The organism is Streptomyces sp. NPDC051104 (assembly GCF_040682835.1).
Classification (GTDB): domain Bacteria; phylum Actinomycetota; class Actinomycetes; order Streptomycetales; family Streptomycetaceae; genus Streptomyces; species Streptomyces cynarae.
In genome coordinates, this window is the sequence record NZ_JBFBBS010000003.1 from 176,282 (window position 1) to 230,646 (window position 54,365).

Genomic DNA, 54,365 nt, shown 5'->3' on the forward strand with positions numbered 1-54,365 from the left:
CACCGAACACCCGGGCTCACCCCTCCACCGGCCCGAAGCCGGGATCACCCCTCCGCCCGCCCGGACACACCCGGGCTCACCCCTCCGCCCGCCCGAAGACCCGGGTCACCCGTCCGCCCCACCGAACACCCGGGCTCACCCCTCCACCGGCCCGAAGCCGGGATCACCCCTCCGCCCGCCCGGACACACCCGGGCTCACCCCTCCGCCCGCCCGAACAACGGCGCGAGCAGCAACTGGGCCGCGCCCTCCGCCACGCCGCGCGCCCCTCCGGGAGCGATGGTCACCGGTACGCCCGCGGTCGTGCCCTCGCGCAGGGCGCGTGCGTCGAGGACGGCACCCACCCCCCGGAGGAAGGGCTCCGGGTGCGCGGCCACGGTACGGCCGCCGAGCAGGACCAGGTCGATGTCGAGCAGTCCGGCCAGGTTCGCGGCGCCCACACCGAGGACGCGTGCCGCCTCGGGCACGTCGCCGCGCGCGACGGCGGCGAGGCAGAGCGCCTCCAGGCAGCCCCGGTTCCCGCACCCGCACGACGGCCCGTCGAGCTGGATGACCTGGTGCCCGAACTCCCCCGCCCCGGTCCGCGCACCCCGGTGCACGGCGCCGCCGATCACCAACCCGGCGCCGAGTCCGGTCCCGAGGTGCAGATAGGCGAACGACGCGTCCGTCGTCTCGGCCGCCCCGCCGAGGGCGAGCCCGAGCGCGGCGGCGTTGGTGTCCTTGTCGACGACCACGGGCATCGCCAGCCGCCGGGCCAGTGCCTCCCGCAACGGGAACCCGTCCCACTCGGGGAACCCGGTGACCCGGTGCAGCACGCCGTGCCGGTGGTCGAGCGGGCCGGGGAGAGCGACCCCGAGGCCGAGCACGGCCACGTCACCCACCAGTCCCTGCACCTCGCGGGCCGCCTCCTCGACCACGGCCTCCGCCCCCGCGCCCAGGTCCAGCGGTACCTGCCGCTCCGCGACCACCGCCCCGGTGAGGTCGCACAGCACCGCCCGCAGCTCGTCCCGGTCCAGGTGCAGCCCCACGGCGTGCCCGGCGCCCGGCACCAGCCGCAGCACCGTACGAGGCTTGCCGCCCGTCGAGGCACGGCGGCCCGCCTCCGCCACGAGCCCGTCCGACCGCAGCCGGGCGATGATCTTGCTGACGGCCTGCGGGGTCAGCCCGGTCCGCTCCGCGAGCTCGAGCCGGCTGATCCCGGGCTCCCCGGCCGCCCGCAGCAGATCCAGCACCAAGGCCGTGTTGTGGCTGCGCAGGGCGAACAGGTTCACCCCGCTCGCCGCGGTCCCTCCGCCGTGCCTGCCGTCTCCGCCCGGTCCCGCGTACGTCCTGTTCACGCCCCCATTTTCCCCGGCGCTTGCACTTTGGCAACAGTGTTGCGAAAGTGGGGCGCATGACTGGCACAGCCCCTGGTACTGACACCCCCCTCCGCGTGGGCCTGGTCGGCTACGGCCTCGCGGGCTCCGTCTTCCACTCCCCGCTGATCGCCGCCACCGAGGGCCTGGTCCTCGACACGGTCGTCACCTCGAACCCGGAGCGGCAGCAGCAGGCCCGCGCCGAGTTCCCGGACGTGCGCGTCGCCGCCACCACCGACGAGTTGTGGCCGCGCGCCGGCGAACTGGACCTGATCGTCGTCGCCTCGCCGAACAAGACACACGTCCCGATCGCCACCGCCGCCCTCGAGGCGGGCCTGCCGGTCGTGGTCGACAAGCCGGTCGCGGGCACGGCGGCCGAGGCGCGCGGGCTGGCGGAGCTGGCCGAGGAGCGGGGCCTGCCGCTCTCGGTCTTCCAGAACCGCCGCTGGGACAACGACTTCCTGACCTTGCGCAAGCTGCTGGCCGAGGGCGAGCTGGGCGACGTCTGGCGCTTCGAGTCCCGTTTCGAGCGCTGGCGCCCGAAGCCCAAGGGCGGATGGCGGGAGTCCGGCGACCCCGCAGAGATCGGAGGTCTGCTGTACGACCTGGGCAGCCATGTCGTCGACCAGGCGCTGGTCCTCTTCGGCCCCGCCGCCGCGGTGTACGCCGAGTCGGACGTCCGCCGCCCGGGCGCGGAGGCGGACGACGACACGTTCATCGCGCTCACGCACACCAGCGGCGTCCGCTCCCACCTGTACGTCTCCGCGACGGCGTCCCAACTCGGCCCCCGCTTCCGGGTACTGGGCTCGCGGGCGGGATACGTCAAGTACGGCCTGGACCCGCAGGAGGCCGCCCTGCGCGAGGGCCTGCGCCCCGGCCCGGAGTGGGGACAGGAGCCCGAGTCCCTGTGGGGCCGCGTGGGCTCCGGCGAGTCCCCGCTGACCGGCGGCGGCCGCCTCGAGCCGACCCTGCCCGGCGACTACCCGGCGTACTACGCGGCGGTCGCGAAGGCCCTGCGCGAGGGCGGCCCGAACCCGGTGACGGCCCTGGAGGCGGCCGAGGCCCTGGACGTCCTGGAAGCCGCGCGACGCTCGGCCCACGAGGGCGTGGAGGTGAAGCTGTGACCGCCGTGATGCCCGAGATCCCGGAACTCGAAGAGCAGGAGCGCCACCTGACGCTCTCTCAGTTCACGTACGACGACGCCTGGCGGCTGGGTACGCTGCTGGTGGAGCTGGCGCGGGCCCGCCAGGCCCCGGTGGCCATCGACATCCGCCGCGGCGGCCAGCAGCTCTTCCACGCGGCACTGCCCGGCTCGGCCCCGGACAACGACGCCTGGATCGACCGCAAGCGCCGTGTGGTCGAACGCTACGGCTCCTCGTCGCTGCTGGTCGGCTCACGCTTCCGCGCCAAGGGCACGACGTTCGAGGACTCCTCCCGCCTGGACCCCGACGCGTACGCGGCCCATGGCGGCTCCTTCCCGATCCGGGTCGAGGGAGCCGGGGTGATCGGCACGGTGACGGTGTCGGGCTTGCCGCAGGTGGAGGACCACCGGTTGGTGGTCGAAGCGTTGGAGAGGTTCAAGAACTAGGGGTTGTGGGGTGCCCCTGAAGGGGCGCGGGGAACTGCGCGAGCAACCACATACGGCCTGCAAGCCGCCACACTCGCGCCGTTCCCCACCCATCAGGCGCCCATCAGGCGTCCTTCAGCTCCTGCCGCTGCCGCCCGAGCCCCTCGATCTCCAGCTCGACCACGTCCCCGGCCCGAAGGAACGGCTTCGGCTCGGGCCGCCCCAACGCCACCCCCGCCGGCGTACCGGTGTTGATGACATCACCGGGATACAGCGTCATGAACTGGCTGACGTACCGCACGACTTCGGCGACCGGGAAGATCTGCTCGGCCGTGGTCCCGTCCTGCTTCAGCTCCCCGTTGACCCAGAGCTTCAGGGAAAGGGTCTGCGGGTCCGGCACCTCGTCCGCCGTCACGAGCCAGGGCCCGAGCGGATTGAACGTCTCGCAGTTCTTCCCCTTGTCCCACGTCCCCCCGCGCTCGATCTGGAACTCGCGCTCGGAGACGTCGTGCGCGACGGCGTACCCGGCGACATGCGCCAGTGCCTCCTCATGGGACTCCACATAGCGGGCCGTGCGCCCGATGACGACCGCCAGCTCGACCTCCCAGTCGGTCTTGGTCGACCCGCGCGGCACGAGCACCGTGTCGTTGGGCCCTACCACCGTGTCCGCCGCCTTGAAGAAGATCACCGGCTCGGCGGGCGGCTCGGCACCGGTCTCGCGGGCGTGGTCGTGGTAGTTCAGTCCGATGCACACGATCTTGCCGATCCGGGCGAGCGGCGGCCCGATGCGCAGCCCGGTGGGGTCCAGCGCGGGCAGCTCACCGCTCCCGGCCGCGGCGCGGATCCGGCCGAGCGCCGCGTCGTCGGCGAGCAGCGGCCCGTCGATGTCCGGGACGAGACCGGACAGGTCCCGCAGGGTTCCCTCGGCGTCGAGCAGCGCGGGCCGCTCCGCCCCCGCCGTACCGACTCGCAGCAGCTTCATGGTCACAGTCTCCCTAGATCGCGAGCAGCCGCCGAAGGGTGCGGCCAGGTGCGGCCGGGGCACAGCCATCGGAGGACTGGTCGATCCTCCAAGGTCGGCGGTCAGTCCGCAATACCCTGTTCACGGACTGGACCGCACCCGGTCCCGTATCGCCGTACGCACCCGGGTCGGCGGCACGGCGGGCACGCTGCGGGCGGCGATCAGCGCGCAGACGGCGAGGGCGGAACCGGCGGCGGCGGTCGCGGCGAAGGCGACGGCCGCATAGAGGCTGCCCGTGTCGAGGAGCGCGACCTCGAGCAGCAGGAGCAGCAGCACGGCGGCGGGGCGCAGCTGCGCCCTGGTCCGGATCATCCGCTCCCCTCCCCCAACTCGCCCGCCCCTCACTGCTTTTATACAGGCTCGCTGCCTTTATACAGGCTCGGTCTCGAGCGGCTGCAGCATCCTCTTCGGCTTCAGCAGCGCCCGGCTGACCGGATCGGCCGGGTCGGGATCGAGCCCCGGCCCCGGCAGCATCTCAACGTCCTCGGCGGGCACGATGGTTCCGCAGGCGGGGCATTCACCGTACGACCCGAGTTCCTTGTCCGTGCCGCAGGTCGCGTGCCGGAAGATGCGCAGTTGCGTTTCGGAGCAGTGGTCGCGCCCCCACCGGCCGAGCGCGCGCAGGGTGGGCCACAGGGCGATGCCGCGGTCGGTGGGGACGTACTCGTCGCGCGGCGGGGAGTCCTGGTAGCGGCGCTTCTCGAGGATGCCCTCGGCGGTCAGGGTCTGGAGGCGGGCCGCGAGGACGGCGCGCGGGATGCCGAGGTGGACGAGGAAGTCGTTGTAGCGCCGTACGCCGTAGAGCGCGTCGCGCACGACGAGCAGCGTCCAGCGCTCGCCGACGATCTCCAGCGCGCGGGCGACGGAGCACTCCTGCGTCGCGTAGTCCTTGCCGAGAGCCATGAGCTCACTGTAGCGAGTTTTCGACGCATAAGTTCAATCACCGAACCGACTTTTCCAAAACTTGGTTCAATGACCGAACCGATCCTGCTAGCGTCGCCTTCCTACCCAAGGTTCAATGATCGAACCTTACGATCCGACCCCGCCCCGGAAGGGCAGGCCATGCCACAGCTGCAACGCACCGAACCGACCACGGCACCCCGCACCTCCCCCGCCGCCCCCGAGCCCCCGCGAGCGACCGCCACCCTCGCCCTGACCAGCGCGGCCACGGCCGTGGCGCTGATGACGTACACCGCGCCCGCGGTCACGCTCCCCGCCACCGTCGCCGCCCTGCACACCCCGCTGTCCGCGCAGGCCTGGCTGCTCAACGGCACCCCGCTCGGCCTCGCCGCGCTGCTCCTGGTGGCCGGCAGCCTCGCCGACGACTACGGCCGCCGGCGGATCTTCCTGGCCGGCACGGTCGCCCTCGGCATCACCACCGTGCTCGGCGCCTTCGCCACCTCGACGTGGCTGTTCACGCTGGCCCGGATCGCGCAGGGAGCGGCGAGCGCCGCGCTCCTCGCCAGCAGCCTCGGCCTGATCGTGCACGCCTTCCCGACCCCGCGCGGCCGGCTGCACGCGACCGGCGTGTGGGGCGCCTTCGTCAGCGGCGGCATCGCGGTGGGACCGCTGATCGCGGGGGCGCTGCCCGGCTGGCGGCTCGCGTACGGGGTGCTGGGCGCCGCGGCACTGATCGTCGCGGCCCTGTCCGCCCGGGCACTGACGGAGTCCCGCGCGCCCCGGGGCGGCCGACCGGATCTGGCGGGCGCCCTGGTCTTCAGCCTGGCCCTCGTCTCCCTGGTGGCGGCGCTGACACTGGGCCGGGACGGCTGGCTGCGCACACCGGTGGCGCTGCTGCTGGCGGCGGCCGTGGTCCTGATCGCGGCCTTCGCCCTGATAGAACACCGCACCCGCACCCCGATGATCGACTTGTCCCTGCTGCGCCACCCGCGCTTCCTCGGTTCCGCGGCGGGCGGTCTGTTCACGGGCCTTGCGGTGATCGGCCTGTTCACCTTCCTGCCGACGCTGCTCCAGCGGACGCTGGGCCTGAGCCCGATCGCCACGGCGTGGCTGTTCCTGCTGTGGTCCGGGCTGTCCTTCGTGGTCGCGCTCCAGGTGAAGCGGCTGCCGGGCCACTTCGCGCCCCGCCACCAGCTGGCCCTCGGTTTCGCGCTGCACGCCGTCGCCGTCCTGACGCTGCTCGGCGCGGTGGGCTCCGGCTCCTGGACCCGCGTGCTGCCGGGCCTGGTGATCGGAGGCGTGGGCAGCGGCCTGCTGAACGCCGCGCTCCCCCTGGTCGCCGTGCAGTCGGTCCCCGCCGAACGCGCGGCGATGGGCTCGGGCGCCCAGCAGACGTTCCGCTACATCGGCTCCTGCGCCGGCGTGGCCCTCACCATCGCCCTGGCCACATCGGGCGGCCCCGGCTCACTGGCGCACGGGGCGAACGTCGCCGCGGTCGTCTCGGCGGGCCTGGCGCTCGTGGGCACGGTCGCCGTCCTGGTGCTGCGGGAGCGGGCGTGAGGACTCCCCGTCACCAGAGCAGCAATAGGGCGGCAGCGAGTGCGACGGTCAGTACGGCGCCTGCGGCCAGTGGTCCTCCGGTTCGGCCGGCGGCGCGAAGTCGTTCGTACCTGATATCGGCTGCGGCGTTCCGGTAGCGCATTGCGGAGTAAGCCAGCCCAGTTGCTCCGACAGCCATCAACAGAGCACCCGCGGCCAGTGAACGGGTACGGCTGCCTTCGACGAACTTGGCCGCGGCCAGCCCCAGCGCCATCACGTTCGCGGATGTGCGCAACCATGCGAGGTAGGTGCGCTCGTTCGCCAGATGATCTCGGGTGTGGGATGGGTCTGTGTCATCCCCGGGTCGTTCCTTGCCCATGACTCGCTCTCCTACTGCAGGCCGCAGCGATGCCCGTTCTGTCGCTGTCGCTGTCGCCGAAACCGGGCGGGATCGAAAGTGCCGCTCGGGAGGACTTCGAGCATAGTGGCGGTATGGGCATATGGGATAAAAGAGACGATATGATCGTGCACCGGACCGAGCCCTACAACGCCGAACCACCTCCTGGCGCGCTCGTGGACCCGGTCACCCCTCTGGACACCTTCTATGGCCGCAACCATGCCCCGATTCCCCGCCTGGACGGGGCGAGCTGGCGGCTGCGGGTGGACGGCATGGTCGACCGTCCCCTGGAATTGTCGCTGGACGAACTGCGGTACCGCTTCCCCGAACGGAAGGTGCTCGCCACTTTGCAGTGCGCGGGCAACCGCCGCGCCGACCTCATGGAGTTCCGCGACATACCCGGCCAGGTCCCCTGGGGCCCCGGAGCCATCTCCACGGCATGGTGGACCGGGGCGAGCCTGGCGGATGTGCTGGCCGAGGCAGGGCTGCAGGCCGAAGCGGCCCACATCGCCTTCACCGGCGCCGACGTGTCACAGGATGCCGACCCGCCACAGCCCTTCGGCGCCTCCATACCCGCGGCGAAGGCCACCTCCAGCGAGGTGCTCCTGGCCTGGGCGATGAACGATCAGGCTCTTCCCGTCGCGCACGGCGCCCCGCTGCGCGTCGTCGTCCCGGGCTACATCGGCGCCCGCAGCGTCAAATGGCTCCAGCGCATCACCGCGCAGACCGAACCGTCCGACAACTACTTCCAGTGGGAATACAGCCTCCTGCCTCCCGAGGCCGACCCCCACAAGGCAGGACCAGGCGACGGCATCACTCTCGGGCCGGTCGTCATTCACAGTGCCATCGTGCGGCCCGGCAAAGGCGCCCAGCTACCGTCCGGGCCTACCGAGGTCACCGGCTTCGCCTTCGCCGGCGACGATCGAACGGTGACGCGCGTGGACGTGTCCGCCGACGGTGGCACCACGTGGGTTCACGCCGATCTGGACGCACCGGACAACCTATGGACGTGGCAGCACTGGCGCGCCACGCTCACCCTCCCCGCGGGCGAGACGGAAGTCCTCGCGCGCGCCTGGGACTCCGCCGCAGGCGTGCAGCCCGAATCGCCGGCCACAGTCTGGAACCCCAAGGGCTACGCCAACAACGCCTGGGCCCGCCTCCACGTCACCTGCCACCGCTGAAAGCCCAGCGGCCCTACCGCGGCGGGTGCGGATCCTGGGCGCCACCGCACACCCGACGGCGGAGCGGATCGCGCAACTCGGGCGCACCCAGGAGGGCTGCCACATGGACGCGTCCGTGCAGTCTGCCGTCCTGCCGTACCTGCGCAGTGAACTGGACAAGCGCGGCCTGACGGGCACGAAGATCTCGGCATCGGACGAAACGAGCTACGACCTGGCGCGCACGACGTGGGGCTCCTTCAGTTCGACGACGAAGGGCTACGTCAACCGCGTCAACGTCCACGGCTACCAGGGCTCCGGCGGCGGCAGGGACCTCCTCTACACGGACGTGGTGAAGACGTCGGGCAAGGCCCTGTGGAACTCGGAGACGGGCGACGGCGACGCCACCGGCCTCACCCTGGCCAGCAACCTGCTCCTCGACTTCCGCTGGCTGCACCCGACGGCGTGGGTGTACTGGCAGGTGATGGACCCCACGGCGAGCTGGGCGATGATCGCCTACGACGCGAGCACGCTCCAGCCGGGCGCGGTGCAGACGAAGTACTACGTGATGGCGCAGTTCAGCCGCCACATCCGCCCCGGCATGACGATCCTCGACACGGGGGTCGACTACGCGGTCGCGGCCCTGGACAAATCAGCCAAGCGCCTGGTGATCGTGGCGGCGAACAAGTCCACCTCCGCCCAGACCCTGACCTTCGACCTCTCCCGCTTCACGACGGTGACGGGCGGCACGGGCGGCGTGGTCCCGCGCTGGAACACGGTCACGGGCGGTGGCGGCGACCTGTACACGGCACACTCGGACACGTACCTGAGCGGAAAGACGCTGAGCGTGCCGTTCGCGGCGGGCGCGGTGCAGACGCTGCAGGTGGACGGGGTGGTGGCCTGACCACCTGAGGCCCCCCCGAGGTGACCCCCAAGGGAGACCTGCGCCACCCCTGGCCTGCGAATCTCTCCTGTTTGTCAGCCGTCGGCAGTACGGTGTCCCCCATGCGCCCCGACACGCCTGCCGAGAACGTCGACCACAACGCCGAAGCAGCACGCCTGGAGCGGACTGCCGGTCTGTATCCCGAGGACGCGGAGCACCTGCTGTTGCAGGCCGCGGCCCACCGGGAACTGGCCGGCGACCGCCCCGGCGCGACCGCGCTGTACGACCGCCTGCTGTCCTCCGGTGAGCCGCTGGAGAACCCCCACCTGGTACGCGCCCTGAAGGCGTCCAACCTGTGGGAGTACGACCACGAGGCGGAAGCGCGGGCGATCATCGAGGGAATCCGCACGGCCGCCCCGCGGCACCCTGCCCCCTGGGTGATCATCGCGGAGTCCCTGGAGTCGCACGACGAGCTCGAGGCGGCCGAGAAGACGTTCACGGAGGGCCTACGGCTCCTGGTGGGCGACGGCACTAAACCCCCGCAGTCCACGCACCCCCTCCTCTACGGCCGCCACCGGGTCCGCCGCATGCTGGGCGCGCCCCACGACGAGTGGGACGCCCTGGCGGACTCCGTCCACTCCTCCTCCATCACCCTGGACGAGCTGCACGACCCCAAGCGCGTCTGGACCCTGGGCTCGAACAACCCGGCGGAGCTGAAGGCGGAGATCACCCGCCTCCGAGCAGAACTGGGCGCGCACCGGGAGGCCCTGTCCCGCCCGTTCCCGGTCGCGGTCCTGCACTGGCCGGCGGGCGAGCTGGCGGAGCTGGTGGCGATGTACCCGTCGCTGGTCGCCGAGTACCCGTCGCACGAGGAGCACCTGGCGACGATAGAGGCGTCACTGAGGGAACTGGCGGCCTCCGGGACGGCGAACCTGGGCATCGTGTCGGGCACGGTGCCGTCGTACGAGGCGTTCGCGGCCTCGGAGGGCGCGTCACCGGGGGATGCGGCACTGCTGCCGCAGTACGCGACGATCTTGGCCGCGCGGGGGCGGGCTGTGGCTTGGCCGCCGGAGCGGGGGAATGGGTGCTGGTGTGGGTCGGGGGCGGTTTATGAGGGGTGCCACGGGGACTGAGGGCGAACCCACGGCCTCAGTTGGCGGGGCACACCCCGGAAGTCACGGGCTTCCACCTCGTCCGGGCGGGGCGTTCCTGCATCACCGCAATTGGTGCGTTTGAGCCACTCGCGGCCTCGGCGTGGCCTGGTCGAAGCAACGCGAGGTGTCCCAAACCCACCAACTGCTGCTCTCTGCGCTCCGAAAACGATCACCTTTCGGCACAAGACCTTCGATTGTCAGTGGTTCCTGTTAGAACAGAGCCACATTGACGCGTGGCGATCGAGGGGGTCATGGTGACGGAAGCGGGGGGTCCGGCACAGCCGGTGGCTGGGGTGTACGAGAAGCTGATCACCCGGAGCGTGGACAACGAGCTGGGTCAGCTCGAGGCCATGGGGTGGAAGGCCATCGACGCGGAGGTCAGCGCCGAATCCTCACCTCATGTGCTGGCTCGTCACATCGGCGAGGTAGTCGCCCACAGGCTCAACCAGCTCCCGCCCGACCAGCAGGTGCCCTTCGTCAACCAAATACTCGAGTCCCTGGCCACTGGTACGGCTGGCCAAAGTGACGCCGAGCCCATCAGTACGGTCGTCGAGGGACCGCGGCAGCTTCTCGCCCTCGCCAAGCAAGAGTCACCGGGCGCCTACGCGATCCGCCCGCTTACTCCGCTCTCCGAGACGTCGTTGCTTACGAACTCGCCGGAGGACGTCAGCCTGGGCTCGGAGCTGCGGGCCGAGCTGGCGACCGCGGACCGTATCGACCTCCTTTGCGCGTTCGTGAAGTGGTACGGCATACGGGTCCTGGAGGACGCTCTCCGCTCCGCCAAGGAGCGAGGCGTAGAAATCCGGGTCATCACGACCACCTACATGGGCGCCACCGACCGCCATGCGCTCGACCGTCTCGTCCGCGACTTCGGTGCCACCGTCAAGGTCAACTACGAGACCCGCTCCACGCGCCTGCACGCCAAGGCCTGGCTGTTCCGGCGCGAGACGGGCTTCGATACCGCCTACGTCGGCAGCTCGAATCTGTCCAAGGCCGCACTGCTCGACGGCCTGGAGTGGAACGTACGTCTGTCGTCCGTCGCGACGCCCGCGGTGCTGGACAAGTTCGAGGCGACGTTCGACGCGTACTGGAATGACATCGCCTTCGAGACGTACGACCCAGACCTCCACGGCGAGCGCCTCGATGGAGCACTGGCTCAGGCGAGTGGCAGCATCCCGTCCACCGACCTGAAGATCAACCTCTCCGGTCTCGAGGTGCGTCCCTTCCCGCACCAGCGAGACATGCTCGAGCGGCTCAGAGTCGAGCGGGAGATCCGCGGGCGGCACCGGAACCTGCTCGTCGCTGCCACTGGCACGGGGAAGACCGTGATGGCCGCGCTTGACTACCGCAGTCTGTGCAGGAAGTCGACCGACGGACGGCTCAAGCTGTTGTTCGTGGCCCACCGCAAGGAGATCCTCAATCAGTCCCTGCGCAAGTACCAGGAGGTACTGGACGACGCCTCCTTCGGGGAGCCGCTGCACGCGGGGGAGGATCCGCACGAGTGGAACCACGTCTTCGCCAGCGTTCAGTCCCTCAACGTCCGGCGGCTGGAGCAACTGTCGCCTGATCACTTCGACGTCATCGTCATCGACGAGTTCCATCACGCCACCGCCGCCACATACCGCCGGGTCATCGACCACTTCACGCCGAAGGAGTTGTTGGGTCTGACGGCGACTCCCGAGCGGATGGACGGGCACAACGTCCAGGACGAGTTCTTCGAGGGGCGCATCGCTGCCGAGATGCGACTGTGGGAGGCGTTGGAGAACGACCTGCTGTGCCCCTTCCACTATTTTGGCGTCCCGGATGGCACAGACCTGAGGAGCCTGGGCTGGCAGAAGGGTACGTACGCTGACCAGGAACTCGACAACCTCTACACGGGCAACGACGCCCGCGCCCGGATCGTGCTGAAGCAGATCCGGGACAAGGTCTCCAACCCTGGGGCGATGCGGGCGCTGGGCTTCTGCGTGAGCAAAGCGCACGCCCACTTCATGGCGGACTTCTTCCGCAAGGCCGGCTTCCAGGCCGTGGCACTCGACAGCGACTCGCCCGCTGGCCAGCGCGCCCAGGCGCTGAAGGACCTGGGTGATGGAAAACTCCAGGTGATCTTCTCCGTCGACCTGTTCAACGAGGGACTCGACATCCCCGGCGTCGACACCCTGCTCCTCCTCCGCCCCACCAACAGCGCGACGATCTTTCTCCAGCAGTTGGGCCGGGGGCTGAGGCGCACCGAGACGAAGCCAGTGCTCACGGTCCTCGACTTCATCGGACAGCACCGAGCGGAGTTCCGCTTCGAGGAGCAGTTCCGGGCTCTGACGAACCTGTCGCGGAACCGGCTCGTCGACCACATCGAGCATGACTTCCCGCAGCTGCCATCTGGCTGTCAGATCATCCTGGAAGGCAAGTCCAAGGGCCTCGTTCTCGACAACATCCGGACGCAACTGGGCGCGACGGTCAAGACGTTGGTGAACGAAGTCAAGGCGTACAGCACGCCGCGCCTCGCCGACTACCTCCGAGAAAGCCGTCGGGAGATCAAGGAGCTGTACAAGAGCGACAACTCCTGGACGACCGTCCTGCGCCGGGCTGGCCTGATCTCGGAAGCCGCACCTTCGGGAGAAGCGGCGCTGCTCAAGCGGGTCCATGCTTTTCTCCACGTGGACGACCCCGAGCGCGCCCAGACCTACCTCCGCCTGCTCGAAGACGACGCCCCGCCATACGAGGAACTAGGGCCGGCCGATCAGTCGTACGCCCGCATGCTGTTCTTCAACCTCTGGGATAATGCGGGCGGCTTCACCAGCTTTCAGGAGGGACTGGAGTCACTGCGCCCCCAGCGGGCGTTCCGGGACGAGTTGAGGCAGTTGCTTTCGCACGTCATCGAGCGGGCCGACCACTTCCCCATCCCGCTGTCGGGCCGCCTCAGTCATGTCCCGCTGAAGGTGCACAGTGCGTACAACCGCTCGGAGATCCTCGCCGCTCTCTGGGTGGCGCGCTTCGGCGGCCAGATGCCCAGGTCCTTTGCGCAGGGCGTGCAGTGGGTCGAGGATCTCCAGACGGATGCCTTGCTCATCACACTGGAGAAGAACGAGAAGGACTTCTCACCCACCGTCAGGTACAAGGACTACGCGCTGAGCCCGACGCTCTTCCACTGGGAGTCTCAGAACTCGACGGCGGCCGACTCCCGCACTGGTATGCGCTACCGGGAGCACGCACAGCGGGGCAGTCACGTCCTGCTCTTCATGCGGCGCTACAAGAACACCGACATAGGCAAGTCTCAGCCCTGGATACTCCTCGGTCCGGCCACGTACGAACGCCACACCGGCAGCAAGCCGATGGCGATCACCTGGCGCCTGAAGCACGAGCTTCCGGCCGACGTGTGGACGTACTCGGCCATCACAGCAAGCTGACCTGAGCCCGGGAGGGCCACCCGCCGACAAATCAGCGGGTACCGGCCTCGGCCTCGAAATGCGCCTGGGCCCGGTCTAGCACGTCGTCCGGGTCCCGGCCGTGTGCGCCCAGCCAGTGGAGGAGATCGGTAATCACGTCGATCACCGTCTCCTCCGCAACTGTTGCCTCCAACCGACCCCAACCGGAACCCTGCGGCAGCTTCATCGCATTGGTGTAGAACCCAAGGACGCTGGCGGCTCGGGCAATTCGGGGCCCTGAGGTGTGGCCATTGACGGCGGTCAGGCTCGTACGGAGCTCGCACCACGGCAGTTGGACCCACCACTCGCAGGCGCCAACTGGGAGCCGACCTGCGTCGACTCCGCGAGGTGAAGGGGCTGACTCTTGAGGAGGCGGGAGCCCGAGTCGGCATCTCTAAGGCGACGCTCAGCCGCTACGAGACGAAGGAGGGCACGGTGAAGTGGCCGGCCGTCGACGCTCTGTGCCGTGAGTACGGAGCGTCCGAGGAAGAGCGCTTGGCTCTCGTGGAGTTGGCGAAGGGCGCAAAGATCCAGGGCTGGTGGCGCTCGCTGGCCGATCCGATCCCCGAGTCCATGAACCTCATGCTCACCCTCGAGGACGAGGTCGTGCGCGAGGACCACTACGCCTGCATGTACATCCCTGGGCTCTTGCAGACCCGCAGGTACGCCGAGGCTGTACACCGTGCCTCCGAAGTGCAGTGCCCGGAACGGGAGGTACAGCACATGGTCGACATCCGCATGAAGCGGCAGGAGCTCTTGGAGCGGGACGAACCGCCGCACATCTGGTGTGTGATTGATGAGGCAGCGATCCGGCGCCGTGTTGGTGGCGGCCAGGTCATGCAGGAACAGCTCAAGCATCTTCTTGCCATCGCGCAGCGACCCAACGTGACGATTCAGGTGCTCCCCTTTTCAACAGGAGCCCACGCGGCGTCGGTGGGTAGCTTCGCAATCCTGCGTGGTCAGAGCCCTGAGCTGGACGTCGTGTACATGGATCTCCTCGGCGGTGGGCTCTTCATGGAGAAGCCGCAGGAACTGGAGCGTTATAGGTTGGCGTTCGAGTATCTCAGCGCCCAGGCCCTCGACTTGGAGTCCTCGGCCGAGCTCGTCGACCGCATAAGCCAGGAGATCGCGTGACGGCAGCCATAGCGAACCAGTGGTTCAAGTCTTCGTACAGCGGCGGCAGCGGGACCGAGTGCGTGGAGTGTGCGCTTGCCCTCGACGGCATGCTGGTAAGAGACTCCAAACTCTCGGGGGGCCCTGTTATCTCTGTCGGGGACGGGGCCTGGCGCTTCTTTGTACGTGCGGTGCGCCAGGCCGCACTATCTGTCCAGTCTTCACCGCGGCAAGAGCTGTAGGCCACTGCGTGCCATCGTGAGCGCTGGCTCAAGGTCAGCCCAACGCGTCGATGGCCTTACGATCAACGCGCGGGCTTCCGCGCCGTACACGACCATGCTGCGCAGTTCCTCGAACGCCTTCACGTACAGCGCGGCCTCGGACGGCTGGGTGACCTGGACGCGCGCCGACAGTAGTTCGACCGAGACGAAGGTGTCGTCGTACACGTGGAACAGTTCCTGCGGCCACAGGACCCGTTCCGAGGTCGCACTGGGGATGATCCCGAGCGATACCGATGGCAGGGCACCTGCGGTCAGCAGGTAGCCGAGTTGCGCGGCCATCGCGTCGCTGTCGCCCAGGGAAAGAAGGTGCACCTGCCCAGTGAACACTGAGTGCATCATTCAGGAACTTCTGGAAGAAGGACTGGACGACTGGGTGCCTGTCGATCCTCTGGTCGGACTCGCACAAGAGACAGTCGAGCAGTCCGGCCGCGACTTCCGCGAGGTGGCCACGGAAACGCTCACCCAACTGGTGAGCGGCGGACTGATGCAAGTGGGAGACCTCGGCGACAGCGGCTTCGAAGCGTGGAGCGGCACTCCCGACGCCATCGTGAAGCGAGTCGTATCCACACTCGAAGAATTCGACTGGCGGCCGCAGGGCGGCGCCTGCTGGCTCGCCAACACGGGGCACGGCAACAGCCGAGCGCCGCGCTAGAACCGGATTCTTGACTGCGCATACCGCGCCACTCGCACTCTCGGGGTGGTGCGGCTGTGCACGACTACTCGGCGGCCGCGTCGTCCGGCACGCTGGCGGTCATCGCCGGGGGCTCGCTGGCTATCGGCAAACCGTTCACTCTGGGCATCGCCAAGCGCACCACGCCCCGCGTGCTGTGGGGACTGAGGCCCTTTCATCCGGACCAACGTCGTCATCACCGCCGTGTGGACCGCCGCCTTCGCCCTGACCGCCATCGTGCTCGCCGTCGTCGCGCACGCCGGGAACGCGCACTCCACCACGGCCACCCTCATCCAGGTCGCCGGATTCGTGAGTTCACGGTCCGCCACGTCGCCGCCGTCCAGGCCAAGGCCGGCGCCGCTGACAGATCGGCCGGGCCGGCCCCGCCCGGCCGACTGCCCGTCCGGCCCCGGAGGCTACCTCCGTACCCAGAGGCAGAAGGGGTGCCCCGCCGGGTCGTACAGGACGCGTACGTCGTCCTGGGGCTGGAAGTCCGCCACCGTGGCGCCCAGCGCGCGGGCGTGCTCGACGGCCGTCGGCAGGTCAGTCACCTCGATGTCCAGGTGCATCATCATCTGCTGTTCGGACGGGGTGGACGGCCACCGTGGGCGCCTGTAGGACGGCTCTGTCTGGAACGACAGGCCGGTGGTGCCGTCGGGTGGCGCGATCTCGACCCAGCCCGGCTCTTCCTTCCGAACCGGCCAGCCGAGCAGGTCCTGGTAGAACCGCGCGAGTTCGTGGGCGTTCGGTGCGTCGAGGGTGGTCGCGGACAGCGTGAAACGCGGTTGCGGCTTCATAGGGTCCTGGTGCCCCGGTTTCCCGGCGGGAGGCCGTCACCCCCGGCGGGAGGGTTCGCTCGACGAGCGTGTCGACCGGGGCACGCACCCCGTCTGGGCTAGGCGGCCGGCGCGTCCATGAGGGTGTCGATCCTCAGACGCAGAACGGCGGAGTCGGCACCGGTGACGAAGACGGACACAGCGTTCAGGTCGTCATCGTCGTCCTCGTCGTCCTCGTCGAAGGGGCGTGCCAGCGCGAGGTGGACGTGGGCGGTCGCACCGCCACATGCCGCCGGGACGTTCGGGCTGCTACGCCTGCGGTGGCACTGGTAAGGAGTGACGCTCCGGTTGTCGCCCGGCCGTACGGCGGAACAGGGCCGTCCAGAGGACGGCTTCGCCGAAGTGCGGGGAGTCCGGTGCCTCGTCGTGCATGCGACGCAGCTCGATCTCCTCCAGGTCGCAGAAGATCCGGCGCAGGGACTCCGGGGTGTAGGCCAGGCCGCCCTTGAGGCCCTCCTCGCGGTAGAAGTCGATGTCGTCGAGTTCGGAGCCCATCGCGCCGGCCGCGAAGCAGGTCAGGGCGAGGTGGCCGCCGGGGGCCAGGGCCCGCTCGAGGAGGGCGAGGTAGCTGATGCGGCGGTGCGGCGGCAGGTGGTGGAAGCAGCCGGAGTCGTGGATCAGGTCGTAGGGGCCGGGCAGTTCGGTGTCCGCGAGGGCGAACGCGTCGCCGCAGAGGAACCTGACCTCGGCTCCCTCCTTCTGGGCGCGCTCCTCGGCCCAGGCGACGGCCGCCGGGGACAGGTCGACGGCGTCCACCTCGAAGCCTGCGGTGGCGAGGTGGAGGGCGTTGCGGCCGGGGCCGCAGCCCAGGTCGAGGGCGCGGCCCGGGGTGATCAGGCCGCGTTCGAGGTAGGAGACGAGGTTTTCGTCCGGCTTGGCCACGAAGAACGGCACGGGCTTGGAACGGTCGGCGTAGAAGCCGTCCCACCAGGAGGCCGCGCCTGCCGTCCAGCGGTCGGCCGCGGGCGCGAACAAGGCGTCCAGAAGCTTGAGTACGTCGTCGACCGTGCGGATGTCGCGGTCCATCCGGTCCCCCTTTCGCGTGCGGCGATTCTAGGGCGGGTCACCGGGCCTACGCAGGTCGGGCGTTGGGGGCCGGACGCCCTGGCTGGACTTGTGCGAGGCGCCGGTGAGGAGGGGAAGGGCAGATGCCGGCGGTCGGGGTGGAGCGCCGCGCATGACCGGTCAGGGGCCGGTTCGGGGGTGTTTTCAACCCCGCCGAGCCGGGTTTTTCACGGAGTTGGGAACGCTGCCGAACACGGCCGCCAGGTTTCCTTGTGGAGTTACGCGTCCTCTTCGCCGTTGAGGCGCTGGAGCAGGCCGAGCAGCGCCTCCCGGTCCGCGTCCGACAGCGTGGCGAAGCACCCGGCCAGTACCTCGTCGGCGACCTTGCCTCCCCTCGTCAGGACCTGTTCGCCGGCAGGTGTCAGGTGGTGTTCGATGCGGCGGCCGCGGCCCGGGCGGCGCTCGATCAGGCCCTGGGTGGTCAGGCGGGTCGCGAGCGTGCCGAAAGCCTGTTCGGTCTGGAAGGTGGTCGCGGCCAGTTCGCGGGCCGACGCCCCGGGAGAGCGGCCGATCGCCCGCAGGGCGTCCCACTGGGCGAGCGTCGTCCCGACGGCCGCGAGGGCGCCGTCGAGCGCCCGGTGCTGCCGGTACTGGGCTTGTTTGACCGCCCTGCCGAGGGCTTGCAGGTCACCGTGCATGGAGTGCATGGAGAAAGTCTACGCGCTGACTAAGCTAGCTTAAATAAAGATGCTTAGTTACTGTGGTGGGTATGCAGACAGACATCACAGCGGTCGTCCACGACGACCTGCCCCTCACCTTGTCGGAAGCCGGCCACGGCAGGCCGGTCCTGGTCCTGCACGGCGGTGGAGGCCCGGCCACGGTCGCGGAGCTCGCCGAGCGCCTCTCCCGGGTCGCGCACACCCTCACGCCCGTGCACCCCGGCTGGGACGGCACCCACCGCCCCGGGTGGCTCACCGGCGTCGACGACCTGGCCCTGGCCTATCTGCACCTGCTCAGCGACCGGCAGCTGGACGACGTCCTGGTCATCGGGTCGTCGCTCGGCGGCTGGATCGCCGCGGAGACGGCCGTGCGCGACACGGCCGGGATCATCAGCGGCCTCGTCCTGATCGACGCCGTCGGCGTGCACATCGAGAACGAGCCGATGACCGACTTCTTCGCCCTCGACGCCCGCGGCGTCGCCGAGCACTCCTGGCACGACCCGGACCGCCACCACGTCGACCCGGCCGGCATCCCGTCCGACCAACTCGCCGTCCGGCAGGCCAACATGGCCACCCTGCGCACCCTGGCCGGCGACCCCTACATGCACGACCCCAAACTGCTGCGCCGCTTGGGCCGCGTCCGGGTTCCCGCCCTCCTGCTCTGGGGCGAGAGCGACCGCATCGTCACCCCCGCCTACGGCGCCGCCTACGCCGAGGCCTTCGGCGACGGCCGGCTCGAGGTCATCCCGAAGGCGGGCCACCTGCCGCACATCGAACAGCCGGACGCCACCTTCGCGCACATCGCCGCCCACATGGAGGGGCGGGCGCCGCTCGTCGCGCACGAGTGACACCCGCCCCTCCGGGCCGTACATCCAGGCGTCAGCCGAACATGCCCGGCCGGTAGTCCCCCGCCGGCTGCTGGACGATGACGTTCAGACGGTTGTAGGCGTTGATCAGGGCGATCAGGGACACGAGGGCCGCGAGCTGGTCCTCGTCGTAGTACTTGGCGGCGTTCGCCCACGCCTCGTCGCTGACGCCGCCGGCCGCGTCCGCGATGCGGGTGCCCTGCTCTGCCAGCTCCAGGGCGGCGCGCTCCGCGTCGGTGAAGACCGTGGCCTCGCGCCAGGCGGCGATCAGGTTGAGGCGGACGGAGGTCTCCCCGGCGTGGGCGGCGTCCTTGGTGTGCATGTCGGCGCAGAAGCCGCAGCCGTTGATCTGGCTGGCGCGGATCTTCACCAGCTCCTGCGTCGCGGCCGGGAGGGCCGAGTCCGACACGACTTTGCCCGCGGAGTTGATGTGCTTCAGGAACTTGGCCGCGATCGGGTTGCCGAAGAGGTTGAGACGGGCGTCCATGGTGATCTCCCCATACCTTGCTGTGTCGATGGTTACGCAACAAGGACAGGACGACCCGGTGCGGATGTGACATGCGAGCGGCCAGGATCGGTGTGATGTGCGTCACCCACCGATCTTCAGGAACGCGCCGAGGGCCGCGTACAGGGCCGCGTGCAGGCGTTCCGGCTGGTCCGGCGTGGCTTCAGGGCGGTGGGCGCGCACATCGTGAGGGGGCGGTTCCCGCCGCGGGGCGAGGAGCCGGGCCACTCGGGGGCGCCGGTCCTCGCTCCGCGGTCAGGGAGTCGATCGCATGTGCGGCGGTGCGGTGTCACACCGCAGGAGCCAGTGGCGGTGCGGTGTCACACCGCAGGAGCCAGTTCCGCCTTTCCGAACAACAGCGCGAAGCCGGAGGGGAGTTGGCGGAGCAGACGAGTCGTCAGGTCGTCGCCCACCAGAGCGGGCAGCGTGCTGAGGACCGCGCTGACGTCCCAGCGTGCCGTCGCCGGTGTGGCGTTCTCGATACGGGTCGCCACCGCGTCCACGAACTCGGGCGCCGTCAGCGGCCGTGTCACCGGGATCTGCGACGCGATCAGGCGCGCCGCTTCCTCGGGGAGGCGGCGGGCCAGTTCCACGCGCTCGTCGCCGATCACATGTCCGCCGAGGGCGGAGAGCACGATACGGGTGATGCGCTCGGCCTCCTTGGTGGTCGTGTACTGGCCGGATTCCTGCACCGCGTCGACCAGCCGGGACCAGTCGGGCCGGGTCGTCGCCTCCACCGCGCTCGGCGCGTCCACCATGATTGCCGTATCGATCGCGCCCATCGTCGCCGCTCCGGTCGCCGCCGCTCTCGTCGTGGTCGTACTCATCGTGCGGGTACTCCTCCGTTTCGCTTCCCCACCCGGTCCCCTCCCGGGTACCCGGTTGTCGTCGCCCGTCCCGTGGGCGTTTTCGGACACGGGACGGGCGCTTTTTTGCCACGGACGTCAGCTGCTGAGCTGCTTGCGCTTGTCGCCGCCCGTGATCTGGATGCGGCGCGGCTTGGCCTCCTCGGCGACGGGGATGCGGAGGGTGAGGACGCCGGCGTCGTACGAGGCGTCGATGCGCTCCGTGTCCAGGGTGTCGCCCAGGAACAGCTGACGGGTGAAGGTTCCGGTGGGGCGCTCGGTCACGACCATGTCGGCGCCTTCGGGGGCCGGGGAGCGGCGCTCGGCGCGGACGTTGAGGACGTGGCGTTCGACGTCCAGGTCGATCGACTCGGGGTCGACGCCGGGGAGGTCGAAGTGGACGACGAGTTCGTCACCGGAACGGTAGGCGTCCATCTGCATCGCCGCGGGGCGGGCGGTGCTGCCGAAGACCTGCTGCGTGAGCCGGTCGAGCTCGCGGAACGGGTCGGTGCGCATGAGCATCACAGGTCACTCCCTTCGTGAGGCGCTGCTGTGCGATGCCCTTTCCGACTTCTTATATAGCGCGGAGGCAGAAAGTTGACAAGCTTCGACTCAATGCGCCGGAAGGGTGGTGTTTGCACAGGTGGGGGCGGGGGCGTGGGGTGAGGGCATGACCGACGTGACGGGGCGTGCGGGAAGACGGTGGCGGCGCGCCGGGCGCGCACCCCGCGCCGTGGCGCGCCCGCGCGCGGGGTTAGCCTCGATCGATCACACACACGCACCATCAGGAGGCACGCAACGATGGCGAAGGTTCCCACAGCTCTGGTCGCCGCGAGCGGGCTCGTCGGCGGGTACGGGGTCGCCCGCTGGACCGGGAAGCGGCAGCTGGGCGGGGCCGTACTGTCCGTCGCGGGCGCCGCGGCGGCGCAGCAGTGGCGGCGGCAGGCCGGGGGTGTGGCGGCCGGGGCGTTGACCGCCGCGTACGTCGCCGCGTTCGCCGGGTCGCACCCGCTGGCCAAGAAGGTGGGGGCGTGGCCGTCGGTGTTCGGGGTCGCCGGGGCCGTCGCGCTGGCGTCCTGGGCCGTGGCCGACCGGCGCGGCTAGGAAAGGCCGACGGGCTCGCTCGGTCGGCCTGAAGAGCACTGTTCCTCACAACCGGCCACATCCGAAAGGCAGGCCCTGCCGAGCCCCACCCCGTCACAACGGATTCGTGAGCGTCAGCTCCTCCCCCTCCTTCGCCCACTCCCCCCGGAACGCCCGCGCCACCCCTGCCGCGACCAGTACCCCGGCCGCGATCAGCAGCGTGAAGAAACCCCAGGCCAGGGGCCACAGGGAGGCGTCCGGGCCCGGGTGGGCGCGCAGGGAGACGTGCATCAGCGTGGCCGGGGGTGCCGCCACCAGCAGCAGGGGCCAGCCGAGGTCGTCCCAGTGGCCGAAGTAGGCCGCGAGGAGCAGCAGGGCCAGCACGAGGAAGAGGACGCCGACGACCGTCACGGGGGTCGTCTCCTCGGCGACCCCGGCGGCCGAGGGGCGGTTGCGCAGGTCCCACGGCAGGCACAGGAGGTACGCCCCGGCCGCGAGCGCGGCGCCGAGCAGGCGGATCAGCCAGCGCTCGGGCCAGGGGCGCGCTCGCATGGGGCGGAACAGCTTCTCGGTCATGCGTACGAGGGTGGCCGCGGAGCGGCGGGGTCGGGAGAGTACGGATACTCAGATCCTCACCGCTACGCGGCCACCGGGGCCGCCCCTACGGCGTCGCCTGCGCCCCTCGCGTCGTCGTCGCCGCCGTCAGCGGCGGGGCGATGTCCTCCAGGGAGCGCCGTTCCGCCCGTACCGCGAGCAGGGCCGCGACCAGGCCCGCCGCGCACATCACGGCCGCGCCGATCTGGAAGGCGAGGACCGTGTCGGCGACCTTGCCGGTGCCGGTGAGGTCCGCGAACAGGATCGGGCCGCTGATACCGCCGGCCGCGGTGCCGATCGCGTAGAAGAAGGCGATGGACATGGCCCTGGTCTCCATCGGGAACACCTCGGAGACCGTCAGGTAGGCGCTGGAGGCGCCCGCCGAGGCGAAGAACAGCACCGCGCACCAGCAGGCCGTCAGCGTGCCCGCGCTCAGCGAGCCCTGGTCGAACAGCCAGGCCGTGCCGAACAGCAGCACGCCGGAGATCAGATACGTCGAGGAGATCATCACTCGGCGGCCGACCGTGTCGAACAGCTTGCCGAGCAGCAGCGGGCCCATGAAGTTGCCGATCGCGATGACGGCGAAGTAGTAGCCGGTGTGGTCGGCGGGCACGTCGTAGAACTTGGTCAGGATCGCGCCGAAGCCGAACGTGATCGCGTTGTAGAGGAACGCCTGGCCGATGAAGAGGGAGAAGCCCAGCACGGAGCGCCTGCGGTAGTCGTGGAAGACCGTGCGGGCGATGGTGGCGAAGCCGATGCTCTCGCGCTGGTGGATGGTGATCGTGCCCTCGGGCTCCGGAAGCCGCTCCCCCCGCTCGTCCTCGATCCGCTGTTCGATGCCGGACACCACCTGTTCCGCTTCCTGTTCGCGGCCGTGGATCAGCAGCCAGCGCGGGCTCTCGGGGACGTGCCGCCGTACCAGCAGGATGACCAGGCCGAGGACGACGCCGAGGGCGAAGGTCAGCCGCCAGCCCACGTCCTTGGGCAGGATGGCGGTGTTCAGGGCGACGATCGACAGCAGCGCGCCGCCGACCGCTCCCACCCAGAAGCTGCCGTTGATGATCAGGTCGACCCGGCCGCGGTACTGCGCCGGGATCAGTTCGTCGATCGCGGAGTTGATGGCCGCGTACTCACCGCCGATGCCGAAGCCGGTCAGGAAGCGGAAGAGGAAGAACCACCAGGAGTTGAAGGACACCGCGGTCAGGGCGGTGGCGCCGAGATAGACCGCGAGAGTGATCATGAAAAGCTTCTTGCGGCCGAACCGGTCGGTCAGACGGCCCCAGAACAGGGCTCCTGAGCAGGCGCCCGCCACATACAGGGCGGCCGCCAGACCGGTGACCTGGCTCGAGCTGATCGCCAGGCCGCTGCCGGGCTCGGACAGACGGCCGGCGATGTTGCCGACGACCGTGACCTCCAGTCCGTCGAGGATCCACACCGTGCCGAGGCCGATCACGATCGTCCAGTGCCAGCGTGACCAGGGCAGACGGTCGAGACGGGCGGGTATGGCGGTGGTGACCGTGCCAGGGCGTGGCGCGGTGATCGACATGGCTCCCTCCTCACAGGCGCCGGGGGTGGCGCCGCATGCGCCCCGGGTTCCCGCGCCGGCGGCGCTTACGCCCCCAGCGCCCGCGACACCGTGTAGATCAGCAACCCGGCGAGCGAGCCCACCACCGTGCCGTTGATCCGGATGAACTGCAGGTCGCGGCCGATGTGCGCCTCGATCTTGCGGGTGGTGTGGCCGGCGTCCCAGCTCGCGACCGTGTCGGTGATCAGCGAGGTGATCTCCCTGCGGTAGGTGGTCACGACGTGCACCGCGGCACCCTCCACCCAGGAGTTCACCTTGCCCTGCGTCTTGGGCTCGGTGGCCATGCGGGCGCCCAGGGACAGCAGCGAGGACCGCACCCGGAGCCGCAGTTCGCTGCGCTCGTCCTCCGCCGCCGAGACGATCATGGAGCGCACGGCCGTCCAGGCGGAGGCGATCAGGTCCTGCACCTCGCCGCGGCCCAGCACCTCCCCCTTGAGCCGCTCCACGCGCGCCCGGGTGTCGGTGTCGGACTGCAGGTCGGAGGCGAAGTCGGCGAGGAACCGGTCGAGAGCGCCGCGCGCCGGGTGCGTGGGCGCGTCCCGCGTCTCGGTGACGAAGCGGAGCAGCTCCTTGTAGACCCGCTCGCCGACCTTCTTGTCCACGAAGCGGGGCGTCCAGCCGGGGGCGCCGCCCTGGACCGCGGCCATCACCTGGTCGTCGTGCAGGACGAGCCAGTCGTGGGCGCGGGCGCAGATCAGGTCCACGATCCGTCTGTGGCCGCCGTCCGCGACGACGCGCTCCAGCAGCTTGCCGAGCCCGGGCGCGATCTCCTGGGCGTCGGCGCGGCGGGTGATGGCCTCGCCGACCACCGCCTGGACGTCGGAGTCGCGCAGCACGGTGAGGGCCCCGCGCAGGGCTGTGGCCAGCTCCGCCGTCACCCGGTCGGCGTGCTCCGGATCGGCGAGCCAGGCGCCCAGACGGCTCGCTATGCCGACGGCGCTCAGCCGCTGCCGTACGACCTCCTCGGACAGGAAGTTCTCCCCGACGAACTCGCCGAGGGAGACCCCGAGCTGGTCCTTCTTGTTCGGGATGATCGCCGTGTGCGGGATCGGCAGGCCGAGCGGGTGACGGAAGAGGGCCGTGACCGCGAACCAGTCGGCGAGCGCGCCGACCATGCCCGCCTCGGCGGCCGCCGCCACATAACCCGCCCAGGGCCCCGCGCCCGAGTTCTGCGCCCATCTGGCCAGCGCGTACACGACCGCCACCAGCAGCAGCAGCCCGGTCGCCGTGCCCTTCATCCGGCGTACTCCCCGGCGCTTCTCCTCGTCGGCAGGGCTGAAGGACGTCATCGCCCGGCCGGCGGCGACGCCCGGGCCGGACGGCTGCCGCACCGTCACCTCGTCGTCCGTCTTCGTCCGTTCCATCCACTCCACCCGTCCGCGTCCCCCGTACACATTGTCCCTTCCCGACCGACTCATGGAACGGAACAGGAGTTCCCGACGTCTTGTCCGGAGAGGGAAGATTCGGGGGCTTTCCGTGGTTACGTCGGGGGTTTCCCCCAGGGGGCCGGCCCAGGGCCGCGCCGGTTCCCTTACGCCCCATGACCATCATGGGACTGATCATTTACGGAGCCTCGGGCTCCGCTTGCCCTAGGAGACAACGCACCGCATGACCAGGAAACACGGTTATGCCCTGCTGGCGGCTGTCCTGACGATGGTTCTGACCGTCTCGGCCGCCATATACATCGGCGTCGCGGCCGGTGACGGCAGCCGCCGCAGCACTCTCGCCGCCGGCCGGCCGACCCCGCCGAACGCCGCCGAACCCGCCTCCACCGGCGTCTGGGTGGGCGCCTGGGCGGCCTCGCCGTCCGGCGCCGAGCCCGGCACCCGGGCGACCGGGATGGCGGGCAGGTCCGTCCGCAACGTCGTACACGCCGGCGTCGGCGGGACGAGTGCCCGCATCACGCTGTCCAATCTCTACGGCGCGCAGTCGCTGAGCATCACGCACGCCTCGATCGCCCTCGCCGCCGCGGACGACACCGCCCGGGTGGCCGACGGCAGCATGCGCCGGCTCACCTTCGGCGGCCTCCCCTCGGTCGTCGTCGCCCCCGGCGGGCAGGTGGTCAGCGACGCCGTACGGATCGTCGTCCCGCGCGACACGGACGTGCTGGTGACCACCTACTCCCCCACCCCGTCCGGCCCGGTCACCTACCACCGGCACGCCCAGCAGGTCTCCTACGCGGCCCAGGGCGACCGCACCGAGGACACCAGCGGCGCCCCCTTCACCGTCCCGACCCTCTCCTGGCGCTATCTGACCGCGCTCGACCTGCTCGGCGACGAGGCGACGGGCACCGTCGTCGCGCTCGGCGACTCGATCACCGACGGCATCACCTCCACCGTGGGCGCCGACCGCCGCTGGACGGACGTGCTGTCCCAGCGGCTGCGCCGGGCGGCCGGATCGGGTGACGTGCCCCGCTACAGCGTGGTCAACGAGGGCATCAGCGGCAACGAGGTCCTGGTGAGCGGCGGAGGCCGGCCGGCCGACAACCCGAGCGGTCTGAGCCGCTTCGGCCGCGACGTGCTGGAGCGCACGAACGTCAAGGTCGTCGTCATCGACCTCGGCGTCAACGACATCCTGCACAACCCCGGCCAGGCCGACCCGGACCGGATCACCGCGGGGCTGCGCACCCTCGTCCATGAGGCCCACGCACGCGGCCTGAAGGTCGTCGGCGCGACGCTGATGCCGTTCAAGGGCCACCGCGCCTACCGGGCCGACCGCGAGCAGGTGCGCCAGGCCGTCAACGCACAGATCCGCTCCGGGACCGTGTTCGACGTGGTCGTCGACTTCGACCGGGCGCTGCGCGACCCGTACGACCCGCGCCGGCTGCGCTACGACTACGACTCGGACGACCACCTGCACCCCAGCGACAAGGGGTTCAGCAGGATGGCGGAGGTCCTCGACCTGACCTCCCTCAAGGGCGCCGCGCCCGCCGAGCTGTAACCCCGCTCACCGAGCCGTGGTCCCGCTCACCAGCCGCCGTGACGGCGCCGGTCGCGTCCCTCGCGCCGCGCCGCACGGCGCTCGCGGTGCTCCACGCTCCGCTCCTCATGCCACTCGCGCCGGGAACCGGGGCCCAAACGCCTCCGGGCATGAGGCGCCGGATCCCGGCGCGCGCCCCGCGCACCGGCACTCACCCGACGCCCGCGCAGGCGTAACCCGCTCACCAGCCGCCGTGACGGCGCCGGTCGCGTCCCTCGCGCCGCGCCGCACGGCGCTCGCGGTGCTCCTCCCGCCGCTCCTCGCGGCGTTCGCGCACCCAGTCGCGGTGCTCCTCGAGCGCCTTGTGGACGTCGAGCAGGCCCTCCAGGCCCTCACGGGGGGAGTTCTCCAGTTCCCCGCGACCGGCCCTGCGTTCCAGCTTCTCCTGGCGCCGCTGCTCCTTCAGCCGCTGCCGCTCGGCCTTGGTCAGCTTGCGCTCGACACCGACCCCGCCCCAGAACGCGAACCCGGTGATGACCACGCGCGGCGCGCCCGGCTCCCCCGGCACGCCCTCCTCACGGTGGTCGAAGCCGCCCATGATGCCGATGCCGCGTACGACCACCTCGACGCCGGGCGGCACGACGACGTTCATCCCGCCCATGATCGCGACGCAGTTGATCTCGACCTCGCGGTCCGTGAAGTCCGCCTCCCTGAGGTCGATCTCACCGCCGCCCCAGAAGGCGAAGCAGTTGAACCGTCTGGGCACCCGCCAGCGGCCCTTGCGCTGGAACCCGGACATCACGGCGACCGCCCACGTGGACGACCCCTCGCCACCGGTGATCCGCTCGGCCCAACGGCCGCTCTGCGCCGGTTCCTTGGTCAGGGACACGACCGGCGGCGTGGCACCCGCGACCGGCAGGTCCCGGGTGATCGGCGCCAGCTCGCGGTACGTCCGCGCCGTGTACGTCGCCTCCAGCCGCTCCTCGAACTCCTCCATGTCGAGACGGCCCTCCGCGAGGGCGTCCCTGAGGACCTCGGCGACTCGTTCGCGATCGGCGTCGGAGGCGCGCAGATCCGGTTCCGGGACCGGGGTGTGCGGCGCCGGCCGCTGCTCGTCGCTTCCCCCGTGAGACACAGCGTCGGTCATGGGCGTCAGCCTACGAGTTCGCGGCGTCCCGGACCACGCCGCGGCCCTCACCGGCCTCCTCCGCGTGCGTCTCGGCGTGCACCTCCGTGCGCTTCTCGGCGTACATCTCCGTGTGCTTCTCCGCGTACATCTTCGCGATCACCGCCTCGATGTCCGGCTCCCGCACCGACAGGTCCACCAGCGGATACTCCGCCGCGATCCGCGCCACCAGCGGCGCCGCCGACTGCGACGCCGGGAACGCGAGCCACTGCCGCGGCCCCTCCACCCGCACCACGCGCGCGGGCGGCGCCTGGATCGGCGGCAGCTCCCGCTCCAGGTCGACCACCAGGGTGCGTTCGCTGTCGCCGACCTCGTGCAACCCGGCGAGCGGGCCGTCGTACATCAGGCGGCCGTGGTCGATGACCATCACCCGGGAGCACAACTGCTCGATGTCCTGCAGGTCGTGCGTGGTCAGCAGCACCGTCGTACCGCGCTCGGCGTTCACCTCCCGCAGGAACTGCCGCACCCTCACCTTGGAGATGACGTCCAGCCCGATCGTCGGCTCGTCCAGGTACAGCACCTCGGGGTCGTGCAGCAGCGCCGCCGCGATGTCTCCGCGCATCCGCTGGCCCAGCGACAACTGCCGTACCGGCACGTCCAACAGAGCGCCCAGCTCGAGCAGTTCGACCAGGCGGTCGAGGTTCTCGCGGTAACGGGCGTCCGGGACGCGGTACATGCGGTGCATCAGACGGTAGGAGTCGACCAGCGGCAGGTCCCACCACAGGGTCGTACGCTGCCCGAAGACCACGCCGATGCGCTGCGCGAGCCGGGTCCGCTCCCGTGAGGGGTCGATGCCGGCGACCCGCAGTCGGCCGCCGCTCGGGGTCAGGATCCCGGTCAGCATCTTGATCGTGGTGGACTTCCCGGCGCCGTTCGGCCCGATGTAGCCGACCATCTCGCCGCGCGCCACGGTGAAGGAGATCGAGTCCACGGCCCGCACCTGCCGCCGCTCGCTCTTCAAAAACCCGGTCCTCTTGCGCACGTCGAAGACCTTCTCGACGCGGTCGAGTTCGATGAAGCCGCCGCTCATGATCCCCTCTCAGCTCCCCGTGCTCCGGTACGAACGCAGTCCCGCCCGCCACGCCAGCCCCGAGAGCGCACAGCAGCCCACCGCGACCAGCGGTGACGTGAAGGCGACCCAGGACGGCAGGTCGAGTGGATAGGGCCGCCCCAGCACGTACAGCGCGGGCAGCCAGTTGACGAAGGCGAGCGGCAGCACGAACGTCACCCCGCGCACCAGTTCCTTCGCGAACACGGTGGGCGGGTACTGCAGAAGCGTGGTGCCGCCGTACGTGAACGCGTTCTGCGCCTCGGAGGCGTCCTGCGCGACGAATTGGAAGGCCCCGCCCGCCACGAACACCGCGCAGAAGATCACCCCACCGCTCAGCAGCGTCAGCGGCACCATCAGCACCCTCAGCGGCGTCCACGAGACGTCCAGCACGGTGACGGCGTACCCGAGGACCAGCGCCCCCTGAGTGACCCGGCCGAGGCGACGCAGGGCGAAGCGGTCCGCTGCGACCTGTGCGAGCACCGGCGCCGGCCGCACCAGAAGCGTGTCCAGCGTGCCGTCGCGCACCCGCCGCCCCAGCCGGTCCATGGATCCGATCGCGAGGTCGGCGAGGCCGAAGGCGGTCGTGGACAGGCCGTACAGGAAGGCCACCTCGGGCAGGCCGTAGCCGCCGAGGCGGTCGACCCGCGAGAACATCAGCGTGATCGCGACGAAGTCGAGCGCCGTGCCGGCGAAATTGCCGAACGTCGTCATCAGGAAGGAGGCGCGGTAGGCCACGGTGGAACGGATCCACATGGCGGTGATCAGGAAGTAGGCACGCACCCCCTCGCGCACCCGGCCGTAGGCCTCCGCGCGCGCCGGGCCGTACGGCTCCGTGCCCCTGGACGCGGTGTCAGCCACCCTGGACCACCACCCGCCGGGTCGCCGCCGACTGCACCAGCCGCCCCACGGCCAGCAGCACCACCGCCCAGGCGCCCTGGAAAACGTAGGTGGGCAGGGGATCCGCCGTGCCGAGCAGCACGTCCAGGGGGGCCTGGAGCAGCGCCGACCAGGGCAGCACGCGCACGACCTCGCCGAGCGCGCCGGGGAAGACGTTCAGCGGCAGCAGCATGCCCGAGCAGAAGACCGCCAGCAGCCAGGACAGCTGGGCCACCCCCGCCCCGTCCAGCAGCCAGAACGCGGTCAGCGCCACGACGAACCGGATCGCGAAGCTCACCACCACCCCCAACCCGACCGCGACCAGGAAGGCCAGCCAGGTGAGCGGGCTCGTGGGCAGCGCGAGCGGGAACAGCAGCGCGCCCACCACCAGCGGCACCACGCCCCGGCCGAGCAGGTGGAACAGCGCCCGCCCCATGTCAGCGGCCAGCCACCACAGTTGGAGGTCGGCGGGCCGGTACAGGTCGATCGCGATGTCACCGGTGCGGATGCGTTCGATCAGCTCGTCCTCGAAGCCGCCGCCCATCGCCGAGACGGTCATCAGCAGCGCCTGCCCCGTCCACACGTACGTCAGCGCCTGGCTCTCGTCGTAACCCCCCAGGTGCGGCCGTTCGTGCCACAGGGCCAGATAGGTGTATGCCAAGATCAATCCGAAGACTGTGTTGGTGAACACCCCCGCCGCGGTCGCGGTCCGGTAGGTCGCGTACCTCCGGAAACCACCGGCGGCGACAGCGGCGTACAACCGCCCTGCCCCCACGGGAGTCCTCCCTTCGACGCGTTCCGGGCGAAGCGCAGGAGCCTAGCGCGCGGACGAAGTGGCGTACCACACGTTTTCCCGCGCGGAACGTCCCTCGTGCCGGGAACTGGAACGCAAGGTGCGACAGTCTTCATCAGGGGACGCAGATGGCGTACGAGGACGTACGGGAACGTACGACGCGAAACGGGAGTCCGGCACCACGATGAGCGACGAGCCACAGCCGCACAGGAGCAGCCAGGTCGTGGCGTCCGGAGAACCGCGGACGGCACCTGTCGCCGCCATCCCCGGCGGCGGCGCGAAGCGGCCGAAGCGCACGGGATGGCGCCGGCTGGTCCCCACCTGGAAGACGGTGCTCGGCACCCTCGTGGTGGGCCTGCTGCTCCTGGTCGGACTGTTCGCCCTCGGCTACTACACGGTCAACATCCCGGCGGCGAACGCGGCGGCCACCAAGCAGAGCAACGTCTACCTGTACGCCGACGGCAGCGAACTGGCCCGCGACGGCACCGTCAACCGTGAGAACGTCAAGCTCGCGCAGATCTCCAAGGCCGCCCAGCACGCCGCGCTCGCCGCCGAGGACCGCGACTTCTACACCGAGTCCGCCGTCGACCCCAAGGCGATGGTCCGCGCGGCCTGGAACACGGCCACCGGCAAGGGCAAGCAGTCCGGCTCGACGATCACCCAGCAGTACGTGAAGAACTACTACCTCGAGCAGCAGCAGACCGTCACCCGCAAGGTGAAGGAGTTCTTCATCGCGATCAAGCTGGACCGCGAGAAGAGCAAGGACGACATCCTCGAGGGCTACCTCAACACCAGCTACTTCGGCCGCAACGCCTACGGCATCCAGGCCGCCGCCCAGGCGTACTACGGCGTGGACGCCAAGGACCTCACGGTCGGCCAGGCCGCCTACCTCGCCGCCCTGCTCAACGCGCCCAGCGAGTACGACGTGATCGCCCACCCCGAGAACAAGGGCGCGGCCCTGGCCCGCTGGAACTACGTCCTCGACGGCATGGTCAAGAAGAACTGGCTGAGCGCCGCGGAACGCGGGAAGGTCACCTTCCCCGCGCCCCGCCAGCAGGTCAACGCGTCCGGCATGTCCGGGCAGCGCGGCTACCTGGTCCAGGCGATCAAGGACTACCTCGCCGGCAACAAGATCCTCGACGAGGACACCCTGGCCCGCGGCGGCTACCGCATCACCACCACGCTGGAGAAGTCCAAGCAGGACGCGTTCGTCAAGGCCGTCGACGACCAGGTGATGAGCAAGCTCGACAAGAAGAACAACAAGGTCGACCGGTACGTCCGCGCCGGCGGCGCCGCCATCGACCCGGCCACCGGCAAGGTCCTCGCGATGTACGGCGGCATCGACTACACCAAGCAGTACGTCAACAACGCGACCCGCCGCGACTACCAGGTCGGCTCCACGTTCAAGCCGTTCGTGTTCACCTCGGCGGTGGAGAACGGCTCCCGCACCCAGGACGGCGTCACCATCACCCCGAACACGGTGTACGACGGCACCGACAAGCGGCCCGTGCAGGGCTGGTCCGGCGGGGCGTACGCGCCGGAGAACGAGGACAACGTCTCCTACGGCCCGATCACCGTCCGCAAGGCCACGGACAAGTCCGTGAACGCCGTGTACGCGCAGATGGCGGTGGACGTCGGCCCGTCCAAGGTCAAGCAGACCGCGATCGACCTGGGCGTGCCCGCGAACACGCCCGACCTGCAGCCGTACCCGTCGATCGCGCTCGGCACGGCCACCGCGAGCGTCCTCGACATGACGCAGGCGTACGCGACGCTCGCCAATCACGGCAAGCACGGCGCGTACACGCTGGTCGAGAAGGTCACCAACGGCACGCAGGACATCGCGCTGCCGCAGCACTCCACGAAGCAGGCCGTCAGCCGGGAGGCGGCGGACACCACCACGTCGGTCCTGCAGAGCGTGGTCGACAACGGCACCGCGACCGCCGCGCAGGGCGCCGGCCGGCCCGCCGCCGGCAAGACCGGCACCGCGGAGGAGGACCAGGCGGCCTGGTTCGCGGGCTACACCCCCGACCTGGCCACCGTGATCGCGGTGATGGGCCAGGACCCGGACACCGGCAAGCACGAGTCGCTCTACGGCGCGATGGGCCTGCCCCGTATCAACGGCGGCGGCGCGCCCGCGCAGATCTGGGCGCAGTTCACCAAGGACGCGCTGCGGGGGCAGCCGGTGAAGAACTTCGACCTGCAGCTCCAGGCGGGCGCGGACCAGACGCTGGAGCCCCCGAGCACCGGGCCGACGGACCAGCAGCCCGGCACCACGGGCGACCAGTCGAACGGCGGCACGACGGGCGGCCAGTCCACCACCCCGGGCCAGGACCAGGGCCAGACCCAGGGGCAGACGACGGGCGGCACCCCGGGCACGGGCGGTACGACGACCGGCGGCACACCCGGCACGGGCGGTACGACCGGCGGCGGCACGACGGGGACGGGCGGCACCACGGGCGACGGCGGCACGACCGGCACCGGAGGCACCACGGGCGACGGCGGCACGACCGGCACCGGAGGCGCGACGGGTACGGGCGGCACGAGCGGCAGCGGGGGGACCACCGGGGACGGCGGCACCACGGGGAACGGCGGGACGACCAGCGGGGCAGGGGCGCTGAGCACGCAGGGCCGGAGGTCGTAGCGGCAGGGTCCTCGCCGTATGCGACGGCCCGCACCGGTGTGATCCGGTGCGGGCCGTTCGCATGCGTGGGAGGCGGGACGCTCAGATGCCCAGATCCTTGATGACCTTCGCCACGTGGCCCGTCGCCTTCACGTTGTACAGGGCGCGCTCGACCTTGCCGTCCTCGTCCACGATCACCGTGGAGCGGATGACGCCGACGACCGTCTTGCCGTACAGCTTCTTCTCGCCGAAAGCGCCGTACGCCTCCAGCACCTTCTTGTCGGGGTCGGCGAGGAGGGTGACCTTCAGGGACTCCTTCTCGCGGAACTTCGCGAGCTTCTCCGGCTTGTCCGGAGAGATCCCGATGACGTCGTAGCCGGCGCCCGCCAGCAGCTGAAGGTTGTCCGTGAAGTCGCACGCCTGCTTGGTGCAGCCGGGGGTGAGCGCCGCCGGGTAGAAGTACACGATGACCTTGCGGCCCTTGTGGTCGGCCAGGGAGGCCTCGTTGCCGTCGGCGTCCGGCAGGGTGAAGGCGGGGGCGGTGTCGCCGGGCTGGAGTCGCTCGCTCATCGGTACCTCACGGGGCAAGGGTCGGGTCACGCGGATCAACGGTTTACCGGACGAGCCTAATCTCCTTCGGACCCTCCACGGGGGTGCCGATGGGTGCCTTCGGCACGAAGCTGACAGACTGTCCAGCACAGAATCAGGAAATTGCGCGGAACACGTCGCACACGACCACGGAGGAAGCGCGGTGACGGACACGTCGAGCACACCGGACACCAGGACTCCGGCCGAGATCGAGGCGGACATCAAGCGCCGCCGCGAGACGCTGGCCGAGACGCTCGACGAGATCGGCGTCCGGGTGCACCCGAAGACGATCGTCGGGGACGCCAAGGCCAAGGTCGTCTCCAACATCGACCACACGTTCGGCCGGGCCTATGTGGGCGTCAACCGGGTCGTCAGCGAGGTCAAGGGCCAGCTGATCACGGAGGAGGGCGCGCCGCGGCTGGAGCGCATCGTGCCCGTGGCGCTGGTCGTGGTCGGCGTCGTGGGACTGTTCGCGCTGGGCTCCCGGCGGCGCAGGGCCTGACCCGGCCGCGCGCGAAGCCGTCGAAGGCAGGTAGGTTCAGGGCGTGAGCGAGAAGACCCACCACGACAAGTTGCCCATCCGGATGCTGCACGACCGCGTACTCGTGCGGCAGGAGACCGGCGAGGGCGAGCGCCGCTCCGGCGGCGGCATCCTCATCCCCGCGACCGCGGCCGTGGGCCGGCGCCTCGCCTGGGCCGAGGTCATCGCGGTCGGGCAGAACGTACGGACCGTGGAGCCGGGCGACCGGGTCCTGTTCGACCCGGAGGACCGGGCCGAGGTGGAGGTGCGCGGCATCGCGTACGTCCTGATGCGCGAACGCGACCTGCACGCCGTGGCGGCGGACCGCTTCGAGGGGGCGGAGGACTCCACGGGGCTGTACCTGTAGAGGGCGGCTGAGGGGGCCGGCGACACGCCGGTCGCCGGCCCCGTCGACGTCACCACGCCCTGTCGACGCATCCCGCCCACCCGAACTGCCATGCCCCGACGGCGACATGGCGTGGTGCGAAGGGTGGGGGGCCAGCGGGGCGTGCGGAGTCCCCCGTACACTGAACGGCACCGAGCGGCACAAGAAGGCGAAGTGTCTGTTTTGGGGCGGTCGTGGCGAAATAGGCGATACGCGCGGGTTTTAGGTGCCCGTGGGAGAAATCCCGTGTGGGTTCGAGTCCCACCGACCGCACATCGACATGCCATGACGAAAGGCCCGGTCCGAGCTCAGGGACCGGGCCTTTGGCGCAGCCCGCCTCAGCCCAGCAGTTCCCGCACCACCGGTGCCAGCGCCCGGAACGCCTTGCCGCGGTGGCTGATCGCGTTCTTCTCCTCGGGGGTCAGTTCGGCGCAGGTGCGGGTCTCGCCCTCCGGCTGGAGGACCGGGTCGTAGCCGAAGCCGTTCGTGCCGATGGGCTCGTGGCGCAGGGTGCCGCGGAGTTGGCCCTCGACCACCCGTTCCGTGCCGTCGGGGAGGGCCAGGGCTGCCGCGCAGGCGAAGTGGGCGCCGCGGTGGGTGTCGCCGATGTCCGCGAGCTGGGCCAGCAGCAGGTCCAGGTTCGCCTTGTCGTCGCCGTGCCGGCCCGCCCAGCGCGCGGAGAAGATGCCGGGCGCGCCGCCCAGGACGTCGACGCACAGGCCGGAGTCGTCCGCCACCGCCGGCAGGCCCGTGGCCTTGGCCAGGGCGTGGGCCTTGAGGAGGGCGTTCTCGGCGAAGGTGACGCCGGTTTCCCTGACGTCGGGGATGTCGGGGTAGGCGTCCGCGCCGACCAGGTCGTGCGGGAGGCCCGCTTCGGCGAGGATCGCCCGGAGTTCGGTGATCTTTCCGGCGTTGCGTGTGGCGAGGATCAGGCGGGTCATGGGACCAGTATCCGGGCACGGGTGGCACCCGCGGCGTCCGCCTGCCGCGCTAGGAGGACGTGCAGACCTTCGTCAGTTCGCCCGCCGCGTTCGTCACCGGGCTCACGTCGGGGGTCTTGTCGCCGTTCCTGATCGCGTCCCGGACGTTGGTGACCGCCGTGCGCAGGTCGTCGACCGCCTTGTTGACGTCGACGTTGTCCGTCTTGTCGCCGATCTTGTCGAGGTTCTTCTCGATGGAGTCGAGGGCCTCGTCCGTCTGCGTCGGGTCGTTCGCCGCGTTCTCGACGGCCTGCTGGAGGCCGGTGACGCTGTCGGCTATGGCGTCGGCGGTCTGGACGCAGTCGATGGCCTTGTTCACGGCGTCGCAGCCCGCGCTCGCGCCGACGGCGGCGAGGACGGCGACGGCCGCCAGAGCGGCGGTGGCGGTGCGTCGGCGGTGGCGCGCGGCCATGGAGCGGTTCCCTCTCCGTGGGGGGTGACGGTGGGGCGCGCGGTGTCGTCCGTGCGCCCCACCGGGGTCACTCCTGAAAACGCCGTAGCGCGCTACGCGGTTGCCTCCAGCGCCGCCCGCTGGATCGCCGTGAGCTGTTCGCAGCCCGCCATCGCGAGGTCGAGGAGGGCGTTCAGTTCCCCGCGGTCGAAGGGTGCCGCCTCCGCCGTGCCCTGGACCTCGACGAAGCGGCCGTCGCCGGTGCAGACGACGTTCATGTCGGTCTCCGCGCGGACGTCCTCCTCGTAGCAGAGGTCGAGGAGCGGCACGCCGGCCACGATGCCCACGGAGACGGCCGAGACGGTGCCGGTCAGCGGTTGCCGGGTGGCCTTGATGAGCTTCCTGCGCTGCGCCCAGGCGACGGCGTCGGCGAGCGCCACGTACGCGCCGGTGATCGCGGCGGTGCGGGTGCCGCCGTCGGCCTGGAGGACGTCGCAGTCGAGGACGACGGTGTTCTCGCCGAGCGACTTGGTGTCGACGACGGCGCGCAGGGAGCGGCCGATCAGGCGGCTGATCTCGTGCGTACGGCCGCCGATCCTGCCCTTGACCGACTCGCGGTCGCCGCGGGTGTTGGTGGAGCGGGGCAGCATGGCGTACTCCGCGGTGACCCAGCCCTCTCCGCTGCCCTTGCGCCAGCGCGGCACGCCTTCGGTGACGGAGGCGGTGCAGAGGACCTTCGTGTCACCGAAGGAGACGAGGACGGAGCCCTCGGCGTGCTTGCTCCAGCCGCGCTCGATGGTGACCGGGCGGAGCTGTTCGGGGGTGCGGCCGTCGATTCGAGACATGGCGCCGAGCCTATCCGCAACAGCCTGCGTCCCGTCCCCGGCCGGGCATGCCCGGCCGCATGCCCGGCCGGATCAGCGCAGGCGGCGAGAACCGCCGTCACTGGGGGACCGACGAGGAGTTCCTGCTCGTCGCGCCGCAGGCGCTGGCCCACACCATCGATCCCGAACGCCTGCGGTCGGCCCCGGCCGAGGCGCTGGCGCATGTGCCGCTGGTCGCCTACGCCGAGGAACTGCCCATCGTGCGCCGCTACTGGCGCACCGAGTTCGGACACCGCCCCTCCAACCCGGTGGTGATGATCGTCCCGGATCTGCGCGGCATTCTCGCCGCGGTCGCGGCCGGTGCCGGGATGTCCGTCCTGCCCCGCTACATCGCCGCCCCGGCCCTCGCCACGGGCGACGTGGTGCAACTGCACCAGCCCGAGCTGGCACCGCTCAACACCCTGTACCTCGCCACCCGGCGCGGCGCGCCCGCCAACCCCGCCACCACCGTGCTGCGCGACCGTCTCCAGCAAGCGGCCCGGGCGTGGAACGGCCTGTGAGGCCTGGCCGAACAGGCGCTCCGGGACACATGCTCTCCAGGTGCGTCAGGGGCTTCTCCCGAGATCGGGAGAAGCCCCTGGCCCCCTGCGTCGTACGTACTGGTGTGTGAGCCGGCGGGCTCACATCATGTCTTCGATCTCCGCGGCGATCGGGTCGGCGTCGGTGCCGATGACGACCTGGATGGCGGTGCCCATCTTGACGACGCCGTGGGCGCCGGCGGCCTTCAGGGCGGCGTCGTCGACCAGCGAGGCGTCGTGGACCTCGGTGCGGAGCCGGGTGATGCAGCCCTCGATCTCGTCGATGTTGTCGATGCCGCCGAGCCCGGCAACGATCTTCTCAGCCTTGCTGGCCATGTCCTTACTCCCTGAGCCGAACCGCTGTGTCGAAAACTGGTCTACACCACCCCGGGAACGCCCGCAAAGCGCCGGGCCAGAACACCGCGCCCGCCTACGTGGCCTTCATCACGAGTGCGGCATTTGCTCCCCGTCTGTCCGAGGCCGCAGAATTCATGGGTTCCTTATCCCGCCTTCACCGTGCTACAACAGGTCTACACCAGAGTGGTGTAGACCACACGGGGCTGTTTCACCCCGTTCCACTCCCCCTTCCCGTCCCCCGGCAGCCCCGGCACATGGAGGAAGTATGAGCACCGCCACCGCGACAACGGCGGCCCCCGCGAAGAAGCGGGGGTCCGGTCTGTTCCAGGGCCTGCAGAAGGTCGGCCGCAGCCTGCAGCTCCCGATCGCCGTGCTGCCGGCGGCGGGCATCCTGCTCCGGCTGGGGCAGCCCGACGTGTTCGGTGACGACGGACTCGGCTGGCACAGGGTCGCGTCCGTCTTCGCGACCGCGGGCGGCGCCGTCTTCGACAACCTGCCCCTGCTCTTCTGCGTCGGCGTCGCGATCGGCTTCGCCAAGAAGTCGGACGGCTCCACCGCGCTCGCGGCCCTGGTCGGCTTCCTCGTCTACAGCAACGTCCTCAAGGCGTTCCCGCTGACCGAGCAGCACATCGAGAACGGCAAGATAGTCGAGGCGACGTACAACAACCCGGGCGTCCTCGGCGGCATCCTCCTGGGTCTGCTGTCCGCCGTGCTGTGGCAGCGGTTCCACCGCACCAAGCTGGTGGACTGGCTCGGCTTCTTCAACGGCCGCCGGCTCGTCCCGATCATCATGGCGTTCGTCGGCACGCTCTTCGGCGTCTTCTTCGGGCTGGTCTGGAAGCCGATCGGTGACGGCATCTCCGACGTCGGCAAGTGGATCACCGGTCTCGGCGCCGTGGGCGCGGGTCTGTTCGGTCTGATCAACCGCGCGCTGATCCCGGTGGGCATGCACCAGTTCGTGAACGCCGTCTCCTGGTTCCAGATCGGCGACTACAAGAACTCCGCGGGCGTCATCGTGCACGGCGACCTGAACCGCTTCTTCGCCGGTGACCCGACCGCCGGACAGTTCATGTCGGGCTTCTTCCCGATCATGATGTTCGGTCTGCCGGCCGCCGCGCTCGCCATCGCGCACACCGCCCGCCCCGAGCGCCGCAAGGCCGTCATGGGTCTGATGCTCTCGGTCGCGCTGACGTCGTTCGTCACCGGTGTCACCGAGCCGATCGAGTTCTCGTTCATGTTCATCGCGCCGGTGCTGTACGGGATCCACGCGGTCCTCACCGCGCTGTCCATGGCGATCACCTGGGCGCTCGGCGTCCACGCCGGCTTCACGTTCTCGGCCGGTGCGATCGACTACCTCCTGAACTGGCACCTCGCCACCAGGCCCTGGCTGATCATCCCGATCGGCCTGGTCTTCGCGGCGATCTACTACTTCGTCTTCCGGTTCGCCATCATCAAGTTCAACCTCACCACCCCGGGCCGCGAGCCCGAGGAGGAGGTCGAGGACCTCACCAAGGCGTAGCCGCCCACAGTCCCAGGAGGGCCCCGGAACCGTGTGGGATGCTGTTGGTTTAACCAACAGCATCCCGTGTGGTTCCGGGGCCCTCTTCCGTACGTCAGCGCTTCCAGTGCAGCGCCCACCAGGTCCACCGCCAGGTCCCGGGTGTCGTGGACCGGAAGGCCGTTGTCCGTGTACCAGTCGGCCGTGGCCTCCGGGTGCGGGCCCGTGACCGCCACGCGGCCGGCGCCGAAGCGGGTCACCAGTGCGGCGGGCAGCCCGTTGGTGTAGGTGGCCAGGACCCGCGTGTCCGCGGCCGCGGCGGTCTCGTCGAGCACGAAGTACGGGCCGTCCTGGAAGAACACGGTCCGGGGCCGGCCCCGCCACACCACCCCGACCAGCGTGTCGCTCTCGTCATGGACCGTGCGCCCCGCAGAGGAGATGTACTGGTCGGTGTCCCCGGGCAGCAGCCCGAACCCGGGTGTCGCCCCGGCCAGATAGCCGCCCAGGCAGAAGCCCACGTACCGCCCGCCGCCCCGGACGAAGTCGCGGATCGCGTCGCGTTGCCGCCGCAGCTTGCGGTAGGCGCGGGAGAGCGTGCCGCCGCCCGGCTGGGCGTACACCAGGGCCCCGGACAGCGACTCGGCCGACAGCGGCAGCGCCTCCCGCGGCCCGGTGAAGCGGACGTCCAGGTTCCAGGGGCCGGCGGCGAGCAGGTCCGCGACCGCCTCCGGGCACCCGGGCAGCGTGGCCGGCCCTCGGTAGACGAGCGCGAGCGGGCGCCCTCCGGCACCGGACGCCTCGGCGTGTGCCATGCCTTCCTCACCGCCCCGGATGCGCGGCGCCCTCGGCGGGGAGCCCGCGCCAGCTGGTCCCCGGCGTCAGGTGCTCCCCCTTCATGGCCAGGGACAGTGCCCCGAGCCGCACGCCCTCGCCCACCACCGCGTCGTACAGGACGATCGCGCGCGTGCCGACGCTCGCGCCGGACCGGACGGTCACCTTCGACATCTTCATCACCCGGTCTTCGAACAGGTGGGTCTGCAGCGAGACGTTGGTGCCGATCGCGGCGTCGTCGCCCACCTCCACCAGGTCGAACTCGGTGAGGAAGGTGGTGCCGATCCAGGTGCGCCGGCCGATGCGGGCGCCGAACAGGCGGAGCACCGACGGCAGGAAGGGCGTCCCCACCAACATACGCACGCCGGCCGGGACGGCGGCGGCCTCGAACAGGCCGGTGACGAACTCGGTGCGGCGGACGAACAGGCTCCACAGCGGTGCGACGCGCGGCCGGTACCGCCCCACGACGACCAGCTTGACCAGCACGCAGAACGCGGTGACGGCGGCCATCGCACCCATCGCCAGCAGCGGTGCCACGAGCACCGCCGTCGGCACGTCGCCCGTACGGCGGGTGAGGGCGGACAGCGCCAGCACGACCAGCCAGGCACCGGCCGCCAGCAGGGAGGCGGGCAGGGTGGCGCGGAAGAACTCGATGCCCAGGCGCCCGAACACGGCCCCGCGGGTCGGCCGGTAGGTCAGCTCCTCGGGGTAGGAGCCGCTGCTCTGCCGCACCGGCAGCCGCAGCGCGGGCGAGCCCAGCCAGGTGGTGCCCTCGGGCACACGGTCCCGCGGCGGGACGGTGCCCACGCCGACCAGGGAGTCCGCTCCGAGTTCCGTCCCGGCCGGTACGAGCGCCGCGTTGCCGACGAACGCGCGGCTGCCCACCTCGGTGGGCCCGAACGCCACCCGGTCCGCGGCGAAGGCGGCGGCCCCGATGCTCGCCATGTCCGCGACGAAGCTGCTCTCCTTCAGCGTGAGCAGGTCGGGGTCGATGCAGGCGGCGGTGGACACCTCGGCGCCCCGGCCGACGCGCGCGCCGAGCAGCCGCAGCCACGGCACGGTGTACAGGGTGGCGTAGAGCGAGTTGGTGAAGGTGAGGCTGTACTCCAGCAGCTTGTCCGCGACCCACTTGCGCACGCCGAGGAAGGAGCGCGCGGGGTGGATGCCGGCGGGCACCCGGGGCAGGACGAGGCGCTTGCCGAGGGCGACCACCGTGCACACCGTGATCACGAACAGCGGTCCGGACAGTGCGGCGGCGGCCAGTGCGGCCTCCGTGCCCCAACGCTGCCAGGCGCACCAGGCCAGGGCGGCGCCCGGCAGGATCATCGCGGGCGTGGCCGCCTCCAGGCAGAGGAGACCGAGCAGTGCGGCGGCGAGGTGGCGTGGCCGCCAGCGGTCGGTGCCTTCGGGTCCGGCCAGCATGGCCTCCACGGCCGGGGCCAGGGCGTCGACCGGGCGCGCCGGTGATCCGGCTCGGCGGGCCCCGGCGGGGACCGGCTCGCCCGGGCCGAGGAGGGACTGCTCGCCGAGTGCCGAGCGGGGGCCCATCCGGGCTCCGGGTTCGAGGACCGCGCCCGCGCCGACGTGGGCCCGCTCGCCGATGGTGATCGGGGCGACCGTGACCCATCCGTCGGCGACCTGCCAGGGGCGCAGGCAGGCGCCGTAGCCGATGGCGGTGTCGCTGCCGACGCGCAGCAGGGCCGGCAGGGAGATCATGCTGGTGGCGATGGTGGTGCGGGCCCCGATGCGGGCTCCGAGGAGCCGCAGGTAGGGGGCCATGAAGGGGGAGCCGCTGAGCAGCCGGAGCGGGCTGACGCCCAGCAGCAGGTCCAGCGCCCACAGGCGCAGGTAGGTCGCGCCCCACAGCGGGTGGCGGCCGGGGGCGATGCCCGCGGCGAGGGGGCGGGCCAGGGCGAGGGGCAGGAGCCAGCGCAGGGCCGTGTAGGCGGCCAGCACGGCGAGCGCGGGCTCGGCCACCGCCCGGCCGGACACCTGGCCGTGGCTGGTGGCGTACGAGACGGCCAGGGGCAGCGTGAACAGCAACAGCATGATGTGGATCGCCGCGGCCTGGGCGAGCCCGGCGAGCGCGATCCGGGCGCGGCCGTGGCGGATCGGCGCCGGGCGGGGCGGCTCGGTGGCGGCGGGAGTGGCCGCCGCCGTGCGCAGCCGGGCGGCGAGCGCGCGGACGGTCGGGTGTTCGTAGAGGTCGCGCAGGGTGGGGCCGGGTTCGCCGTCCTGGCCGCGCAGCAGGGAGACGGCCCGGGCAGCGAGCAGGGAGTGGCCGCCGAGGTCGGTGAAGAAGTCGGCCTCGGCGGACAGGTGGTCCGGGGGGATGCCGAGGATTTGGGACCAGGCGTCCCGGACGCGCGCTTCCCAGGCGTCGCGGGCGGGCACCACCCGGCCGGTGCCCGCGAGCCGTCTGCCGGTCGGGGCGGGCAGCCGCCTGCGGTCGGCCTTGCCGCTCGGCATGGCGGGCAGCCGGTCGAGGACGTCCAGGAACGACGGCACCATGTAGGCGGGCAGCATGCGGCGCAGACGCTCGTGGAGGCGGGCGGCGAGGGCGTCGTCGTCACGGGCGGTGTCCGGTTGCGGGGCACCGTCGGCGCGGACGACGTAGGCGGCGAGGACCTTGCCGTCGTGACCCTGTTCCGCCGGTGCTCCGGGCGCCGGGACGAGCGCGGTGATCGCCGCAGCCACGGCGGGGTCCTCCAACAGCACGTTGTCGATCTCGTCGAGGGCGACCCGGTAGCCGCGGACCTTGACCTCGGCGTCGGCCCGGCCGAGGTACTCGATCTCCCCGTCGGCTGTCATGCGGCCGAGGTCCCCGGTGCGGTAGAGCCGGCCGCCCCGGGGTGCCAGCGGGTGCCGGATGAAGCGGTCGGCGGTCAGGTCCGGCCGGCCCACGTAGCCGCGGGCGAGGCCGGGCCCGCCCAGGCAGATCTCGCCCGTCGCGCCGTGGGGCACGGGCCTGCGCCGCTCGTCGAGCAGCACCACCGAGTACGTCGGCAGGGGCCGCCCGATGGTGACCGGCCGGCCCGGGCGCAGTTCCTTCCAGGTCGCGGTGACGGTGGTCTCGGTGGGCCCGTAGGTGTTGAGGATGCGGCGGCCGGGCCTGCCCCACCGCTCGACGAGCGGCGCGGGGCAGACCTCGCCGCCCAGGAGGATGCCGCGGATCCGCGGCAGGTCCCGCGGGAGGGTCGCCAGCAGCGTCGGCACGCAGTAGAGCACCGTGACGGCGTGCTCCTGGAGGAAGTCGGCGAGTTCGTCGCCGAGCCGCCCGGGTCCGGTCGGTCCGGCGACGAGCGTGGCGCCCACCGTCCACGTCGGCCAGATCTCCTCGATGGAGAAGTCGAACGACAGGGTCATGCCCTGGTACACCCGGTCGTCCGCGCGGATGCCGTAGACGGGAGTCACGACGCGGAGGAAGTTGCAGATGCTGGACTGGGCGATCTCCACGCCCTTGGGTCTGCCGCTGGATCCCGAGGTGTACATGACGTAGGCGACGGGGTCGTCCTCGTCCGGCTCGGCGGCGGGTGGGCGCGTGGTGGGCAGGCGGGCGAGGTCGCGGGCCTGGGTGTCGGTCTCGATCACCGGGCACCGCCGCGGTGTCCCGGCGCCGAGGGCGGAGGTGGTCAGCAGGGCGGCGGCGCCGGCGTCGCCCAGGATGAAGGCGACGCGATCCGGCGGTGCCTCCGGGTCGACCGGCACGAACGCCGCCCCGGCCTTGCAGACGCCCAGGAGGCACGCGTACATCTCCACCGAGCGCGGCACCATGAGCGCCACGCGCGCGCCCGGGCCGAGGCCCAGCCGGCGCAGGTGGTGGGCGACCTGGTTGGCGCGTGCGTCGAGGTCGGCATACGTCACGCGCTGTCCCGCGCACTCCAGCGCCACGGCCCACGGGCTGTGGTCACAGGCGGATTCGAAATAGTGGTGCAGCCGGCCGAGGGAACCCGTCGCCCTCGGATCGGTGTGGCCTCTGGTCCTGACGGTGGGTCGGGCGCAGGCGTCGGAGGCCATCGGGGCGCCCCCTTCCGGCTTGTGGAGTTCTCGCTCGTCCCTGGTGACTTCTCCAGCCTGTGCGTGCGTCGCTGAGATGAAGCTGAGAGAGGACGAGGGGACGCAAGACGACGCAAGACGACGCAGGAAGACGCAGAAAGACGCAGGAAGACACAGGAAGACGCAGCAGGACGCAGGAAGACTCAGCAGGACGCAGCAGAACACTGACAGGGCACGAAAAGACCGCCGCCTCCTGGGAAGCGGCGGTCGCCGTTGCGTCGTTCGGGACCTCGCGGGCGTCGTTCGAGGTCTTCGGGCGGACGGGTTAGATGTCGTACGTCGCCCGTGGCGCCGCCAGTTCGACCGGCCCCGAGTAGACCGCGCGGGCGTCCGTCAGGTTGACCTGGGGGTCGGTCCACGGCGGGATGTGGGTGAGGACGAGGCGGCGGGCCCGGGCGCGGGTGGCGGTCTCGCCCGCCTCACGGCCGTTCAGGTGGAGGTTCGGAATGTCCTCCTTGCCGTGGGTGAAGGCGGCCTCGCACAGGAACAGGTCGGCGTCGCGCGCGAGTTCGTCCAGCGCCTCGCTCACACCGGTGTCGCCCGAGTAGGTGAGCGAGCTGCCGCCGTGCTCGATCCGGATGCCGTACGCCTCCACCGGGTGACGTACGCGTTCCGTGTGCACGGTGAACGGGCCGATCTCGAACGTGCCCGGTTTGACCGTGTGGAAGTCGAAGACCTCGCTCATCGAGGAGGCCGAGGGCGTGTCGCCGTAGGCGGTGGTCAGGCGCTGTTCGGTGCCCTCCGGGCCGTAGACCGGGAGGGGGGCGCAGCGGCCGCCGTCGTGGCGGTAGTAGCGCGCGACGAAGTACGCGAGCATGTCGATGCAGTGGTCGGCGTGCAGATGGCTCAGGAAGATGGCGTCAAGGTCGTAGAGACCGCAGTGGCGCTGCAACTCGCCCAGGGCGCCGTTGCCCATGTCGAGCAGCAGCCGGAAGCCGTCGGCCTCGACGAGGTAGCTCGAGCAGGCCGAGTCCGCGGACGGAAACGACCCCGAGCAGCCGACGACGGTGAGCTTCATAGAGCTGGAACCTCCGTGGCGGGACGTGCGCAAGGCAGGGACGGGGAACGGTGACGGGGGTCGTGCGGTCCGTCGAGCGTAAGGCGCAAAAGGACCGGTCGCTCCTCCGCCAGGGGCCGTTGTGGGGGAACTCACCTGTGGTGTCACCGGTTCGGCTGGAACAAGGGCGCGCGCGGCGCACGATACGGCGCACTTGAGTTGCGGAAGGCGGGCAGTGAGGCGAACGCGCCGGTACCGTCATCCATATGGACACGTCGTGGTGGCTCGCGCTGGCGGCGGTGGTGCTGCTCGCGCTGGTCGCGACGCTGGTGGACGGATGGGGGCGCGGGCGGCGTCACCGTGCCGCGGCCGCGCGTCCGCCGGGGCGTGCCCGGGTGCATCCGCGGCCGGCCGAGATCTGGTGGGCGAGCGTGCCCTACGGGGACCGGCCGGGCGGCAAGGAGCGGCCGTGCCTGGTGCTGACGGTGCGCGGGGACAGCGCGACGGTCGCGCGGATCACCAGCCGGTACCACGACGAGCGGGCGGGCGTGATCCCGCTCCCGCCGGGGTCGGTCGGTGACACCCAGGGGCGGCCCAGCTTCCTGGAGACGGACGAGCTGCGGGACGTGCCGCTGTGGGACTTCCGGCACCGGGTGGGGGTGGTGGACCCCGCGCTGTGGGACCAGGTGCGGTACCTGGCCGGGTGAGCGAGTACATCGCGGGCCTCATGGCTTGGTCACCGTGACCGTGACGGTCCACCGCTGGATGCCGAAGCACGACGTCTGGCCGGGGCGCTTGGCGCACAGCGGCCGGGTGGCGGTCAGCTGTGCGGTGCCGGGCGCGACGGCGTCGAAGGCGGCCACGGCGTCGCCCGGCTGAACGACGAAACCGGCGTTGGCGGCCTTCAGCGCCGCGCCGGTGGCGGTGACGGGGGTCCAGGGGCGGTCCCTGGTGCCGTCCAGGGTGAGGCGGATCTGTCCGCCGGTGCTCAGGCACACGGCGCGGCCGGTGTCGGCGGCGGTGAGCTGGACGTGAGGGGTGCAGCCGGTGGAAGTGGCCGTGGGGGCCGGTGCCCCGGAGGCGGGCGCCGAGGGGGAGGCCGACGGGGACGCCGATCCGGATTCGGGCGCCGACGGGGACGCCGGCCCCGAGGCCGACCCGGACACCGACGGGGACGGCGACACCGCGCCGCTGCCGGCCGCTCCTGGCCCACTGTGCGTGCCGCAGCCCGCGAGGAGGAGCGCCGCTGCCGCGACGGCGACGACAGTGGTCCGCTGAGCGGTGGTACGGCGCATGAGGGCCGCCTCTCGTTACTCGTGCCCATGTGTGCCGGTGTGACGTTTCTCCAGCGCATCAGGATCCCCACGCGCTCGCAAACGGGCCCCGGCCCACACGCCCGGCCGGGGCCCCTTCGCGCACAGGTGCGTCAGCTCGTCGTCAGGGCGGTGTCGTCGATGACGAAGCTGGTCTGCAGCGAGGAGTCCTCCACGCCGCTGAACTTCAGGGTGACCGTGGACCCCGCGAACGAGGACAGGTCGAAGGACTTCTGGGTGTAGCCGGAGGCCGCGTTGACGTTCGAGTACGTCGCCAGCGTGGTCGACCCGGCGGTCACCGTCAGCTTGTCGTACGCGGTGCTGCCGGTCTCCGCGGTGTCGATGTGCAGGTAGAAGGTCAGCGTGGCCTTGCAGCCGGACGGGATGGTCACCGACTGGGACAGCGTGTCGGTGTGCGAGGAGCCGTACCCGTCGAGCCAGGCCTTGTAGGAGCCGCTGTGCGCCGCCTCACCGCTGTCGTTGGTGATCACGCCGCTGGAGGCGGTCCAGGTGGTGTTGCCCGACTCGAAGCCCGGGTTGCCGAGGAGCTGCGCAGACGTGCACCCGCCGCCGGAGGGGCCGACCGTCCAGGTGAAGGAGGCCGAGCCGGACGCGCTGGTGGAGTCCTTGGCGGTGACGGTCACGCTGTAGGTGCCCGCGGTGGAGGCGGTGCCGGAGATCAGGCCGGTCGAGCTGTTGATCGACAGGCCGGTGGGCAGTCCGGTGGCGCTGTAGGTGAGGGTGGCGCCCGCGCTGTCCGTCGCCCTGATCTGCAGGCTGACCGAGCTGCCGGTCGTGGTGGACTGGTTGCCCGGGTTGGTGACGGTCACCGTGTTGCCGGTGCTGCTGCCGGAGGAGAAGGCGGTCGTGCCGTTGGGGGTGCCCCAGCCGGTCGGGCCGTCGTAGCCGGTGCGCGCGGTGCAGAAGTACGAGGTCGAGCAGGAGCCGTTGCTGCCGCTGGTGACGTCGTACAGGTTGCTCGTGTGGGAGTAGGGGTACTTCGCCGGGTAGTCGCTGGAGCCCGGGGTGCCCGCGAGGGCGTAGACGCCGGCGATGATCGGGGCGGAGGCGCTGGTGCCGCCGTAGACGGCCCAGCCGGAGCCGCCGTAGGTGTCGTAGACCGCGACGCCGGTGGCCGGGTCGGCGACCGCGGAGACGTCGGCCTCCATGCGCTTGGAGCAGCCGGTGTCGGTCTGCCAGCTCGGCTTCGGGTCGTAGGCGGAGCAGCCGGAGCCGGTGCCCTCGGTGGAGCTGGTGTGCCACACGGACTCGGTCCAGCCGCGGGAGTTGGACGACGTGCTCAGCGCGGTGCCGCCGACGGCGGTCACGTACTGGGAGGTCGCCGGGTACTCGGCGCCGTAGCCGGAGTCGCCCGCGGAGACGGTGATCGCGACACCCGGGTGCTTGAAGTAGGAGGTGTCCTCGCTGGTCTGGGAGGAGGACTCGGAGCCGCCCCAGCTGTTGGAGACGAACTTGGCGCCCAGCGAGACGGCCTCGTTCTCGGCGATGCCGAGGTCGGTGTCGTTGGCGGAGTTGGCCTCGACGAGGATGATGCTGCAGTTGGGGCAGACGGCGCTGACCATGTCGATGTCGAGTGCCTCCTCACCGGCCCACCCGGAGTCGTTCGTGGGCAGCGAGGTGGTCGAACCGGTCTGGCTGACCTGCTTGAAGCAGCCGTTGGCCTTGGTGCACGCCGACAGGCCGTACGTCGAGCGGTAGGTGGCCAGGTCCGACTCGGCGTTGGGGTCGTTGTAGGCGTCGACCACCGCGACGGTCAGGCCGGAGCCGCCGGTCGAGGGCAGGTTGTAGGCACTGTGCAGGTTGGCCGGGCTCAGGCCGGAGGGCGCGGCGGCCGCGAGCGCGGAGGCCAGGCGCTGCCTGATGTCGGTGCGGCGCTGGGCGAAGCAGGACGCGTGGCCGGGCTTCGCGGTGGCGCACAGGTGCTGGGTCGGCACCTTCTGGCCGGCCTTGCCGGTCGAGTGGACGGTCTGCCGCTGGGGGTCGGTGAGCGCCTTGGCGTTCTGGGACGTGCGGGTGGTGTGCGCGGTGGCGGCGGGCGCGGTCTGCGCGCCCGCGGACGGGGCCGCCAGGAACCCGGCGACGGTGAGGGTGAGGGCCGGGACGGCGGCGGTCAGGAGTCTTCGAAGACTCCGGCGCCGCTTGTTCGGGCGTGACGCACGCATGGGGGTGTTGCCTCCATCGGTCGAGGCCGGCACCGCGCGGGCCTGGGTGGGGCCGGACGCGGGACCACAGCCGGAAGTGGGGATTCACGAGCTGAGTGGCAGGCTGTGACGCGCGTAGCGGCGGTGGAACGCGCGTCATGGGCATGACACTTTGACCACCCTGCGATGCCGATGAGCGTGACATGACAGGACGGGCAGAACGTAGCCCCGTCCGTCCCCGAAAGGCTGCCCCGGGCGAAGATCTTTGCCGCGTCGTAGACAACGCTTAGCCCCCTCATAGGAGGGGGTTGGCGCTTCGATGAGAGGCGGCCCCTGCGAAGGGCTCAGGCCCAGAGCTGGCCCTGGAGCGTCTCGATGGCCTCTTCCGTCGTGGCCGCCGTGTAGACGCCGGTCGACAGGTACTTCCAGCCGCCGTCGGCCACGACGAAGACGATGTCGGCGCTCTCGCCCGCCTTGACGGCCTTCTTGCCGACGCCGATCGCGGCGTGCAGCGCGGCGCCGGTGGAGATGCCCGCGAAGATGCCCTCCTGCTGGAGCAGTTCACGGGTCCGGGTCACCGCGTCCGCCGAGCCGACGGAGAAGCGGCTGGTGAGGACGGAGGCGTCGTACAGCTCCGGCACGAAGCCCTCGTCGAGGTTCCGCAGGCCGTACACCAGGTCGTCGTAGCGCGGTTCGGCGGCCACGATCTGCACGTCCGGCTTGTTCTCGCGCAGGTAGCGGCCCACGCCCATGAGGGTGCCGGTGGTGCCGAGCCCGGCCACGAAGTGCGTGATGGACGGCAGGTCGGCGAGGATCTCGGGGCCGGTCGTCGCGTAGTGCGCGCCCGCGTTGTCCGGGTTGCCGTACTGGTAGAGCATCACCCAGTCCGGGTGCTCGGCCGCCAGTTCCTTGGCGACGCGTACGGCCGTGTTGGAGCCGCCCGCCGCCGGGCTGGAGATGATCTCGGCGCCCCACATGGCGAGCAGTTCCCGGCGCTCCTGCGAGGTGTTCTCGGGCATCACGCACACCATGCGGTAGCCCTTGAGCTTGGCCGCCATGGCCAGGGAGATGCCGGTGTTGCCCGAGGTGGGCTCGAGGATCGTGCAGCCGGGGGTGAGGCGGCCGTCCTTCTCCGCCTGCTGGATCATGTGCAGCGCGGGGCGGTCCTTGACCGAGCCGGTCGGATTGCGGTCCTCCAGCTTGGCCCAGATCCGGACGTCGGGGGACGGCGACAGCCGCGGCAGGCGCACCAGGGGGGTGTTGCCCACCGCGGCCAGCGGGGAGTCGTAGCGCATCGGTGATCAGCGACCGTCGGGCTCAGGCCATGCCGCCGGCGACGGCCGGCAGGATCGTCACGTTGTCGCCGTCGGCGACCTTCGTGTTGATGCCGTCGAGGAAGCGGACGTCCTCGTCGTTCAGGTAGACGTTCACGAAGCGGCGCAGCTCGCCGCCGTCCACGATGCGGGCCTGGATGCCCGGGTGACGGGTCTCGAGGTCGGCGAACAGGTCGGCGAGGGTCTCCCCGGTGCCTTCCACCGCCTTCTGGCCGTCGGTGTACTGGCGGAGGATGGTCGGGATGCGGACCTCGATGGCCATGGTTGCGGGCTCCTGTCGGAAGGATGGCGGGTCGGTGGGCGCGGCGGCGCGAGGGCGCGGTGGTACGCGGGTCGGACGCCGCGGCTCACGGCCGTACGGCGGCAGGGACAGCGTCAACAGATGGCGCTGGCGAGCCTGCACAGGTCGACGTGCAGCCGCGCCACGAGCAGTGCGCCCGGCGTCTTGTCGCTCACGTCGTTCAGAACCATGCGCTCATCGTAACGATTCCCGGACCGGGCTCCGGAGTGTGATCTCGCTGTTCGGACAGATTTCATCCGCGATACGAGATCAGTAGGAGTCCACGATCTTGACTTCTTCCTCCGTGACCTCGCCCTCCACGATCCGGAACGAGCGGAACTGGAAGGGGCCCGCCCCGTCGGTGTCGGCGGTGGAGACCAGGACGTAGTGGGCGCCGGGCTCGTTGGCGTAGGAGATGTCCGTGCGGGACGGGTAGGCCTCGGTCGCGGTGTGGGAGTGGTAGATGACCACCGGGTCCTCGTCGCGGTCGTCCAGCTCCCGGTAGAGCTTGAGCAGGTCGCCGGAGTCGAACTCGTAGAACGTGGGCGAGCGGGCCGCGTTCAGCATCGGGACGAAGCGCTCGGGGCGGTCCGAGCCGGCCGGGCCGGCGACTACTCCGCACGCCTCGTCGGGGTGGTCCTGGCGCGCGTGCGCGACGATCTGGTCGACGAGGGCCTGGGTGATGGTCAGCATGACCGCCAGCATAAGCAGAAGGGCCGCCCCGTACCGAGGGGTGGTACGGGACGGCCCACATGGTGAGCTACGCGTGAGCCGGGAGACTCACGGGAGACTCAGCGGACCTTCTCCAGCTCCTCTTCGCGGCGCTGGGTGACCTGCGGGTTGCGGGCCTTCAGCACCGCCCAGCCGACGGCAAGGGCGGCCGCCCAGACCGCCATCACGTACAGGCAGACGCGGGAGTCGGCGTCGTAGGCGATCAGGCAGGTGACGAAGAGCAGGAACGCGATGGCGATCCAGCTGCACACCGCGCCGCCCGGCGCCGGGAAGGAGGAGGCGGGCAGCCGGCCCGCGTCCACCGCGCGGCGGTACAGGACGTGGCTGACCAGGATCATCAGCCAGGTCCAGATGCCGGCCGCGGTGGCCACCGAGGTGACGTAGCCGAACGCCTTCTCCGGGACGACGTAGTTGAGGACCACGCCGATGCCCATGAAGGCGACCGAGACCGTGATGCCGAGGGCCGGGGTCTTCGAGGCGGACAGCTTGCTGAAGACGCGGGGCGCCTCGCCGTTGTCCGCGAGGGTGCGCAGCATGCGGCCCGTGGAGTACATGCCCGAGTTGCAGGACGACAGGGCCGCGGTGAGCACCACGAAGTTGACGATGCCCGCGCCGGCCGGGATGCCGATGACCGCGAACGCCTTCACGAAGGGGCTGACGCCCGCCGCGAACTCGGTCCACTTCACCACGCACAGGATCACGGTGAGAGCGCCGACGTAGAACAGGGCGATGCGCCAGGGCAGGGTGTTGATCGCCTTGGGGAGGGTCTTCTCCGGGTCCTCGGACTCGCCCGCGGTGACGCCGACCAGCTCGACGGCGAGGTAGGCGAACATGACGCCCTGCAGGGTCATCAGCGACGAGCCGATGCCCTTGGGGAAGAAGCCGTCGAACTGCCAGAGGTTGGAGACCGCGGCCGTGTCACCGGCCGCGCTGAAGCCGAAGGTCAGCACGCCGAGACCGATGACGATCATGCCGACCAGCGCGGTGACCTTGACCATCGAGAACCAGAACTCGATCTCGCCGAACAGCTTCACCGAGATCAGGTTGGCCACGAACAGGACCACCAGGAAGACCAGCGCCGTCACCCACTGCGGGATCGACGGGAACCAGTAGTGGACGTAGATCGCGGCGGCCGTCAGCTCGGCCATGCCGGTCACCACCCACATCAGCCAGTACGTCCAGCCGGTGAAGTAGCCGAAGAACGGGCCGAGGAACTCGCGGGAGTACTCCGCGAAGGAACCCGACACCGGGCGGTACAGGAGCAGCTCGCCGAGCGCCCGCATGATGAAGAAGATGATCACGCCGGCGAGGGCGTACATGAGGATCAGGCTGGGCCCTGCCTTGGCGATGTTCGCCCCCGCGCCCAGGAACAGGCCGACGCCGATGGCGCCGCCGATCGCGATCATCTGGACCTGACGGCTGCCGAGCCCGCGCTCGTACCCCTCCTCAGGGGTGTTCTCCTTCTCGACCTGCGCTGAGGTCATGTGTGGTGCGCCTTTCTCCATGCCGATCCGGGCCTCTCGTCGGCCGCGGATCGCCTCGATCCCCCCGGATTGATGGAGCGAGCGGGCACGGGCTCTCCCGGGTCCGCTCATGCCTGGCCGACGGTCGTCGGCTCGGTGGCGCACCCGGCGCAACATGGGTGGTGTTCGCCGGGCGGTCGTGAAGATTTATCACGACCGCAACACTGATCACCTGGACGCGCTGTGGCGGAGCGCACAGCAAGAAGCGGACAAAGCACGCACGAACGGCCCATACGTGGCCGCAATGGTGACGCGATCGTTATCCGGATTTGAGCGTCCGCTGAGCGAACACAAAAACCCCACAGGTCAGGGCATAAGGGTGGTGACGAGCGTCTCCTGGAGACCGCCGAGCCACAGATACGCCATCACCATCGGCTTGCGCGGGTCCTCGTCCGGCAGCCGGTACAGCTCGTCGGTGTCGTCCTCGTCGGCGACCTCGAGCCGGGAACCGATCGCGAGGCGCAGGTCGTTCAGGGCGCCGAGCCACTGCTCGCACTCCTCGCGCGACAGCTTGAGCACCCCGCCCTCCCTGCTCGCCGAGGTCAACGCGTCCAGGGTGTGGATCACCGCGAGGGCGTTCTCGCGTTTGCGGGCGCGCAGGTCGTTCTCGGTGAAGCGGCGGAACTCGGCGGAGTGGGCGCGCGACTCGTCGGCCTCACCGGGCGAGACGGGCTCGCTGCCCGGGTCGCCGTACGCGTCCGGGAACAGCCGGCGCAGCACCGGGTCGGCGGGCGGTTCGCTCGGGCCCTCGGCGAACAACTCGGCGAGCGGATCCTCGGGGACGTCCTCGGCGGGGCCGGGCCCGATGAGTTCCAGCAGCTGTACGGCCAGCGAGCGGATGATGGAGATCTCGACGTCGTCGAGGGCGACGGCCGCGCCGCCGCCGGGGAGCGGTTCGAAGTGTCCTGACATGAAGGGAGGTCGCTACTTCCGGTCCTGCTGGAGGGTGGCCCACAAGCCGTAGCCGTGCATCGCCTGCACGTCGCGTTCCATCTCCTCGCGCGTGCCGCTGGAGACGACCGCCCGGCCCTTGTGGTGGACGTCGAGCATGAGCTTGGTGGCCTTGTCCTTGGAATAGCCGAAGTACGTCTGGAAGACGTACGTCACATAGCTCATGAGGTTGACCGGGTCGTTGTGGACGATCGTGACCCAGGGGACGTCGGGCTCGGGTACGGCGAACTCTTTCTCCGCCGACTGCGTTCGTTCGATCTCTACGGGAGCGGGTGACGTCACAAGCCCCATGCTGCCACCCGAGGGGGGTGGTCGCACAAACGGGCACCTCCACCCGGCCCGCAAATCGTCAGACTGACGAGATGAGGAGTACGATCGGCCGTCGCAGGCACTTGTAGCACCGATGGGTGCACCCGAAGAGTCGTGTGTGAGGAGAGCTTTGGTGGGCGTAGCGGACCTTGGGCTGCCCGAAGAAGAAGGGCGCGAAGCGCTTCCTCATAAGGGCGGTGGTGGGCGACGGGTGGGCGTTCCCTCGACGGCGCTCTTCACCGACCACTACGAGCTGACGATGCTGCAGGCCGCCCTCAGGGCGGGCACCGCCGAGCGGCGCTCGGTCTTCGAGGTCTTCACCCGGCGGCTGCCCGACGGCCGTCGCTACGGCGTGGTGGCCGGTACCGGGCGTGTGCTGGACGCGGTGGAGAACTTCCGCTTCGACGCGGGCGTCCTCGGCTTCCTGCGCGAGCGCCGGGTCGTCGACGACGAGACGCTGGACTGGCTCGCCGGCTATCGCTTCAGCGGCGACATCTGGGGCTACCCGGAGGGCGAGGTGTACTTCCCCGGCTCGCCGATCGTGCGGGTCGAGGGCTCCTTCGCCGAGTGCGTGCTGCTGGAGACCGTCGTCCTGTCGATCCTCAACCACGACTCGGCCGTCGCGGCCGCCGCCTCGCGCATGGCCTCCGCCGCCGGGGACCGGCCGCTGATCGAGATGGGCGCCCGGCGCACCCACGAACTGGCCGCCGTGGCCGCCTCCCGCGCCGCGTACGTCGGCGGGTTCGCCACCACCTCGGACCTGGCGGCCGGCTTCCGGTACGGCATTCCGACGGTCGGGACGTCCGCACACGCCTTCAC

General features: G+C 70.7%; 54 protein-coding genes, 1 tRNA gene and 3 pseudogenes (1 of these 58 cut by a window edge). 21 read left to right on the forward strand and 37 right to left on the reverse strand.

Annotated elements, in window-relative coordinates:
- Positions 1-195: 195 nt before the first annotated feature.
- The gene (locus tag AB0N14_RS07425) at positions 196-1,269 is read right to left on the reverse strand and encodes an ROK family transcriptional regulator (RefSeq protein ID WP_366024870.1); all 1,074 of its coding nucleotides are present in this window, start codon (positions 1,267-1,269) and stop codon (positions 196-198) included.
- 122 nt (positions 1,270-1,391) lie between these two features.
- Between AB0N14_RS07425 and AB0N14_RS07430 the strand changes: the two genes are divergently transcribed.
- Together AB0N14_RS07430 and AB0N14_RS07435 are read left to right on the forward strand one after the other, a co-directional pair.
- On the forward strand, positions 1,392-2,477 hold the full coding sequence (locus tag AB0N14_RS07430) for a Gfo/Idh/MocA family oxidoreductase (RefSeq protein ID WP_366024743.1): 1,086 nt from the start codon (positions 1,392-1,394) through the stop codon (positions 2,475-2,477).
- A gap of 8 nt (positions 2,478-2,485) precedes the next feature.
- Complete coding sequence (locus AB0N14_RS07435) at positions 2,486-2,941, forward strand: heme-degrading domain-containing protein (protein WP_366024871.1); 456 nt, start codon at positions 2,486-2,488, stop codon at positions 2,939-2,941.
- Positions 2,942-3,044: 103 nt separating this feature from the next.
- Here AB0N14_RS07435 and AB0N14_RS07440 read toward each other — a convergent pair whose 3' ends face one another.
- The 3 genes and pseudogenes from AB0N14_RS07440 to AB0N14_RS07450 all read right to left on the reverse strand — a co-directional run bounded on the left by AB0N14_RS07440 (position 3,045) and on the right by AB0N14_RS07450 (position 4,844).
- Positions 3,045-3,902, reverse strand: a complete 858-nt coding sequence (locus tag AB0N14_RS07440) for a fumarylacetoacetate hydrolase family protein (protein ID WP_366024744.1) — start codon at positions 3,900-3,902, stop codon at positions 3,045-3,047.
- A 132-nt stretch (positions 3,903-4,034) separates the two neighbouring features.
- Positions 4,035-4,253: pseudogene (locus AB0N14_RS07445) on the reverse strand (hypothetical protein); the annotation flags it as partial.
- Positions 4,254-4,310: 57 nt separating this feature from the next.
- On the reverse strand, positions 4,311-4,844 hold the full coding sequence (locus AB0N14_RS07450; protein ID WP_366024745.1) for a helix-turn-helix domain-containing protein: 534 nt from the start codon (positions 4,842-4,844) through the stop codon (positions 4,311-4,313).
- 159 nt (positions 4,845-5,003) lie between these two features.
- Between AB0N14_RS07450 and AB0N14_RS07455 the strand changes: the two genes are divergently transcribed.
- The gene (locus tag AB0N14_RS07455; protein ID WP_366024746.1) at positions 5,004-6,401 is read left to right on the forward strand and encodes an MFS transporter; all 1,398 of its coding nucleotides are present in this window, start codon (positions 5,004-5,006) and stop codon (positions 6,399-6,401) included.
- Positions 6,402-6,411: 10 nt separating this feature from the next.
- On the opposite strand, the gene AB0N14_RS07460 is transcribed toward AB0N14_RS07455, so the two are convergent.
- On the reverse strand, positions 6,412-6,759 hold the full coding sequence (locus tag AB0N14_RS07460; RefSeq protein ID WP_366024747.1) for a DUF202 domain-containing protein: 348 nt from the start codon (positions 6,757-6,759) through the stop codon (positions 6,412-6,414).
- Between the two features lie 140 nt (positions 6,760-6,899).
- Between AB0N14_RS07460 and AB0N14_RS07465 the strand changes: the two genes are divergently transcribed.
- The 4 genes and pseudogenes from AB0N14_RS07465 to AB0N14_RS07480 all read left to right on the forward strand — a co-directional run bounded on the left by AB0N14_RS07465 (position 6,900) and on the right by AB0N14_RS07480 (position 13,372).
- A complete protein-coding gene (locus AB0N14_RS07465; RefSeq protein ID WP_366024748.1) occupies positions 6,900-7,958 on the forward strand; it encodes a sulfite oxidase in 1,059 nt (352 codons plus the stop codon).
- A gap of 85 nt (positions 7,959-8,043) precedes the next feature.
- Positions 8,044-8,838, forward strand: a pseudogene (locus AB0N14_RS07470) (beta-1,6-galactanase); the annotation flags it as partial.
- A 101-nt stretch (positions 8,839-8,939) separates the two neighbouring features.
- Positions 8,940-9,950, forward strand: coding sequence for a hypothetical protein (locus tag AB0N14_RS07475; RefSeq protein WP_366024749.1), 1,011 nt, complete (start codon positions 8,940-8,942; stop codon positions 9,948-9,950).
- A gap of 272 nt (positions 9,951-10,222) precedes the next feature.
- The gene (locus AB0N14_RS07480) at positions 10,223-13,372 is read left to right on the forward strand and encodes a DUF3427 domain-containing protein (protein ID WP_366024872.1); all 3,150 of its coding nucleotides are present in this window, start codon (positions 10,223-10,225) and stop codon (positions 13,370-13,372) included.
- 31 nt (positions 13,373-13,403) lie between these two features.
- Here AB0N14_RS07480 and AB0N14_RS07485 read toward each other — a convergent pair whose 3' ends face one another.
- Entirely contained in the window at positions 13,404-13,577 is a 174-nt protein-coding gene (locus tag AB0N14_RS07485; RefSeq protein ID WP_366024750.1) for a hypothetical protein, read from the reverse strand.
- A 131-nt stretch (positions 13,578-13,708) separates the two neighbouring features.
- Here AB0N14_RS07485 and AB0N14_RS07490 point away from each other — a divergent pair, with 131 nt between their 5' ends.
- Together AB0N14_RS07490 and AB0N14_RS07495 are read left to right on the forward strand one after the other, a co-directional pair.
- The gene (locus AB0N14_RS07490) at positions 13,709-14,524 is read left to right on the forward strand and encodes a helix-turn-helix transcriptional regulator (protein WP_366024873.1); all 816 of its coding nucleotides are present in this window, start codon (positions 13,709-13,711) and stop codon (positions 14,522-14,524) included.
- Positions 14,521-14,745: a DUF397 domain-containing protein gene (locus AB0N14_RS07495; RefSeq protein ID WP_366024751.1), complete on the forward strand. Its 225-nt coding sequence runs from the start codon at positions 14,521-14,523 to the stop codon at positions 14,743-14,745. Before AB0N14_RS07490 ends, AB0N14_RS07495 begins: the two co-directional genes overlap by 4 nt.
- Here AB0N14_RS07495 and AB0N14_RS07500 read toward each other — a convergent pair.
- Positions 14,725-15,081 (reverse strand): annotated as a pseudogene (locus AB0N14_RS07500) (Scr1 family TA system antitoxin-like transcriptional regulator); the annotation flags it as partial. The gene AB0N14_RS07495 and the pseudogene AB0N14_RS07500 sit on opposite strands and share 21 nt — an antisense overlap.
- Positions 15,082-15,103: 22 nt before the next feature.
- Here AB0N14_RS07500 and AB0N14_RS07505 point away from each other — a divergent pair.
- Positions 15,104-15,436 (forward strand): hypothetical protein, encoded by a 333-nt coding sequence (locus AB0N14_RS07505; protein WP_366024752.1) that lies wholly within the window; start codon positions 15,104-15,106, stop codon positions 15,434-15,436.
- Positions 15,437-15,870: 434 nt separating this feature from the next.
- On the opposite strand, the gene AB0N14_RS07510 is transcribed toward AB0N14_RS07505, so the two are convergent.
- The 3 genes from AB0N14_RS07510 to AB0N14_RS07520 form a co-directional block, all read right to left on the reverse strand.
- On the reverse strand, positions 15,871-16,251 hold the full coding sequence (locus AB0N14_RS07510; protein ID WP_366024753.1) for a VOC family protein: 381 nt from the start codon (positions 16,249-16,251) through the stop codon (positions 15,871-15,873).
- Between the two features lie 288 nt (positions 16,252-16,539).
- Entirely contained in the window at positions 16,540-17,316 is a 777-nt protein-coding gene (locus AB0N14_RS07515; RefSeq protein WP_366024754.1) for a class I SAM-dependent methyltransferase, read from the reverse strand.
- 257 nt (positions 17,317-17,573) lie between these two features.
- Positions 17,574-17,993 carry a MarR family winged helix-turn-helix transcriptional regulator gene (locus tag AB0N14_RS07520; protein ID WP_366024875.1) on the reverse strand — a complete coding sequence of 140 codons (420 nt, stop codon included), beginning with the start codon at positions 17,991-17,993 and terminating at the stop codon, positions 17,574-17,576.
- A gap of 71 nt (positions 17,994-18,064) precedes the next feature.
- Here AB0N14_RS07520 and AB0N14_RS07525 point away from each other — a divergent pair, with 71 nt between their 5' ends.
- Positions 18,065-18,862: an alpha/beta hydrolase gene (locus tag AB0N14_RS07525; RefSeq protein WP_366024755.1), complete on the forward strand. Its 798-nt coding sequence runs from the start codon at positions 18,065-18,067 to the stop codon at positions 18,860-18,862.
- Between the two features lie 31 nt (positions 18,863-18,893).
- On the opposite strand, the gene AB0N14_RS07530 is transcribed toward AB0N14_RS07525, so the two are convergent.
- The 3 genes from AB0N14_RS07530 to AB0N14_RS07540 form a co-directional block, all read right to left on the reverse strand.
- Positions 18,894-19,367 carry a carboxymuconolactone decarboxylase family protein gene (locus AB0N14_RS07530; protein ID WP_366024756.1) on the reverse strand — a complete coding sequence of 158 codons (474 nt, stop codon included), beginning with the start codon at positions 19,365-19,367 and terminating at the stop codon, positions 18,894-18,896.
- A 338-nt stretch (positions 19,368-19,705) separates the two neighbouring features.
- Positions 19,706-20,143: a DUF2267 domain-containing protein gene (locus tag AB0N14_RS07535; protein WP_366024876.1), complete on the reverse strand. Its 438-nt coding sequence runs from the start codon at positions 20,141-20,143 to the stop codon at positions 19,706-19,708.
- Between the two features lie 186 nt (positions 20,144-20,329).
- Positions 20,330-20,752: an Hsp20/alpha crystallin family protein gene (locus tag AB0N14_RS07540; RefSeq protein WP_263230152.1), complete on the reverse strand. Its 423-nt coding sequence runs from the start codon at positions 20,750-20,752 to the stop codon at positions 20,330-20,332.
- A 279-nt stretch (positions 20,753-21,031) separates the two neighbouring features.
- Between AB0N14_RS07540 and AB0N14_RS07545 the strand changes: the two genes are divergently transcribed.
- Positions 21,032-21,334 carry a hypothetical protein gene (locus tag AB0N14_RS07545; RefSeq protein WP_366024757.1) on the forward strand — a complete coding sequence of 101 codons (303 nt, stop codon included), beginning with the start codon at positions 21,032-21,034 and terminating at the stop codon, positions 21,332-21,334.
- Between the two features lie 93 nt (positions 21,335-21,427).
- On the opposite strand, the gene AB0N14_RS07550 is transcribed toward AB0N14_RS07545, so the two are convergent.
- From AB0N14_RS07550 to AB0N14_RS07560, 3 genes are all read right to left on the reverse strand, one after another.
- Positions 21,428-21,889, reverse strand: coding sequence for a hypothetical protein (locus AB0N14_RS07550; protein ID WP_366024758.1), 462 nt, complete (start codon positions 21,887-21,889; stop codon positions 21,428-21,430).
- 85 nt (positions 21,890-21,974) lie between these two features.
- A complete protein-coding gene (locus AB0N14_RS07555) occupies positions 21,975-23,453 on the reverse strand; it encodes an MFS transporter (RefSeq protein ID WP_366024759.1) in 1,479 nt (492 codons plus the stop codon).
- Between the two features lie 65 nt (positions 23,454-23,518).
- Positions 23,519-24,856 (reverse strand): DUF445 domain-containing protein, encoded by a 1,338-nt coding sequence (locus AB0N14_RS07560; RefSeq protein WP_366024760.1) that lies wholly within the window; start codon positions 24,854-24,856, stop codon positions 23,519-23,521.
- 244 nt (positions 24,857-25,100) lie between these two features.
- On the opposite strand from AB0N14_RS07560, the gene AB0N14_RS07565 reads away from it, so the two are divergent.
- Entirely contained in the window at positions 25,101-26,432 is a 1,332-nt protein-coding gene (locus AB0N14_RS07565) for an SGNH/GDSL hydrolase family protein (protein ID WP_366024761.1), read from the forward strand.
- 220 nt (positions 26,433-26,652) lie between these two features.
- On the opposite strand, the gene AB0N14_RS07570 is transcribed toward AB0N14_RS07565, so the two are convergent.
- From AB0N14_RS07570 to AB0N14_RS07585, 4 genes are read right to left on the reverse strand one after another with little or no spacing between them, the layout of a single operon-like run.
- Positions 26,653-27,558, reverse strand: coding sequence for a DUF1707 domain-containing protein (locus AB0N14_RS07570; protein ID WP_366024762.1), 906 nt, complete (start codon positions 27,556-27,558; stop codon positions 26,653-26,655).
- A gap of 10 nt (positions 27,559-27,568) precedes the next feature.
- The gene (locus tag AB0N14_RS07575) at positions 27,569-28,627 is read right to left on the reverse strand and encodes an ABC transporter ATP-binding protein (protein WP_366024763.1); all 1,059 of its coding nucleotides are present in this window, start codon (positions 28,625-28,627) and stop codon (positions 27,569-27,571) included.
- A 9-nt stretch (positions 28,628-28,636) separates the two neighbouring features.
- Complete coding sequence (locus AB0N14_RS07580; protein ID WP_366024877.1) at positions 28,637-29,440, reverse strand: ABC transporter permease; 804 nt, start codon at positions 29,438-29,440, stop codon at positions 28,637-28,639.
- Positions 29,441-29,498: 58 nt separating this feature from the next.
- Positions 29,499-30,299 carry an ABC-2 family transporter protein gene (locus AB0N14_RS07585; RefSeq protein WP_366024764.1) on the reverse strand — a complete coding sequence of 267 codons (801 nt, stop codon included), beginning with the start codon at positions 30,297-30,299 and terminating at the stop codon, positions 29,499-29,501.
- A gap of 202 nt (positions 30,300-30,501) precedes the next feature.
- Here AB0N14_RS07585 and AB0N14_RS07590 point away from each other — a divergent pair, with 202 nt between their 5' ends.
- Positions 30,502-32,958, forward strand: a complete 2,457-nt coding sequence (locus AB0N14_RS07590; RefSeq protein WP_366024765.1) for a transglycosylase domain-containing protein — start codon at positions 30,502-30,504, stop codon at positions 32,956-32,958.
- Positions 32,959-33,039: 81 nt separating this feature from the next.
- On the opposite strand, the gene bcp is transcribed toward AB0N14_RS07590, so the two are convergent.
- The gene (bcp, locus tag AB0N14_RS07595) at positions 33,040-33,507 is read right to left on the reverse strand and encodes a thioredoxin-dependent thiol peroxidase (protein WP_366024766.1); all 468 of its coding nucleotides are present in this window, start codon (positions 33,505-33,507) and stop codon (positions 33,040-33,042) included.
- 181 nt (positions 33,508-33,688) lie between these two features.
- On the opposite strand from bcp, the gene AB0N14_RS07600 reads away from it, so the two are divergent.
- From AB0N14_RS07600 to AB0N14_RS07610, 3 genes are all read left to right on the forward strand, one after another.
- Positions 33,689-34,027 carry a DUF3618 domain-containing protein gene (locus AB0N14_RS07600; RefSeq protein WP_366024767.1) on the forward strand — a complete coding sequence of 113 codons (339 nt, stop codon included), beginning with the start codon at positions 33,689-33,691 and terminating at the stop codon, positions 34,025-34,027.
- A gap of 43 nt (positions 34,028-34,070) precedes the next feature.
- Entirely contained in the window at positions 34,071-34,412 is a 342-nt protein-coding gene (locus tag AB0N14_RS07605; RefSeq protein ID WP_366024768.1) for a co-chaperone GroES, read from the forward strand.
- Between the two features lie 206 nt (positions 34,413-34,618).
- Positions 34,619-34,703: transfer RNA gene (locus AB0N14_RS07610), tRNA-Leu, on the forward strand.
- 65 nt (positions 34,704-34,768) lie between these two features.
- Here AB0N14_RS07610 and rdgB read toward each other — a convergent pair.
- The 3 genes from rdgB to rph all read right to left on the reverse strand — a co-directional run bounded on the left by rdgB (position 34,769) and on the right by rph (position 36,646).
- Positions 34,769-35,371 carry an RdgB/HAM1 family non-canonical purine NTP pyrophosphatase gene (gene rdgB, locus AB0N14_RS07615; protein ID WP_366024769.1) on the reverse strand — a complete coding sequence of 201 codons (603 nt, stop codon included), beginning with the start codon at positions 35,369-35,371 and terminating at the stop codon, positions 34,769-34,771.
- 49 nt (positions 35,372-35,420) lie between these two features.
- Positions 35,421-35,822, reverse strand: a complete 402-nt coding sequence (locus tag AB0N14_RS07620; protein ID WP_366024770.1) for a hypothetical protein — start codon at positions 35,820-35,822, stop codon at positions 35,421-35,423.
- 92 nt (positions 35,823-35,914) lie between these two features.
- On the reverse strand, positions 35,915-36,646 hold the full coding sequence (gene rph, locus AB0N14_RS07625; RefSeq protein WP_366024771.1) for a ribonuclease PH: 732 nt from the start codon (positions 36,644-36,646) through the stop codon (positions 35,915-35,917).
- Positions 36,647-36,705: 59 nt separating this feature from the next.
- On the opposite strand from rph, the gene AB0N14_RS07630 reads away from it, so the two are divergent.
- The gene (locus tag AB0N14_RS07630; RefSeq protein WP_366024772.1) at positions 36,706-37,185 is read left to right on the forward strand and encodes a substrate-binding domain-containing protein; all 480 of its coding nucleotides are present in this window, start codon (positions 36,706-36,708) and stop codon (positions 37,183-37,185) included.
- A gap of 120 nt (positions 37,186-37,305) precedes the next feature.
- Here the strand turns inward: AB0N14_RS07630 and AB0N14_RS07635 are convergent, their stop codons facing one another.
- Entirely contained in the window at positions 37,306-37,539 is a 234-nt protein-coding gene (locus AB0N14_RS07635) for a glucose PTS transporter subunit EIIB (RefSeq protein WP_046730543.1), read from the reverse strand.
- A gap of 286 nt (positions 37,540-37,825) precedes the next feature.
- Between AB0N14_RS07635 and AB0N14_RS07640 the strand changes: the two genes are divergently transcribed.
- Positions 37,826-39,079 carry a PTS transporter subunit EIIC gene (locus tag AB0N14_RS07640; protein WP_366024773.1) on the forward strand — a complete coding sequence of 418 codons (1,254 nt, stop codon included), beginning with the start codon at positions 37,826-37,828 and terminating at the stop codon, positions 39,077-39,079.
- Here the strand turns inward: AB0N14_RS07640 and AB0N14_RS07645 are convergent.
- From AB0N14_RS07645 to AB0N14_RS07655, 3 genes are all read right to left on the reverse strand, one after another.
- The gene (locus tag AB0N14_RS07645) at positions 38,986-39,870 is read right to left on the reverse strand and encodes a BPL-N domain-containing protein (protein WP_366024774.1); all 885 of its coding nucleotides are present in this window, start codon (positions 39,868-39,870) and stop codon (positions 38,986-38,988) included. The two genes, AB0N14_RS07640 and AB0N14_RS07645, sit on opposite strands and share 94 nt — an antisense overlap.
- A gap of 7 nt (positions 39,871-39,877) precedes the next feature.
- Positions 39,878-43,906, reverse strand: coding sequence for a Pls/PosA family non-ribosomal peptide synthetase (locus AB0N14_RS07650; RefSeq protein ID WP_366024775.1), 4,029 nt, complete (start codon positions 43,904-43,906; stop codon positions 39,878-39,880).
- 304 nt (positions 43,907-44,210) lie between these two features.
- Positions 44,211-44,963 (reverse strand): MBL fold metallo-hydrolase, encoded by a 753-nt coding sequence (locus AB0N14_RS07655; protein WP_366024776.1) that lies wholly within the window; start codon positions 44,961-44,963, stop codon positions 44,211-44,213.
- Between the two features lie 245 nt (positions 44,964-45,208).
- On the opposite strand from AB0N14_RS07655, the gene AB0N14_RS07660 reads away from it, so the two are divergent.
- Positions 45,209-45,649 (forward strand): type II toxin-antitoxin system PemK/MazF family toxin, encoded by a 441-nt coding sequence (locus AB0N14_RS07660; protein ID WP_366024777.1) that lies wholly within the window; start codon positions 45,209-45,211, stop codon positions 45,647-45,649.
- Between the two features lie 18 nt (positions 45,650-45,667).
- Here AB0N14_RS07660 and AB0N14_RS07665 read toward each other — a convergent pair whose 3' ends face one another.
- From AB0N14_RS07665 to clpS, 9 genes are all read right to left on the reverse strand, one after another.
- A complete protein-coding gene (locus AB0N14_RS07665) occupies positions 45,668-46,237 on the reverse strand; it encodes a hypothetical protein (protein WP_366024778.1) in 570 nt (189 codons plus the stop codon).
- Between the two features lie 131 nt (positions 46,238-46,368).
- The gene (locus AB0N14_RS07670) at positions 46,369-48,438 is read right to left on the reverse strand and encodes a putative Ig domain-containing protein (RefSeq protein WP_366024779.1); all 2,070 of its coding nucleotides are present in this window, start codon (positions 48,436-48,438) and stop codon (positions 46,369-46,371) included.
- Positions 48,439-48,761: 323 nt separating this feature from the next.
- Entirely contained in the window at positions 48,762-49,712 is a 951-nt protein-coding gene (locus AB0N14_RS07675) for a cysteine synthase (protein WP_366024780.1), read from the reverse strand.
- A gap of 22 nt (positions 49,713-49,734) precedes the next feature.
- Positions 49,735-50,013: a MoaD/ThiS family protein gene (locus AB0N14_RS07680; protein ID WP_103845066.1), complete on the reverse strand. Its 279-nt coding sequence runs from the start codon at positions 50,011-50,013 to the stop codon at positions 49,735-49,737.
- 113 nt (positions 50,014-50,126) lie between these two features.
- Positions 50,127-50,222: a winged helix-turn-helix domain-containing protein gene (locus AB0N14_RS07685; protein ID WP_216825713.1), complete on the reverse strand. Its 96-nt coding sequence runs from the start codon at positions 50,220-50,222 to the stop codon at positions 50,127-50,129.
- Between the two features lie 79 nt (positions 50,223-50,301).
- On the reverse strand, positions 50,302-50,724 hold the full coding sequence (locus AB0N14_RS07690; RefSeq protein ID WP_366024781.1) for a M67 family metallopeptidase: 423 nt from the start codon (positions 50,722-50,724) through the stop codon (positions 50,302-50,304).
- A gap of 98 nt (positions 50,725-50,822) precedes the next feature.
- Complete coding sequence (locus AB0N14_RS07695; protein ID WP_366024782.1) at positions 50,823-52,247, reverse strand: amino acid permease; 1,425 nt, start codon at positions 52,245-52,247, stop codon at positions 50,823-50,825.
- 345 nt (positions 52,248-52,592) lie between these two features.
- The gene (locus AB0N14_RS07700; RefSeq protein WP_366024783.1) at positions 52,593-53,198 is read right to left on the reverse strand and encodes a DUF2017 domain-containing protein; all 606 of its coding nucleotides are present in this window, start codon (positions 53,196-53,198) and stop codon (positions 52,593-52,595) included.
- A gap of 12 nt (positions 53,199-53,210) precedes the next feature.
- Entirely contained in the window at positions 53,211-53,528 is a 318-nt protein-coding gene (gene clpS / locus AB0N14_RS07705) for an ATP-dependent Clp protease adapter ClpS (RefSeq protein ID WP_366024784.1), read from the reverse strand.
- Between the two features lie 229 nt (positions 53,529-53,757).
- Between clpS and AB0N14_RS07710 the strand changes: the two genes are divergently transcribed.
- Positions 53,758-54,365: the 5' end (the start) of a nicotinate phosphoribosyltransferase gene (locus AB0N14_RS07710; protein WP_366024785.1), read on the forward strand. It continues 694 nt past the right edge of the window; the window shows 608 of its 1,302 coding nt (coding positions 1-608); it begins with the start codon at positions 53,758-53,760; the stop codon falls past the right edge of the window.

Excerpts from the sequence above, each read along its gene's own strand:
- AB0N14_RS07645 (WP_366024774.1), bottom strand. The coding sequence starts at position 39,870 with ATGGCACACGCCGAGGCGTCCGGTGCCGGAGGGCGCCCGCTCGCGCTC.
- AB0N14_RS07565 (WP_366024761.1), top strand. The coding sequence starts at position 25,101 with ATGACCAGGAAACACGGTTATGCCCTGCTGGCGGCTGTCCTGACGATG.
- AB0N14_RS07650 (WP_366024775.1), bottom strand. The coding sequence starts at position 43,906 with ATGGCCTCCGACGCCTGCGCCCGACCCACCGTCAGGACCAGAGGCCAC.
- AB0N14_RS07680 (WP_103845066.1), bottom strand. The coding sequence starts at position 50,013 with ATGGCCATCGAGGTCCGCATCCCGACCATCCTCCGCCAGTACACCGAC.
- AB0N14_RS07525 (WP_366024755.1), top strand. The coding sequence starts at position 18,065 with ATGCAGACAGACATCACAGCGGTCGTCCACGACGACCTGCCCCTCACC.
- AB0N14_RS07670 (WP_366024779.1), bottom strand. The coding sequence starts at position 48,438 with ATGCGTGCGTCACGCCCGAACAAGCGGCGCCGGAGTCTTCGAAGACTC.
- AB0N14_RS07480 (WP_366024872.1), top strand. The coding sequence starts at position 10,223 with ATGGTGACGGAAGCGGGGGGTCCGGCACAGCCGGTGGCTGGGGTGTAC.
- AB0N14_RS07540 (WP_263230152.1), bottom strand. The coding sequence starts at position 20,752 with ATGCTCATGCGCACCGACCCGTTCCGCGAGCTCGACCGGCTCACGCAG.
- AB0N14_RS07435 (WP_366024871.1), top strand. The coding sequence starts at position 2,486 with ATGCCCGAGATCCCGGAACTCGAAGAGCAGGAGCGCCACCTGACGCTC.
- AB0N14_RS07485 (WP_366024750.1), bottom strand. The coding sequence starts at position 13,577 with ATGAAGCTGCCGCAGGGTTCCGGTTGGGGTCGGTTGGAGGCAACAGTT.
- AB0N14_RS07455 (WP_366024746.1), top strand. The coding sequence starts at position 5,004 with ATGCCACAGCTGCAACGCACCGAACCGACCACGGCACCCCGCACCTCC.
- AB0N14_RS07695 (WP_366024782.1), bottom strand. The coding sequence starts at position 52,247 with ATGACCTCAGCGCAGGTCGAGAAGGAGAACACCCCTGAGGAGGGGTAC.
- AB0N14_RS07570 (WP_366024762.1), bottom strand. The coding sequence starts at position 27,558 with ATGACCGACGCTGTGTCTCACGGGGGAAGCGACGAGCAGCGGCCGGCG.
- AB0N14_RS07655 (WP_366024776.1), bottom strand. The coding sequence starts at position 44,963 with ATGAAGCTCACCGTCGTCGGCTGCTCGGGGTCGTTTCCGTCCGCGGAC.
- AB0N14_RS07545 (WP_366024757.1), top strand. The coding sequence starts at position 21,032 with ATGGCGAAGGTTCCCACAGCTCTGGTCGCCGCGAGCGGGCTCGTCGGC.
- AB0N14_RS07515 (WP_366024754.1), bottom strand. The coding sequence starts at position 17,316 with ATGGACCGCGACATCCGCACGGTCGACGACGTACTCAAGCTTCTGGAC.
- AB0N14_RS07550 (WP_366024758.1), bottom strand. The coding sequence starts at position 21,889 with ATGACCGAGAAGCTGTTCCGCCCCATGCGAGCGCGCCCCTGGCCCGAG.
- rdgB (WP_366024769.1), bottom strand. The coding sequence starts at position 35,371 with ATGACCCGCCTGATCCTCGCCACACGCAACGCCGGAAAGATCACCGAA.
- AB0N14_RS07450 (WP_366024745.1), bottom strand. The coding sequence starts at position 4,844 with ATGGCTCTCGGCAAGGACTACGCGACGCAGGAGTGCTCCGTCGCCCGC.
- AB0N14_RS07665 (WP_366024778.1), bottom strand. The coding sequence starts at position 46,237 with ATGCGCCGTACCACCGCTCAGCGGACCACTGTCGTCGCCGTCGCGGCA.
- AB0N14_RS07535 (WP_366024876.1), bottom strand. The coding sequence starts at position 20,143 with ATGGTGGACGCGCCGAGCGCGGTGGAGGCGACGACCCGGCCCGACTGG.
- AB0N14_RS07700 (WP_366024783.1), bottom strand. The coding sequence starts at position 53,198 with ATGTCAGGACACTTCGAACCGCTCCCCGGCGGCGGCGCGGCCGTCGCC.
- AB0N14_RS07675 (WP_366024780.1), bottom strand. The coding sequence starts at position 49,712 with ATGCGCTACGACTCCCCGCTGGCCGCGGTGGGCAACACCCCCCTGGTG.
- AB0N14_RS07685 (WP_216825713.1), bottom strand. The coding sequence starts at position 50,222 with ATGGTTCTGAACGACGTGAGCGACAAGACGCCGGGCGCACTGCTCGTG.
- rph (WP_366024771.1), bottom strand. The coding sequence starts at position 36,646 with ATGTCTCGAATCGACGGCCGCACCCCCGAACAGCTCCGCCCGGTCACC.
- AB0N14_RS07620 (WP_366024770.1), bottom strand. The coding sequence starts at position 35,822 with ATGGCCGCGCGCCACCGCCGACGCACCGCCACCGCCGCTCTGGCGGCC.
- AB0N14_RS07630 (WP_366024772.1), top strand. The coding sequence starts at position 36,706 with ATGCCCGGCCGGATCAGCGCAGGCGGCGAGAACCGCCGTCACTGGGGG.
- AB0N14_RS07575 (WP_366024763.1), bottom strand. The coding sequence starts at position 28,627 with ATGAGCGGCGGCTTCATCGAACTCGACCGCGTCGAGAAGGTCTTCGAC.
- AB0N14_RS07690 (WP_366024781.1), bottom strand. The coding sequence starts at position 50,724 with ATGCTGACCATCACCCAGGCCCTCGTCGACCAGATCGTCGCGCACGCG.
- AB0N14_RS07530 (WP_366024756.1), bottom strand. The coding sequence starts at position 19,367 with ATGGACGCCCGTCTCAACCTCTTCGGCAACCCGATCGCGGCCAAGTTC.
- AB0N14_RS07635 (WP_046730543.1), bottom strand. The coding sequence starts at position 37,539 with ATGGCCAGCAAGGCTGAGAAGATCGTTGCCGGGCTCGGCGGCATCGAC.
- AB0N14_RS07460 (WP_366024747.1), bottom strand. The coding sequence starts at position 6,759 with ATGGGCAAGGAACGACCCGGGGATGACACAGACCCATCCCACACCCGA.
- AB0N14_RS07520 (WP_366024875.1), bottom strand. The coding sequence starts at position 17,993 with ATGCACGGTGACCTGCAAGCCCTCGGCAGGGCGGTCAAACAAGCCCAG.
- bcp (WP_366024766.1), bottom strand. The coding sequence starts at position 33,507 with ATGAGCGAGCGACTCCAGCCCGGCGACACCGCCCCCGCCTTCACCCTG.
- AB0N14_RS07440 (WP_366024744.1), bottom strand. The coding sequence starts at position 3,902 with ATGAAGCTGCTGCGAGTCGGTACGGCGGGGGCGGAGCGGCCCGCGCTG.
- AB0N14_RS07510 (WP_366024753.1), bottom strand. The coding sequence starts at position 16,251 with ATGAAGCCGCAACCGCGTTTCACGCTGTCCGCGACCACCCTCGACGCA.
- AB0N14_RS07555 (WP_366024759.1), bottom strand. The coding sequence starts at position 23,453 with ATGTCGATCACCGCGCCACGCCCTGGCACGGTCACCACCGCCATACCC.
- AB0N14_RS07475 (WP_366024749.1), top strand. The coding sequence starts at position 8,940 with ATGCGCCCCGACACGCCTGCCGAGAACGTCGACCACAACGCCGAAGCA.
- AB0N14_RS07430 (WP_366024743.1), top strand. The coding sequence starts at position 1,392 with ATGACTGGCACAGCCCCTGGTACTGACACCCCCCTCCGCGTGGGCCTG.
- clpS (WP_366024784.1), bottom strand. The coding sequence starts at position 53,528 with ATGGGGCTTGTGACGTCACCCGCTCCCGTAGAGATCGAACGAACGCAG.
- AB0N14_RS07465 (WP_366024748.1), top strand. The coding sequence starts at position 6,900 with ATGATCGTGCACCGGACCGAGCCCTACAACGCCGAACCACCTCCTGGC.
- AB0N14_RS07660 (WP_366024777.1), top strand. The coding sequence starts at position 45,209 with ATGGACACGTCGTGGTGGCTCGCGCTGGCGGCGGTGGTGCTGCTCGCG.
- AB0N14_RS07640 (WP_366024773.1), top strand. The coding sequence starts at position 37,826 with ATGAGCACCGCCACCGCGACAACGGCGGCCCCCGCGAAGAAGCGGGGG.
- AB0N14_RS07560 (WP_366024760.1), bottom strand. The coding sequence starts at position 24,856 with ATGGAACGGACGAAGACGGACGACGAGGTGACGGTGCGGCAGCCGTCC.
- AB0N14_RS07590 (WP_366024765.1), top strand. The coding sequence starts at position 30,502 with ATGAGCGACGAGCCACAGCCGCACAGGAGCAGCCAGGTCGTGGCGTCC.